Genomic DNA, 56,670 nt, shown 5'->3' on the forward strand with positions numbered 1-56,670 from the left:
GGACGCGATCATGCTGCCGGCAACGGTGTTCCGCGCGCTGCTGCGCATGGTGGCGGAAACCGGCAAGGGCAATGCCGTGGCGGTGGTGCCGTTCGAGGCCGAGCTGACCACGCAGCAGGCGGCCGATCTGCTCAACATGTCGCGCCCGCACCTCGTCAAGCTGCTCACCCGGGGCGAGCTGCCTTATCGCATGGTCGGCACTCACCGGAAGCTGCCGGTGCGCGAGGTGCTCGATTACCGCGCGGCCCGCGCCGCCGCGCAGCAAGGCGTGTGATGTGATCGGGCCGTTCGGGCGGCGCCATCCATGCTGCGTCCGGCGGCTGAAGGCGTCGCGGGAATAGCGCTCCTCGCGAACACTGACATTGCAGTCGCCGGCCCTTTCACCGAAGGTGCCGACCGGTCCGTCCCCGAAAGGCGAGGCGGAGACGGCAGGACAGGGGAGGGTAAGGTTGCGGCCATCAAGGTCATGTCCGGATTCTGCGCGGACGCGCCACCGGTGACGGCTGTGTCCGATGCGATGCCGCCGCGCCAGTTGCTCCGGGCCCTGTTCGACACGGCGGTCGATGCCGTTACTGCCGAGCGCTGCATCCCGGCCGATGTCGTTGGAGAGCCCGTCGCCGGCCGCACGCTGATCGTCGCGGTGGGCAAGGGCGCAGCGGCGATGGCCTCGGTCGCGGCGGATATGGTTCAGGGGCCGCTGTCCGGGCTGATCATCACCCGCCACGGCCATTCCGGCCCGCCGCACCATCTCCCTTCCGATTTCGAGCTGATCGAGGCCGGGCACCCCGTGCCCGATGCCGACAGCCTCGCCGCGGCGACCCGCGCGCTTGAATTGGTACGGCGGCTCGGGGCCGAGGACCGGCTGCTTGCGCTGATCTCGGGCGGCGGATCGGCCCTGCTCACCCTGCCGGTGCCTGGCGTGGCGCTTGCCGACAAGCAGGCCGTGACCCGGGCGCTGCTCCGCTCGCGTGCAACCATCGCCGAGATCAACAGCGTGCGGAAGCATCTCTCGATGGTGAAGGGCGGCCGCCTCGCCGTCGCCGCCGCGCCGGCGCGAGTCACCTCGCTGGTCATCTCCGACGTGCCCGGCGACGACCCGAGCTTCGTCGCCAGCGGCCCGACCGTGGCCGATCACACCACGCTGGAAACGGCTCGCGAGATTCTCGCCCGCCACCGCATCGCGCTGCCCGCGACCGTCGTCGCCGCGCTCGACGATTCCGCCAACGAGACCCCGGCGCCCGCCATGGTCACCGGCGAGTTGCTGGTCGTGGCCCGCGCCCGCGACGCGCTGGCGGCGGCAACCCGCCTTGCCGAAGCCCAGGGCTATGCCGTCACCGATCTCGGCGATGGTCTGGAAGGCGAAGCCCGGCGGCTCGGTGCGGAGCACGCCGCGCTCGCTCTCCGGCGCGCGGCGGATGGCCGGGCGCAGGTCATCCTCTCGGGCGGCGAGACCACGGTGCGCGTCGCCAACCCGGACGGTCGGGGCGGGCGCAACCTGGAATATCTGCTCGGCCTCGCCATTGCGCTCGATGGTGCGCCGGGCCTCCACGCGATCGCCTGCGATACCGATGGCATCGACGGCACCGAGGATAATGCCGGCGCGATCGTCACGCCCGACACGCTCGCCCGCGCCCGCGCGCTCGGCTTCGATGCGCAGGCGATGCTCGACGCGAACCTGGCCTATCCCTTTTTCGAGGCGCTCGGCGACCTGGTCGTCACCGGGCCGACCCGCACCAACGTCAATGATCTGCGCGCGATCCTGATCGCGCCGGCAGGGGTCGACTGACAACACGACAAGATTCAGCGAGGGGTGCATCGATGACCTGGTCACAAGACTATCATCCATTGGGGAACTGGCTGTCGGTCGTGCTCGCTGCGGCGCCTCTGGTCGTCCTGCTCGGCTGTATCGGTCTGTTCCATGTTCGCGCCCATATCGCGGCGCTGCTCGGTCTCGCCGCCGCCCTGCTGATCGCGGTCGCCGCCTTCGGCATGCCCGCCGGCCTCGCCGCGCGCGCGGCGAGTTATGGCGCGGCCTATGGCCTGTTGCCGATCGGCTGGATCGTGCTCAACATCATCTTCCTCTACCAGCTGACCAACGAGCAGGGGCAGTTCCAGATATTGCGCGATTCGATCGCGACGGTGACCGAGGACAGCCGGCTCCAGTTGCTGCTGATCGCCTTTTGCCTCGGCGCGTTTTTCGAGGGCGCGGCCGGGTTCGGTACCCCGGTCGCGGTGACCGGCGCGATGCTGATCGGGCTCGGCTTCACCCGGCTCCAGGCGTCGGGCCTGTCGCTGATCGCCAATACCGCGCCCGTCGCGTTCGGCGCGCTCGGCACCCCGCTCGTCACGCTCGCGACCGTCACCGGGCTGCCGCTCGAGGATCTGTCGGCGATGGTCGGGCGGCAGATGCTGCCCTTCTGCCTGATGGTGCCTTTCTGGCTGCTGGTGGCCTATTGCGGCTGGCGGCGGACACTGGCGATCTGGCCCGCGGTGCTACTGGTCGGTGTGGTGTTCGGCTTCACCCAGCTGCTCATTTCCAATCTGCACGGGCCATGGCTCGCGGCGATTGGCTCGGCTCTGGTTACGCTCGTCGTGCTGGTCGGCTTTCTGCGCGTGTGGAAGCCGCGCGACATCATGCACGTGAACGAAGCGCCGCTTGCCAGGGGCGACGAGCGGGTGCCGACCACTGACGCGGCGCATGTCACCGAGCATGAGGACGCGGTGGTCACCCAGGCAGGTCCGGTCAGCGCGGCGGCGATGCGCAAGGCGTGGATGCCCTGGCTGATCCTGACGGTGATCGTTTTCCTGTGGGGCGTGCCCGCAGTGAAGGCAGCGCTCGACGGCATCTTCAAGCTCGCCATCCATGTGCCGGGGCTCGACATGGTCATCATGCGCGTGCCGCCGGTGGTGGCGACAGCCGCGGCGGAGCCGGCGATCTTCAACTTCAATCCCTTGTCGGCGACGGGCTCGGCGATCCTGATCGCGGGCGTGATCAGCGGCTTCCTGCTCGGGCTCAACCCCGCTGGTATCGCCAGAAGCTATGGCCGTACCTTCGTGATGGTCATTCCCTCGCTGCTGACCATCGCCGCGATGCTCGCGCTGGGCAACGTCACGCGCTTCTCGGGGCTTGATGCGACCATGGGCCTCGCCTTCGCCGCGACGGGCGTGATGTATCCCTTCTTCGGCACGATGCTCGGCTGGCTGGGCGTCGCGGTGACCGGATCGGACACTGCCTCCAACGTCCTGTTCGGCGGTTTGCAGAAGGTGACGTCGGAACAGCTCCATCTCTCGCCGACCTTGATGGCGGCGGCGAACAGCGCGGGTGGTGTGATGGGCAAGATGATCGATGCGCAGAGCATCGTCGTCGCCTCCACCGCGACTCAGTGGTTCGGGCAGGAGGGGCGGATTCTGCGCTATGTTTTCCTGCACAGCATCGTGCTGGCGTCTCTGGTCGGCGTGGTGGTAATGCTGATGGCCTATGTGCCGCCCTTCACCTTGCTGGTGCGGTAAAGGGCCGACGCGGCAAGGTGACGGTCACGCGCAGGCCGGGCTTGTTGTCGCCGATCGTTACTTCGCCGCCATGCGCGGCGGCGACCGCCGCGACCAGGTTAAGGCCAAGCCCATGTCCTGGCGTCGTCCGGCTCGCATCCAGCCGGGCGAAGCGGCGAATGATCCGCGGCCGGTCCTCGGCCGCCACGCCGGGCCCATTGTCCGCGACGGACAGTCGCGCCCATTCCTGGTCGGCATTGGCCGCGACGACGATGTGGGTGCCCGCCGGCGTATGGCGCTGCGCATTGTCGAGCAGGTTGATCACTGCCTGGGCGATCAGCTCCCGGTCGCCGTTCACGCCGATGTCCGGGTCGATCTCGCACCCCAGGCTGCGGCCGCCATCGCTGATCGCGGGAGCATAGCTGTCGCACAGATCATGCAGCAGGTCGCTGAGGTCGAGCGGCGCGAAGGTCCGGGCGAGCGCGCCGGCCTCGACCTCGGAGATGCGCAGGATCGCCGCGAACAGCGACAGCAGATGATCGCTCTGCTCGATCGCCTGTTCCAGCGCGGCGCGCGTGGCGGCGGGGTCCTCGGCATCGTCGAGCGAACCGGCGAGCTGGTTGCGCAACCGGGCGAGCGGCGTGCGCAGATCGTGCGCGACGTCGCTCGAGACCTGGCGGAGATTGTCGAGCAGCTGTTCGATCCGGTTGAGCATCGCGTTGAGCGCCAGGGCGAGCTCGTCGAACTCGTCGCCGCGCGCGCCGACCGGCATACGCCGGGTCAGGTCGCCCGACATGATCGCCTGCGCGGTGCCGCTGATCCGGCCGAGCCGCCGGCGCAGATAGCTGCCCAGGATCAGCGCCCCGACCATGCCGACCAGGACGACCAACACGAACGCCCCGGAGAACAGGCCCAATATCGTCTGGTCGATCTGCTCCAGCGCCTCCGTGTCGGCCGCCACCACCAGCCGGAGCCCGCCGGGCAGGTCGCTGGACAAGGCGCGGGCCGGGTCCGGCCCCTCTCTCGGGTCGAGAAAGCTGATATCGTGCCAGCCGGGTGGCGGCCGCGGCGTATCGAGCAGGCCGGCGATGCGGTTGCCGTCGCGATCGAACAGCGCATAGCCAAAGGCGTGAGTCGACGCGACGGCTTCGCGCGCGCGGATCTCATTGGTCAACTCTTCCGTCCCTTCCTCACGAAAGGCCCGCATCAGTCCGGCGCTCTCATCAGCGATAGCCACGTCCTGCTGGCGCCGGAAATCGGCGTCCGCCGCGACATAGACGGCCATGCCCAGCACAACGATCGCCAGCGCCAGCGCCAGCGAATAGGTGAACGCGATGCGGTACGCGGCGCTCGCCGCGACTCTAGCCATCCACGCGCATCCGGTATCCGATGCCGCGCAGGGTCTCGATCGGATCCGTCGCGAAGCCTTCCTTCAGCTTCGACCGCATGCGGCTCAGATGGCTCTCGACGATGTTGGTCTGGGGGTCGAAGTGGAAGCCCCAGACCGATTCGAGGAACATGGTGCGGGTCACCACCTTGCCGGCATGCCGCATCAACTGTTCGAGCAGAGCGAATTCGCGTGGTTGCAGATGAATATCGCGTCCGTCGCGCCGCACCTCGCGTTTGAGCAGGTCGAGCGTGATGCCGCCATTCTCGAACCGCGTCGGCACCTCGTTGATCGGCGGCCGACGCAGCAGGGCGGCCAGCCTAGCCGCCAGCTCGGCAAAGGCGAACGGCTTGACCAGATAATCGTCCGCGCCCGCCTCCAGCCCGTCGACCCGGTCAGTGATCCCGCCGAGCGCGGTGAGCATCAACACGGGTGCATTCACTCCGACCGCGCGCCATCGCCGCAATATCTCGAGCCCGTCGATGGTGGGGAGCATGCGATCGAGCACGATGACGTCGAACATCTCGACCGTGCCGAGATGCAGGGCATCTTCGCCGTCCGCGGCGACCGTGACGACATGGCCGCGTTCGGTGAGGCCGCGCGCGACGAACCGGACCGTTTCCGCATCATCCTCCGCGATCAGGATGCGCATCTTGCCGATCCTGTCCGTCGCGCGTGGGTCACCAGTCAGTCCCTGTCGTTCAGGGCTTCGTACTTGTTCTCGACGATATGCCCGTTATTGGCGTCGACGCCGATCTCATGGATGCGCTTGCCCTGGCGGATGTCGAACGAATAGCGCCAGCCGCCGCCTTCTTTCTCATATTCGGCGTCGGCGATCTTCCCCGGCGCGATACGCAGCGCGATCGTGCGGGCCTGAGCTATGGTCAGCTTCGCCTTGGGGGCATGGGGCGTCGCGACGGCGGTCTGGGCGAGGACTGCGGCGAGGCCGACGGCGGTGATCGAAACGAGCTTCATGATACTACTCCTGTACCGGGCACCCGACATGGGGCCATGTCCCTTCCTTACGCCGTCCTCCATTGCACCGCGGTGGCGCCCCGTTCCGTTGATCCCAATGTACATGAACGAACGTGGGTGGACACGCCCGGCGGGCCGTCAGGACCTATATAAAATCCCAATGTTGGGCGCAGGCGGCCGGCGTGGCTCGCCCTGCGGGCGTAGGGCTGACAAAAGGGCCGCGCTCTCTTCTCCCTAGAAAGGCCGGTCATGACGTCCCTGCTGTCGCGTATCCTGCTCGTTTCCGCCGCCATCCTGCCAGCGGCTGCGTCCGCCTCCGACTATAAGGTCGTGCGATCGATCGCCGTTCCCGATGGCAGCTGGGACTATGCCAGGGTCGATGATGCCGCGGGGCGGCTCTATGTCGCGCGCAACGAGAACGTCACGGTCGTCGACCTGAAGGACGGCACGGTCTCGTCGATCGGCGCACTTGTCCATGGCCATGCGGTCCTGCCAATCCCCGGCAGGCCGACGCTGCTGGTCACCAGCGGGCGGGACGACAGTGTCCGGCTGTTCGACACCGGCACCGGCAAGGAGACGGCGAAGATCGCGGTCGGCAGCGATCCCGATGCGGCGCTTTACGATCCCACGACCGGCGATGCCGTGGTGATGAACGCAAAGGCGGGCACGGTCTCGATCGTCGATCCGGCCAGCGGCGCGATCGTGCGGACGATCGCACTGAAGGAAGGCCTGGAATATGGCGCGATCAAGGGCAGCACGCTCTATGTGAACAATGAGGATGCGAACGAAGTCGAGACGGCGGACATCGTCTCGGGTGCGGTCGGGAAGGCCATCCCACTCGCCGGCTGCACCAGCCCGAGCGGTCTCGGCTACGATACCGCGCATGATCGCCTGATCTCGGCCTGCGCCAATGGCAAGGCGGCGGTCGTCGATCTCGCCACCGGGCACGTCGCCCTGCTGTCGATCGGTCTTGGTCCCGACGCGGTGATCATGGACGAGGGCCGCGGCAAGGCATTCATTCCCTGCGGTCGTGACGGCACGCTCGCCGTCATCGATATTTCGGGCAAGACCGCGACGGTCGAGGCGACGATCAAGACCGAGCAGGGCGCACGCACCGGCGCGCTCGATCCGCGCGATGGCTCGCTCTATCTGCCGACCGCGACGTTCGCGCCGGCGGCGACCCCGGGCGCACGCCCCATGGCCGTCCCGGGAACCGCTCATGTGCTGGTAATCGGCGAAGGTCGGGGCATCTAGGGCGCCAGATGCCGGAAGTGCCGCGGTTGTTGAGGGCGTGAAAGCGCCGAGTCATCATCTGCTGCCGTATAAGTAGTTCCCATGTTGCCTTTCGCCCTGGTATCGATCTCCTTTCAGGGCGTCCCATCGGTTTTCGATACTTTGAAAATTCGGCCGAATACTGTGCGGAGTGGTGGCATCTACTTATTGCCGTAAAATGCGAAAAGAGGCAGCCTCTTGCCTGCGTCGCTTGGCGCTCCCGCTTTAAGCGACTCGGAGTAATCGTCATGGCTGCTGCTGTTTCGACCCGACCCGATATCGTCTTCCAGCAATCCATCTTCGGACGGGACAAGCTCGTGCGCGGTGGCCGGCAATTCGAAAGGCTTATCTCCAGCGGCGAACAACTGGGCGCGGCCTTCGAAAAGGCTCAGGCGCACCCGATGTGGAAACGAGACCCGCGCCTCGGCAAGATTCCCCGCGAGGTGGCGGACGAGGTGCTCGCGCTCTACAATGCGGTGATCGCCGATGGTCGCCACATCCGGGATTTCGTCCATGATCCGCGCAAGGCGGCGGAAGCGCTGAAGATCAAGCTGTCGGACCGGGCGTTCGAGACGATCCGTGTGGTCGGCTCCAATCTGGGCAATGCGGAAAATCCCGCCGGCGCCATCGCGGTGATCTCGATCTCGGTGGTGGCGATCGCGGTGACGACGGCGATCGTGAGCTCGGCCGCCGATCCGCGCAGCCGCATCGTCATCGACGAATCCGGCATCGTGAAGGTCTGACACGCCCCTCTTTCGGAGACCCTCCGATGGCCAGAACGCCCAGGGTCGTGCTGGTGAGCATGCCATGGACCGCCATTTCCGAGCCGTCGCTCGGGCTCGCGATCCTTAAGGCGCAGCTTGAGAGCGAGCGGATTCCGGCACGCGTGCTGCATCTCAACCTGCTGCTCCTGCGGCACATTACCGGCGCGACCTATCAGCAGATCGCGAGCTGCTGGGCACTGAACGAGTTCGTCTTTACCGGCGCGATCGATCCCGATGTCGGCCCCGAACAGGCCGAGCGGCTGGTCGAACGGTGCCAGGCCCATGCCAATCCCAATTATCCGCAGGCTTATGCCGATCCGGGCGATTTCGGCCGCCTGCTGATCCGGCTGCGCCACGAGATCATCCCGCGCTACCTGATCGAGTGCGCCGAGGAAATATTGGCGCAAGAGCCGACCATGGTCGGTTTCACCTGCCTGTTCGATCAGACCATGGCCTCGATCGCGGTGGCCAGGCTGTTGCGCGCGGCCCGGCCCGATCTCCAGGTCGTGCTCGGCGGCTATGCGCTGGAGGGGCCGCCGGGACGCGAGGTGCTGCGATCCTTTCCCTGGATCGACGCCGTCGCCGGCGGCGACGGAGAGCCGATCATCGGCCGGCTCGCCCGGGCATCCGTCGGGGAGGGGGCGCTTGACGCGATCCCCGGCGTGATGACGCGCGCCAACCCGTCCGGGCCGCCGCGCACGCTCTATTCCCTCGAGAACAGCCCCACGCCGGACTATGCCGACTGGTTCGCCGATCTCGAGGCGCTGAGCGAGCGCGACAAGCTGCATATCACCACGACGGTACTGCCGATCGAGAGCTCGCGCGGCTGCTGGTGGGGGCAGCACCAGCATTGCGTCTTCTGCGGCATTGACGAGCAGACTTTGGTCTATCGCCGCAAGAAACCGGAAACCGTGATACGGCTGCTGGCGGAGATGCGCGATCGCTATGCCGACACGCCCTATCGCTTCTCCGACTATATCCTGCCCAATGACTATATCACCGAGCTGCTGCCCGAGCTTGCCCGCGTCTCCCCGCCCTATGAGATGCACTGCGAGATAAAGGCCAATCAGAGCGAGACGCGCATGGCCGCCTTCGCCGATGCCGGTTTCACCGAGGTCCAGCCGGGCATCGAATCCTTCGACAGTGCCGTGTTGCGGCTGATGAAGAAGGGCGTGCGCGGTATCCACAATGTCCAGACGCTCAAGCTCGGTTATGAGCATGGCATCCTGGTCAATTACAATATTTTGTATGGTATCCCCGGCGAGACGGCGGACGGCTATCTGCGCATGACCGAGCAATTGCCGCGCCTCTATCACCTGACGCCGCCGGTCACCCGAACCGAGGCGATCGTGACGCGTTTCGCCCCGCTCCACGCCAGCCCCGCCGCGTTCGTGCCCGGATGCGGCGAGGATTTCCGGCCCGAGCATCACAAATGCTACGACACGCTGTTCTCGCCCAAATGGCTTGCCGAAACCGGCTTCGACCTCGACAATTACGCGTATTATTTCGAGCGCTATTTTGACTATGCCGACGAGAATGCGCTGCTTTATTCGCTGATCGTGCGGATCGTGGATCACTGGAAATCGCAGCACCTCGCGCGCGACGTCCATCTTTCCTGGCAGGAGGTGCGCGGCGGTCTGGCGATCGACGATGCGCGTTTCAGCCGGCCGATCCGTACCATGCTGGGCGGCACCACCGCCGCGGTCTACCGCGCCTGCGACCGCGCACCCGTTACGACGGCCACCATGGCTGCGGCGCTCGATCTCACCACCACCGAGATCGAAACGGCGATCGAGGAACTCGACGAGACGCGCCTGATCTGGCGGGAGGACAATCAGGTACTCGGCCTGGCGATCCCGGCCGCCATCGTCGACCGGCACCGACACAATGGCTGGCGATCCCGCTGGACGTCCGTCTATAGTTAGAGCCTTTTTGAGCTGGATTGACCCACCGCCTCCGGCTGGCGCGGATCGATTCAACATATGGTCTGCGCGTCATAGTCCTCCTTGGAACCAAGGAGGTGCCCCCATGACCATCATTTTCCCCAACACACGACCGGCACACTGAGATGCCGACGGTCCCCACAGAACAGAACCGCGCGGGCATTGCCGGCGTGACCGACGCAAAGCTCCAGCCCGGCGATTATACCGGCACTGGGCTACAGGCGCTCGGCGCCGGGATGCGGCAACTCGGCGGAACGGGCGCGACCATCGCCGGCGAGATGCATCAGCGGCAGGACCGCGACGACGAGCTGGAGGTGAAGAAGGCGTGGAACGCCTATGCGGAGGGCGCCCGGGCGATCAGGGCAGACGCGCTGGGCAGGTTCGAGGCCGACCCGCGGGGCATGCTCGACAGCCTGACGCGGGATTATGGCGGCTTGCGCGACTGGATTCGCAGCGGGCTGAAGAATGATCGCCAGCGCGGCCAGTTCGACGAGGTGATCGCCGAGCGGTTCGCCTATGACCTGTCCGGCGCCCGCTCCGCCGCCGATCAAGCGCTGCGGCGCGGCCAGGACGAGCAGGGCCTGCGGATCGAGCAGAATGCGGCCGACGACGCGGTCGACACCTGGGACGATCAGGCGCTGTTCGACAAGCATCTGGAGACGGGGGTGGAATCGCTGGTGGCGCGGGGCCAGGCACGGGGGGACGATTCCGCCACGATCGAGCACAGCGCCGCCGCCTATCGCTCCGGCGTCCAGCGCCGCGTGGTGCAGGATATGATCGAGCGCGATCCGGTCGCCGCCGCCAACCGCTACCGTCTGATGCGCGACGGGATGACCCCCGCCGATCGGCAGGCGACCGACGCGATGATGATTGAACCGCTCGCTCGCGCGCTGGCGAGCGCGGAAGTGGACAAGCGCCTGCTCCCGGACAAACGGGGCGGGGCGCTCTCTCCCGAGCGGCAAGCGATGATCGCGTCGGAAATCGAAGACGGGCCCATCGCAGATGCGCTGAAGCGTTACGCGTTGGACGATCTGGATGATCGCTCCTCCCTGCAGGCTCGCGCCAGTAAGAAGGCCGCGGACACAGCCCGGGAGGCGGGCCTGGCTGTCGTTGGGCAGCTTGGATCGGACTTCACCTCGATCTCGCAGATCCCGGTAGCCGTGCGAAGCGACCTCGACGAGGAAACCGATCAGGCGCTGCGTGGCTTGGCGAGGGCCAACCTCGATCCGACGCCGGTCACATCGGGCGGCGGTACGTCGCTGATGATGAACATCATGGCCTCCGAAAACCCGGCCGCGTTCGCCAAGCAGGATATGCGACTGATCCGCGCCAAGGTCACGCCCGAGGAATATGAGAGGCTGGCGCGGATTCGGAACGCGGCCGGCGGCACGCCGCGCGCTATCAATGGGCGGCCTTATCGGCGCATATGGGATAGGCTCCAAATCGGTGTTGCGAGCGCTGACGGCGATGATCTCGGCACCCAAATTGGCGATCCGCGCCTCGTGCGGATTTCCCAGGACGAAACATCTGCGACGCAAGGCATCGCCGACAGGAAGGGAGCAGGAGAAGCAGATCGCCATCTCGCTCCGGCGGTTACTGTGCCAGAACGCAGCCGCAACGGAGCATCAGGGCGGCATCGCGGTTCCCGGAACCAGCCGCGTGATAGCGGACTTCGGCCAAGTCGCGGTCGGGATCCGGCGACAGAGCCGACCGCAATCCCGCCTGATCGGCGGATAAGGCGTATCTTTCGTGGAATACCACGAGGTTCCGTGACGCTACAGGCGCCGGATGGCGCAACTTTTCTGGCTCCCGCGAACGCCGATTTCAAAGCAGCCTATCGATCGGCTGCGGGGCATTGGAACAGTTGGACGGCAAAGGCCCCGATCAAGGCAGCCGTCGGGCATTGGGGCACTTATGATTTTCAGCGCAGAGGCGACATCTTCATTCCGCGCTACACTGACGCGTCCAATTATGCGGTTGGAGTCGTGATGGCAGGTGCCGGATATACGCTCGAGGAAACTTTCAGTATCGCAGGCGGCTTTGCCGCTTTGAATTCTTCGAACGCAGGTTCGGCGCGTCAAAGGTTATGGTGGAAGAGGGGGTGGATCGCGGCGATGAGGGGCACTTACAAATAGGCGTGATCTCTCCCGAGTTTTCGTATCATCTCCCCTCGAACATATCCTTCGTTAGTCATCCATCGGCTACGTGCGTCAGGATCTGGATGGCGCAACGGAATCCTCCGCAAATCCTCAAAACCTCATGCGATATTCGATATGGTTTGCCTATGTTCTTCACTTGTACCGCGACGGGGAGTGAGTCGATGTCGATGCGCAGTTTTACACGGTCAGCGATCTCCCAGCTCTCGTGGGGCTTGGTCGTCGCGATTATATCTCTGCCAGTTTCCCCATCGATCTACGCACTGATGGCGTATGGGCATCAGTGTGCCGATACTATCGAGCCCGGATCGGATTCCGCATTTCTATGCCTGGTAAATCTCGCGGCGACTGCGCCTCTTCTCGCAATAACGGGATCCCTGGCTGACGATGGCGCCGACACTAAAATGTGGTTCGGCATCGTTCTCGTTTCGTTGGCTATCGGACTATCCTTTTCGGTAATCGGTGCCTGGCGGCCGTCAGCACGAAGGACTGGAAGATAGGATAACGCCGCGTGGCTATCCGGGCGACGCCGGCCGCCGCATCGCCGTTGATCGCGACCGAATTGGCCCAGCCCAGCGGCTCGGTCGACGACGTGACGACATATTTGTCACCGCATCGAACTTAGCGCCGATCGGGTCATCCTGCTGGAAAGGCCAATGGGCGGCGAAGATCTCATAGGTGAACCGCCCGAGCAACAGGTCGAAATCGCCGTCCAGCACGCCGTCCATATGCTGGCCCATCACGTCGTCCCACAGGGCCATCTTGCTTTACGCGGGTCGAAGCGCGGCCGTCTCCATTGCCCGGCGGATCGCGTCCTTCATCTGGGCGGGTGAGAAGGGCTTGTTAACCGCGACGACATGCTCCGCCGTCAGGTCGAGCGCGCTGTTGTCGGCATAGCCGGTGATGATGATCGCGGGCAGCCCTGGCCGGATCTGGCGGGCGCGGCGCACCACCTCGGCACCGGAGACGTGCGGCATGGCATAGTCGCTGATGATCAGGTCCACCTTGGCCGGATCGCGATCCAGCAGGTCGAGCACCGCGGGGCCGTCCGCCGCGGCGACGGGTGCATGGCCAAGGTCCTCCAGCAATGCCGCGGTGGTGGCGCGCACGCCCTCATGATCGTCGACCAGCAGGATGTTGAGGCTGGTGCCTTCCGCGAGGGCCTGGACAGGTTCGGCCGGTATCGGCCTGGGGGCGCAGTCCGCCGCGCGGGGCAGCCACAGGGCGACGCTCGTGCCCTCGCCCTCGCTGCTGTCGATCCGCACCGTCCCCCCCGACTGGTTGGCGAAGCCATAGACCATGCTGAGGCCGAGGCCCGTACCCTTGCCGACATCCTTGGTGGTGAAAAACGGCTCCATCACGCGTTCGAGCATGTCGGGCGCGATGCCGAAGCCGGTGTCCGCGACGGTCAGCACGACATAATCGCCCGGCGGCAGATCGAGATCGTCGCGCGCGCCGGCCTCCGCCCCGACCATGGCGTTGCGCGCGGAGATATGGATCGTCCCGCCGTCCGGCATGGCGTCGCGCGCGTTGATCGCGAGGTTCATGATCGCGAGCTCGAGCTGCGCTTCGTCGGCATAGGGGTGGGCGACGCCGGGCTCCAGATCCCAGGCGATCTCCACCAGCCCGCCAAGCGTATGCGACAACAGGTTGCTGACCGAATCCGACAGGCTGGTCAGGTCGATCGCCGCCGGCTCAAGCTTCTGCTTGCGCGCAAAGGCGAGCAGGCGGGAGACCAGTTCGCTGCCCTGGCCGGCCGCATGCTGCGTCATTGCAAGGATCTTGCGATGCTCGTCGGCCAGCGGCACGCGGCGCTCGATCATGCCCAGGCCGCCGATCACCGCGGCGAGCAGGTTGTTGAAGTCGTGCGCGATGCCGCCGGTCAGCTTGCCGATCGCGTCCATCTTGCGGACATGCAGCAGCTGCGTCTCCAGGTCCTTGCGATCGGTCACGTCGAGCAAGGTGCCGGCATATTCCATCGGCTCGCCGTCCGCATCGCGCATCAGCACGGCCTGATCAAGCACGTGGCGATAACGTCCATCGGCATGCTGCCAGCGATATTCCATCGCCAGCGGCGCGCCGTGCCCGCGACCCTTTAGCGTTTCTTCGACGCGCTGCCGGTCCTCGGGATGGATCCGGTCGTGCCACAGCGTCGGCGTGCGCCGAATCTCGTCCAGGCTGAAGCCCGTCATCGCGGTGAAATCGCCGGAGATCAGCTTCGGCCGTCGCGGAAAAGTACCTTCGGTCTCGAGGTACAGCAGGATCGGCAGCGACTGGATGATCGCGCCCTGGCGCTGTTCGGCGAGGCGGAGCGCGCGTTCGGCGCGCAGGCGCTGGTCGTTCGCCTTCAGCGTGGCATCGAGCAGTTTCTGCTCGGCCTGCGCCTTGCGGCGTATCTCAAGCGTCATCTGGAACAGATCGACGAACACCGCGACCTTGGAACGCAGCACGATCGGTTCGACCGGCTTGAACACATAATCGACCGCGCCCATCGAATAGCCGCGGATCAGATGTTCCGTCTCCTTGTTGACGGCGGAGAGGAAGATGATCGGGATGCGCTTGGTCTGTTCGCGGCCGCGGACCATCTGCGCGACCTCATATCCGTCCATGCCCGGCATATAGACGTCGAGCAGGATCACCGCGAAATCGCCGCGCAGCAATTCGCGCAGTGCCTCGGGGCCCGATTTCGCGACGACCACGTCCCCCACATCCTCCAGCACGGTCCGGATCGCGAGCAGATTATGTTCGTCGTCGTCGACCACCAGGATGCGCGCACGCGGAGCCGGCTCGGCGACGACCGTGAGCAGCGGTGCCGCCTCGGCCAGCGTCACAGGCTGAACCGCGAAAGGATGCTTGCGCCCCACCCGGTCACTCCGCCGCCGTCACGGCACGCAGCGGCGCGGCGGGCACACGATCGCGCGATCGCGCCACCCAGACGCGGAGCAGGGCGAGCAGCAGCTCGATGTCGACTGGCTTGGCGATGTAATCGGAGGCGCCGGCGTCGAGGCATTTCTGGCGGTCGCCCTTCATCGCTTTGGCCGTCACCGCGATCAGCGGGATATCGGCAAGCTCGGGAAGAGCCCGAATGCGCTGCATCGTTTCGTACCCGTCCATTTCGGGCATCATGATGTCGATCAGCGCCAGGTCGATGCCCGGTGTCTGTTCCAAGATCAGGATACCGTCCTTGCCACCCTCGGCGTGCACGACCTCGACGTCGTAGCTCTCCAATACGCTCGTGAGGGAGTAGATGTTCCGGATATCGTCGTCGACGATCAGCATCTTCGATCCGGCGAGTTCCGGCACCTCAGGCAGGCCGGCGGCGGGTTCGGCACCATCGATAATCGTCACTTTGGGCGTTGCCGGGTGCGTCCGCGCGACGCGGGCCAGCTCGCGGAACACCGCGGACAGCGTTTCGGGCGCGGCCGGCTTCTCGGTCACGCCGAACGCCCCCATGTCCATCGCCATGGCGAGCTTGTCGGCGCCGGAGATGACATGGATCGGCAGGTGCATGGTCTTGGGGTCGTGCCGCAGCAGGTCGAGCAGGACGAAACCGTCGATATCCGACAGGCCGAGATCGAGCGTGATCGCATTAGGCTGCAGCTTGCGCGCCAGCGCCAGTGTGCCGGCGCCAGCGGTCGACACGACACCCTTCAGCCCGGTCTCGCGCGCGATGTCGAGCAGGATCGAGGCGAAGGTCGGATCGTCCTCGACGATCAGCACGAACGGAGAATCGCCTAGGGAATCCCGATCGTCGGTCACGTCGATCGGCGCGGGCAGGGCGTTGGGCACGATCGCGCCGCTATTGTCGTAGCGCGCGGTGGTGGTCGCGACCGGGCCGGCACCCGCGTCGACCGCCTGAAGCGGCACGAACAGGGTGAAGGTCGATCCCTCGCCCGGCGTCGATCGCACTTTCAGTTCGCCGCCGAGCAGGCGGGCGATCTCACGGCTGATCGAAAGGCCGAGGCCGGTGCCGCCATATTTGCGGCTGGTCGTGCCGTCGGCCTGCTGGAAAGCCTCGAAGATCAGCTTCTGCTTGTCCTGCGGGATGCCGATGCCGGTATCGGTCACCGCGATCTCGATCGCATGATCGGCATTGCGCAGCACCGGATGATTGCTGCTCCACCCCGCCCGGGCATTGCCGACCGACAGGGTGACCGATCCTTGCGCGGTGAACTTGAACGCATTGGACAGCAAGTTGAGCACGACCTGTTGCAGGCGCTTCTCGTCGGTGCGGATCGTGGCGGGCAGATCGCCGTCGAACTCGACCTTGAAGTCCAGATTCTTGTCCGCCGCCAGCTGACGGAAGGTCCGCTCCATATGCTGTTTCAGCGCGTTCATCGGCATGTCGCCGATCTCGATCGAGACGGTCCCGGATTCGATCTTCGATAGATCGAGGATGTCGTTGATCAGGTTGAGCAGATCGGACCCGGCCGAGTTGATCGTGCGGGCGAATTCGGTCTGTTTCTCGTTGAGATTGCCCTGCGGATTGTCCGCCAGCAGCTTCGACAGGATCAGCAGCGAATTGAGCGGCGTGCGCAGCTCGTGCGACATGTTGGCGAGGAATTCGGACTTGTATTTGGAGGTGAGGGCGAGCTGCTCGGCCTTTTCCTCCACCGCGCGCCGCGCCATCTCGATTTCGAGATTCTTCGCCTCGACCTGCTTCTTCTCATTCTCGAGCAGCTGCGCTTTCTCCTGCAGCTCCTCGTTGGTGGCGTGCAGCTCTTCCTGCTTGGTGGTCAGCTCGGTCTGGCGCGCCTGAAGCTCCTGGGTGAGCAGCTGCGACTGTTTCAGCAGGCCCTCGGTGCGCATCGTCGCGGCGATGGTGTTGAGCACGATGCCGACCGATTCCATCAACTGGTCGAGGAAGGTCTGGTGCGTCTCGTTGAACTCGCTGAACGAGGCGAGCTCGATAACCGCCTTCACTTCGTCTTCGAACAAGGCGGGCAGGATGTTGACGTTGGTCGGCGCGGCATGGCCGAGGCCCGAGCCGATCCGGATGAAGTCGGCCGGCATGTTCTGCAGCAGGATCGGGCGCTTGTCTGCCGCGGCCTGGCCGACCAGCCCTTCGCGGAGCCTGAACTCGGATTTAAGCGCGCTGCGATTCTCCGCGCCATAGCTCGCGGCGAGCTCCAGCACGGTTTCGTCATTGTCGCGGTTGGTGACGTAGAACACGCCATATTGCGCGTTCACCAGCGGCGCGAGCTCGGTCATGATCAGATTGGAAACGGTGGTCAGATCCCGCTCGCCCTGCAGCATGCGCGAGAAACGGGCGAGGTTGGTCTTCAGCCAATCCTGCTCCGCATTCTTCAGCGTCTGCTCCTTCAGGTTGCGGATCATCTCGTTGATGTTGTCCTTGAGCGAGGCCATTTCGCCCGAGGCCTCCACCGCGATCGATCGAGTAAGGTCGCCCTTGGTCACCGCGGTCGCCACATCGGCGATCGATCGCACCTGGTTGGTCAGGTTGGCGGCGAGCTGGTTAACGTTGTCGGTCAGGTCGCGCCACAGGCCGGCGGCGCCCGGCACGCGTGCCTGGCCGCCCAGCCGGCCCTCGATGCCGACTTCGCGCGCCATGTTGGTCACCTGGTCGCCAAAGGTCGACAGCGTCTCGATCATGCCGTTGATCGTGTCGGCCAGCGCCGCGATCTCGCCCTTGGCGTCCACCGCCAGCTTGCGCTTGAGGTTGCCCTGCGCCACCGCAGTCACCACGTCGGCGATGCCGCGCACCTGGTTGGTCAGGTTGGTCGCCATCAGATTGACGTTGTCGGTAAGATCCTTCCACGTGCCGCCCACGCCCGGCACCTGCGCCTGGCCGCCGAGCTTGCCTTCGGTACCCACTTCGCGCGCCACGCGCGTCACTTCCGAGGCGAAGCCGTTCAGCTGATCGACCATCACGTTGATGGTGTTCTTCAGCTCGAGGATCTCGCCCTTCACGTCCACCGTGATCTTCTTCGACAGATCGCCCTTCGCCACGGCGGTGGTCACCTCGGCGATGTTGCGAACCTGGCCGGTTAGATTATCGGCCATCAAATTCACGTTATCGGTGAGATCCTTCCAGGTGCCGGCGACGCCGCGCACCTGCGCCTGACCGCCCAATTTGCCTTCGGTACCCACCTCACGCGCCACGCGCGTCACCTCGGAGGCAAAGCTGTTGAGCTGGTCCACCATGGTGTTGATGGTGTCCTTCAGCTCGAAGATCTCGCCCTTCACGTCGACGGTGATCTTCTTGGAAAGGTCGCCCAGCGCCACCGCGGTGGTCACTTCGGCGATGTTGCGGACCTGGCCGGTCAGGTTCGCGGCCATGGCGTTCACATTCTCGGTCAGGTCCTTCCAGGTGCCGCCGACGCCCTCGACCTGCGCCTGTCCGCCCAGCCGGCCCTCGGTGCCGACCTCGCGCGCCACGCGGGTCACTTCCGATGCGAAGGAGTTCAACTGATCGACCATCACGTTGATGGTGTCCTTCAGCTCCAGGATTTCGCCCTTCACGTCGACGGTGATCTTCTTGGAGAGATCGCCGCGTGCCACGGCGGTGGTCACTTCGGCGATGTTGCGGACCTGGCCGGTCAGGTTGCCGGCCATCAAATTGACGTTGTCGGTCAGATCCTTCCAGGTGCCGGCCACGCCTTCCACCTGCGCCTGGCCGCCGAGCTTGCCTTCCGAGCCCACTTCACGCGCCACGCGGGTCACTTCGGAGGCGAAGCCGTTCAACTGATCGACCATCACGTTGATGGTGTTCTTCAGCTCGAGGATCTCGCCCTTCACGTCGACGGTGATCTTCTTGGAGAGATCGCCGCGCGCCACGGCGGTGGTCACCTCCGCGATGTTGCGCACCTGGCCGGTCAGGTTCGCCGCCATCAGGTTCACATTGTCGGTCAGATCGGCCCAGGTGCCGGCGACGCCCGGCACCTGCGCCTGCCCGCCCAGCTTGCCCTCGGTGCCGACCTCGCGCGCCACGCGCGTCACTTCGGAGGCGAAGCCATTGAGCTGGTCCACCATGGTGTTGATGGTGTTCTTCAGCTCGAGGATCTCGCCTTTCACGTCGACGGTGATCTTCTTGGACAGGTCGCCCAGCGCCACGGCGGTGGTCACTTCGGCGATGTTACGCACCTGGCCGGTGAGATTGTCGGCCATCAGATTGACGTTGTCGGTGAGGTCCTTCCACGTACCGCCCACGCCCGGCACTTGCGCCTGCCCGCCCAGCTTGCCTTCGGTACCCACCTCGCGTGCCACGCGCGTCACTTCGGAGGCGAAGCCGTTGAGCTGATCGACCATCACGTTGATGGTGTTCTTCAGTTCGAGGATCTCGCCCTTCACGTCGACGGTGATCTTCTTCGACAGATCGCCCGATGCCACGGCGGTGGTCACTTCGGCGATGTTGCGCACCTGGCCGGTGAGATTGTCCGCCATCAGGTTGACGTTGTCGGTGAGGTCCTTCCACGTGCCGGCAACGCCTTCCACGCGCGCCTGACCGCCCAATTTGCCCTCGGTGCCGACCTCGCGCGCCACGCGCGTCACTTCCGATGCGAAGCTGTTGAGCTGGTCCACCATGGTGTTGATGGTGTTCTTCAGCTCCAGGATTTCGCCCTTCACCTCCACCGTGATCTTCTTGGACAGATCGCCCGATGCCACGGCGGTGGTCACCTCGGCGATGTTGCGCACCTGGCCGGTCAGGTTGGTCGCCATCGCGTTGACGTTGTCGGTCAGGTCCTTCCAGGTACCGGCGACGCCGCGCACGGTCGCCTGACCGCCCAGCTTGCCTTCGGTGCCCACTTCGCGCGCCACGCGCGTCACTTCCGACGCGAAGGAAGCGAGCTGCTCGACCATGGTGTTCACCACCTTGCCGATGCGCAGGAATTCGCCGCGCAAGGGGCGACCGTCGATCTCGACCGTCATGGATTGCGACAGGTCGCCCTTCGCCACCGCGCCGATCACGCGCGCGACTTCGGCGGTCGGCTGGACCATGTCCTCGATCAGCTCGTTGACGGAACGGATCGCGCTTTCCCATCCGCCGGTCGCGGCTTTCACGCGGCCGCGCTGGGTGATCTTGCCTTCCTTGCCGACGACGCGCGACAGGCGCTCGAATTCCTCGGTCATCTGCTGGTTCAGCCCGACGACCTCGTTGAATAAGGTGGCGAGCTCTGCGTCGGGGCCCTGCAGATCCTCCGACAGGCGCGTCGTAAAATCACCCCGGCGCAAGGCGCGCAGGGCGGACACGATCTGGCGGCGGTCAAGCGACTCGCGGGGGGTTTCGATGTTCAAGATCAGCTCCCTGGCACTCTCCCCCCGAAGGTCCTTGTCCAGCCCCCCGGCCTCGCGGTGCGCAGCATACTGCAACCTTCTCCAACGGCTACTGAATTTTTCGAGAGAGCGGGGGCTGGATCGGGCGCGACAAAAACACAGGAACGCGGGCCGCCGTAACGGACGTCCGATTCCTGATCCAGATTAGCGCATTGGCCGGATCGTCCGACCGGGCAGCACGGTGCCGCGATATCGCACGAGGCGCGCCGGCGGGCTCCAACGTAATTCCGTTTGCGGACAGGAGCGATGGTCTGTTAGCCGTTCACAATGCGCGACGCGATAGGCGACCTGTTTTCCACGCCTCGCAATACGAGGGACCATTTTCACACGGTGGACCTGTTGCGCGGGATAGCGGCGCTGGCGGTCGTGCTGTTCCATTATCTGAACTTTTTCATTCCCCCGGCGCAGCAACAGCCAGTCGGGAATTTTCTCGATCTGGAGCCGCTTCGCGACGTTTTTTGGCCCGCCTATCATTATGGCCTCTGGGCGGTGCAGCTCTTCTGGCTCATCTCCGGCTTCGTCTTCGCCGCTGTCTATGTGGACACTGCCGTATCGGCGCGGACGTTCGCCATTGCCCGCATAGCGCGGCTCTATCCGTTGCATCTGCTGACCTTGTTCGTCGTCGCCGGGCTCCAGTTCTGGCGGCTGTGGTGGTTGGGGAATTTTCAGATATTCCAGTTCAACGATCTGTATCACTTCATCCTGAATCTGTTTTTCGCGTCGAGCTGGGGATTTGAGCGCGGCCTGTCGTTCAACGGCCCGATCTGGTCCGTATCGGTGGAAGTGGCGATTTATGCCGTGTTCTGGTTGACGCTGAAACCGCTTTACCGCTTCGGTGTGCTGGGACCGCTGGCGCTTGCCTGCCTGTTCACGACGGGATCGATATTCGATCTGCCCGGGACCGTCTTCTGGCAGTGCGGATTCTATTTCTTCACTGGTTCCGCGATCTACGTCGCTTTCTCGTTTCTGCGGCGCAGTCCCTGGCTATTTTTCGTCGCCGGCCTGGCGTCGCTCGCGGCGGCTATCCTGGCTGCCTTGCATGTTTCGTTCGAACATCTGATGCCGGTCATCATTCCGGGGCTGTTTCTGCTCGCCTGCGGGGTTGAGGCCGCGGGTTGGGGCCGCTCCTCCCGCTGGACGGAACTGATCGCCAACAATACCTATGGTGTCTATTTGTGGCATATCCCCGTCCAGCTCGGGTTGATGCTGATACTGGATGGCGTGGTCGGCGATCGAGCGGCCGTCTCAACCGGATGGTTCCTGCTATTATATCTCGGTCTGGTGATCGTCATCGCGCGGCTATCGTATCTGAACATCGAGCGCCCCGCCGGCCAGGCCATCCGGAGATTGTCCGCGAGGCGCCCGGGCGCGCCCGCATAAGTGCTTTCGGACAGGGCGCTAACGCGCGCGGCCTAGATCAATCCGAGGGCTCGCATGCTGGCATGCCCGCCAGTCGACATGATCAGATGATCATGCACCGCGATCCCCAGCGGCTGGCCTGCGCGGGCGATGCGCCGGGTGAGATCCACGTCGGCGCGGCTCGGCGTCGGATCGCCGCTGGGATGATTATGGACCAGGATGATCGAGGTCGCGTGAAGTTCCACCGCGCGGCGGATCACCTCGCGCACGTGGATCGTCGCCTCGTCGATCGTTCCGCGCGATATCACGTCGTCGAGGATCAGCCGGCCCCGCCCATCGAGATGCAAGGCACGAGCGATCTCGACGGCGCTGAAAGCGTGCGCCAGCCGCAAATAGTCGAGCAGCGCCGGCCAGTTATCCAGCACCGGCCCACGCGAGAAGCGCAAGGTCGCGATATGCGTCAGGGCGTCATCGAGTCCGCCGATCAGCGCTTCCAGATCATGCCGGCCATCCAGCACGCGCAGCCGTGCATGGCCGCTCGCCATGAGCACGCCAGGCAGCGAGCCGAACTCCTGTATCAGCCTCGCGGACAGGCCAGCCGCGTCAGCGCCCGCTATGGAGTGAAGGAATCCCGCCAGGATGTGTCGGCACCGTAGATCCGAAGACGCTTCTGGTGCCGCCACGCGCCGATCGCCACCAGCAGCAGCATCGGATAGGCCTCGAACGAGATCAGGAACTGATATCCCCGGGGCAATGCGCTGTGGTCGATCGCCCGGATCAGATGCGCGATGACGGCGAGAAGCTGCAAACCGGTGAGCCAGAGCGGCCAGAACCGCGTCGAGACGAGCGCCAGCACGAGCAGGCCGACCAGCAGCAACAGATCGATCGCGAAGACCCAGACCTGCACCTTGAGAAATGATCCCGAAAAGGGTTGCGCCTGCGTGGCGAAGCTGGCGACCGAGGCCACCAGCATCATGGCCGCCGCGGCGCGCTCCGGCGCGCCGCCCCGGGCCAGCGCGTAGGCGCAGCAAAGGACGAGAATCATCTCGTACAGGATGACGCGCAGCATCTCGCGAGCGGAGCATTCAACCGGGCCCCGCGTCAACCGCGATCAGGCGGCCGAGCCTGTCGACGGCGTCGCGCGCCGCGGAAACATGGTCGTCGAGCATGCGTGCCCCCGCAGCGCCGGCGCGGCGCGCGGGCGCTGTCAAAATACCGTCAGTAAGTGCCGTTCAGGATCGCGCCGACGAACCGTCCGGCCCCATTGATCACCCCGAACCCGAGAAACAACATGGCCATCACGGACGCCGCGATCGCGAACGGCCATGCCAGGCGCTGGATCGTGCTCAGATCATTGCGTTGCCCTTCCCGCGTAGGGATGGGCCAGCGCGCTTCCGGTCCGGTCGGCGTCAACCGCTCGCCCGGTCGGGGCCAGCTGTCGCGAACCGAAGCGGACGGCTGAACCGGGCCCTCCTCGTCCGGGAACGGGATTGCACGGGAATCGATGGGATCGGGGAGGTGGGATGGACCATAATGTGGTTCGACCGACCCCCCCCAGCCCTCGCGCGTGGCGACCATCAGGAGGGCGGCGCGAGTCGAGGCGACACCCAGCTTTTCGCGCGCGCCGCGCAGATGCCCTTCCACCGCGCGCTGGGAAATGCCGAGCTCGAACGCGATCTCCTTGTCCATCTTCCGATCCCATTTGCCGCGAAGACATTGCAGCTGGCGAGCGGTCAGGCCGTCAAGTCGAGTCGATCCCATTTGGAGCAATCTACTTCATGCCAAGCGCTTGGAAAGCATGCACACGTCCGAAATTATCGCTCCGGGAATCGTCGCAATTCGGTGCTCCAGGCGCCGCAATCGGCACTCGGCCGACAGAACGTCATGGCATCTCCTGCCAAATCCTATAGGATCGCAACAAGAAAACCGCCATGGTCGCGCAGGAGAGAGCCGATAATGTCCCGAACCCTGACCATGGCCCTCGCGCTTTTCGCGCTCGCTTTCGCCGCCAGCCCCTGTACCGCCGCGGAGGTCGAGCGTCGCAGCTTCGGCACGTTGCAGGACGGCACGGCGATCGAGGCGATCTCCCTGACCAACAGGCACGGGGTGAAGGCGACCGTGCTGACCTGGGGGGCGACGCTCCAGTCCCTGCTCGCGCCCGACCGCAAGGGACGGCTAGCCGATGTGGTGCTCGGCTATACCGACATGGCTTCCTATGAACGCAATAATTCCTTTTTCGGGGTGACGGTCGGACGCGTCGCGAACCGCATCGCCAAGGGTAGTTTCGTGCTCGATGGCCGCACCTATACGCTGCCCAGCGTCAACGGACGCGTCGCGAACCTCCATGGCGGGACGCGCGGCTTCGACAAGATTGTCTGGCAGGTGGAATCGGTGAAGAACGGCCCCACCGCGAGCGTGACCTTCAAGCATGTCAGCCCCGACGGAGACCAGGGTTTTCCCGGCACGCTTACCGTCCACGCGACCTTCTCGCTCGATGAACGCGACCAGTTGCAGATCGAATATCGTGCGACGACCGACAAGCCGACGATCGTCTCGATGACCAACCACAGCTATTTCACCATGGCAGGCGAGGATGTCGGGCGCGGATCGGACAACCAGCTGACGCTATTCGCGGATGGCTATACCCCAGTCGACAAGGACCTGATCCCGACGGGCCAGATCGTGCCGGTCGCCGGCACGCCGTTCGATTTCCGCACGCCTCGGGCGGTCGACGCCCGGGTGCGTGACGTCCGCGATCCGCAGATCCTGATCGGCCACGGATACGACCATAATTTCGTGCTGCGCGATGGGCATGGCGCGGTGCGGCCCGCGGCGCGGCTCAGCGATCCCGTGTCAGGGCGGGTGCTCGAGCTCTCGACCAACCAGCCGGGGTTGCAGGTCTATAGCGGCAACGGGCTGAACGGCGCGCAGATCGGCAAGGCCGGCCGGGCCTATCGCCAGGGCGACGGCGTCGCGCTCGAGGCGGAGAATTTTCCCGATGCGATCAATCATCCCGCCTTCCCTTCGGCGCGGCTCGATCCGGGCAGCGAATATCGCAACGTCATTGTCCTGAAGCTGTCGATCGAGTCCTCGGGCAAACGCTGAGCGTCGCCCAAGCGCGGCTTTTCCAACGCAAGAACCAAGAGGTATTTCATGGACGTCGGTTTCATCGGACTGGGCCTGATGGGCAGCGAGATTGCTGCCAACCTGATCAAGGCGGGTCACAAGGTCACCGTGTGGAACCGCAGCGCCGACAAGGCCGCGCCGCTGGTCGCGGCGGGCGCGACCTTGGCCGCGACGCCGGCCGAGGCAGCGCTAAGCCCGGTGGTGATGAGCATGCTCGCCGACGACAGGGCGCTCGAGGCGGTGGCGTTCGGCGAGGGCGGCCTATTGTCCTCCGGCACCCCGACCATTCATGTCTCGATGAGCACGATCAGCGTCGCCATCGCTGACCGCCTGGCCGAGGCCCATGCGAAAGCCGGCCAGACCTATATCTCCGCGCCCGTGTTCGGCCGTCCGCTCGCCGCCGCCGCGCGGAAGCTGTTCGTCGTCGCCGCCGGTCCGGCCGATGCCGTTGCCACCTGCCAGCCGCTGTTCGACGCGGTCGGCCAGCGCAGCTTCAACTTGGGCGAGACGCCGCACAAGGCGAACATCGTCAAGCTCAGCGGCAATTTCCTGATCATGACGGTGATCGAATCGCTGTCCGAGGCGATGACGCTCGCGGGCCGCTACGGCGTCGACAAGGGGACGCTGCTCGACACGCTGACGGGATCGGTGTTCGGCAGCATCATCTATGACGTCTATGGCAAGGTGTTGGTCGAAGAGAATTACGAGCCCGCCGGCTTCACCCTGCCGCTCGGTTTCAAGGACATGAACCTGGTCGCCGAAGCTGCCGTCGCGGCGGGCGTGCCGATGCCGATGCTGTCCCTCGGCCGCGACCGGCTGATCGCGACGATGGCGCGGGAGCGGCCGGAGCTGGACTGGGCGTCGATGGCGAAGACGGTCGAAGCCAATGCCGGGCTGTGAGCAGCGCATTCCCCCGCGCTTGCAACGCGGCGTCACCGGGCCGAGAACATAAGCCAGGCAAGGTGGAACGACCGACATGACTGAGCGCACCCTCAAGCGCGTCCACGCAGCGGTGCGCGACGATATCCGCGATCTGGTGACCCGGCGTCCATTGCCCGGGCCTGGTCTCGACCAGCTCGATCCCTTCCTGTTCCTCAACCATCACGGGCCGCAGACCTATGCGCCCGGCAATCACGGCCTGCCCTTCGGCCCGCATCCGCATCGCGGATTCGAGACAGTGACCTTCATCCTCGAGGGCAGCCTGGCCCATTCGGATAGCGGCGGGCATGAAAGCATCATTCATGCGGGTGGCGTACAATGGATGACGGCCGGGTCGGGGCTGATCCATGCCGAATTGTCGCCCGACGCGTTCAAGCGCGACGGCGGGCCGATGGAGATCCTCCAGCTCTGGCTCAACCTGCCCGGCCGGCTGAAGATGACCGCGCCGCGCTATACCGGCCTGCAGCGGGACGCGATCCCGTCGACCGATCTCGACGGCGCGACCTTGAACCTCATCTCCGGAAAGATCGCCGGGCTGACCGGCCCGATCGCCTCGCTGACCGGGGTATTCATGGCGACCGCCTCGATTCCTGCCGGCGGACGGATCGCGCTTCCCGCGCCGAAGGGCCGACAGGTCTTCCTCTATATCGTACGTGGCAAGGTCCGGCTCGCTGGCGCCGAGATCGATCGCTGGCATCTCGCAGAACTCGACGACGATGGCGATACCGTGGCGATCGAGGCGATGGATGACAGCCTGATCCTCTTCGGCCATGCCGACCCGATCGGCGAACCGGTCGTCGCGCATGGCCCGTTCGTGATGAACACGCAGCAGGAAATCATCGACGCCGTGCGCGACTATCAGGCGGGCCGGTTCAACGTGGTCGCGGCGGGCTGACGCTTAATGATGGACGCGACGCGGTAGCAGCTTCCAGGCGTCGCTGAACACCTGGCTCAGCCGACCGGGGAACAGGATGCAGTGCACTGCGAGCAAGATCCAGTCGACCGGATGCGCCAGCGCCGAGGCGACCAGTAGCGAGATCGGCAGGAACACCTCATAATAGCCGTTGAGCAGGATCAGCTGGCGCGGGCGCGGCTGGACGATCGCTGCGTGCATCTCGAACCGTTCGAGCTTGAAGATCGCCAGAAAGGCGTAGAGCACCAGGGCGACGAACGGGATACGATCGTCGAGCAGCCAGAGCATCGCAACCAGCGCCGCGCATTCCAGCGGAAACATCACGCATGATCCGATCGCCCGCGCCCAGCGCCCCCCATGTCGCTGAACGAAGGTGCGGACATTGGCGGTACGGTCGGCCTCTTCATCGCTCAACTGGTGCCACAGGATGCCGCGTACCCCGAACGCGCCGGCCCATAGCGCGATCAGCCCGACCCAGACGGCATCCGGCGCGACGTTCGCCGCGTGAAAGGCGAGCAACGCCGCGACCAGCGCCGGGAAGAGATGCGCGCCGCTCGCATCCGCCATCACGCCGAACAACCCGCGCGCCTTCAGCCGCAATGGCGGCAGCGAATAGGCGCTGAAGGCGAGCCAGGCCCCGCCATAAGTAGTCAGCAGCAGCGGATCGTCGCGCCAGCGCCATGCCATGGCGAGGCCGATGAGCACGGGCACGGCGATGAGCAGGGCGATGACGATGGCCGATCGTCCTTCCGTCCGGTTCGGCTTACCCGCCCGCCTGTCTTCATCGCGGTCGGTAAGATCGTTGATAACGCTGACATAGACGGCGCCCGGCGCGATCGCGGCCAGCAACGCGATCGCGATTGGCCACGCGGCGGCAATCGACGCATGGCGATAGGTGAGCGTCGCATAGAAGACGCCGAGGATCGGAAGCAGCTTATATTCCCACCACTCGGTAGCCCGGATGATTTCCCCGATCCGCACCTGATTTCCACCCCCTGGCTCGCGCGATCATCGCCGATAAATCGCCCCGGCATAACCGCCTTGTTGGTAATTTGGTGAGATTTTCCGTTGACGGAATAAAGCCGCGGCGTGGTAGCGACACTCGATAAGGGGATGCGATGTTGAACAGTGCCGGTCTGCGCCATATCGCTTTTGTCAGCTGCAATGAGACCCATTGGGGCGGCAGCGAGGAGCTGTGGGGCGCAACCGCTGCGGAACTGGCGCGCCGGGGCCACCGCATATCGGTGGCGAAGCCCAACCTTCCCAAGGGCGAGCCGGCGATCAGGCGGCTGCACGAGGCGAAGTGCAAGTTGTACGATCTGGCCAAGTTTCCGCTGTTGCCCAAGAAATTTTACGGCATCTTCTCGCTGATCAGCCGCGCCGCCGGGCTGAGCTGGCAACTGACGCGCCTCGACATCGCGCTGCGCTTTTCTCGCCCCGACCTGGTAGTCCTGTCGCAGGGCGGCAATTGGGACGGTTTCCTCTATGCCGGGGTGCTGCGGCGGCTGGGCATCCCCTATGCGCTGATCTGCCAGAAGGCGACTGAGCTCTATTGGCCATCCGACTGGATGCGCGCGCGGTGCAAGGCGATGTATGCCGAGGCGGCGGCAGCATATTTCGTGTCGCGCCACAACCACCGGCTCACCGAAGAACAGATGGGCATGGCGATCCCCAACGCCGAGGTGGTGCGCAATCCATTCCTCACATCCTGGGATGCGCCGCTCCCATGGCCCGATGAGAGCAACGGGCTGAAGCTTGCCTGTGTCGGTCGCTTCTTCCCGATGGAGAAGGGGCAGGACATGCTGCTCCGCGTGATGGCACTGCCGAAATGGCGCGCACGCGACGTCAGCGTGACCTTTTTTGGCGAAGGCGACCGCATTGGGGGACTGAAGGAAATGGCCGCCTTTCATGGGCTGGACAAAGTCTTCTTTCCCGGCTTCGTTCGCAATGTTCAGGGCGGGATCTGGGCCCGGCATCACGCGCTGGTCCTGCCGACGCGCGCGGAAGGCCTGCCCCTGGTCGTGGTCGAGACGATGCTGGCCGGCCGTGTGACGATCACCACCGATGTGGCGGGCAGCGCGGAGGTCTGCACCGACGGCGAGACCGGCTTTCTCGCGACCGCGCCGACCGAGGCGGCGATCGACGAGGCGATGGAGCGCGCCTGGGCGGCGCGGGCGGACTGGCCGGCGATCGGCGCCGCGGCGGCCGCCAGCATCCGCACTCAGGTGCCGCCGAGCCCGGCGAGCGCCTTTGCCGATATCGTGCAGCGCCTGATCGACGGACGCACCACGCCGGCAGAGATTACGACGCCTGTCGAGGAATTCGCCAAGGCGGCCGAATAGGCGCTTATGCCCGCGTGCCGGGCTGGGAGAACAGATAGTCGCGGGCAAAGGGCGCATAGACCGCGTCTGCCGCGAGCCCGTCCGACAGACCTCGCGCCTGTTCGAGCAGTTCGTCCGTAACGATCGTGCCGTCGACGGGCCTCGCCGGCCGCAGCCGGTCGAGCAGCGCGATCAGCGGGGCCAGCCGGTTCTCGAAAACCAGGCCTAGATACAGGCGCGAGACGGCCCGGCGAAAGGGCAGGCGCCGGACCAGCCGGGCGAAGCGGGGATACCAGCGCAACTCGACCGGCGAGAGCGAGCGATTGACCACTGTATCCTCGAAATCGAACGGTGCGACATCGAGCCTGCGTTCCATCTCGGCGCGGAACGCCACGGGATCGCGCGCCAGCAATTCATAAGGCAGCACGATCACCCGGTCGCCGAACCGGGCGCGGTACATCGCGATCATCTCGTCATAGCGCCAGGGGTTCTCGCCGCCCTGCCATATCTGGGTCTCGAGGTCGTCGGCGCCGCCCACCCGGACATATTGCGAATAGGAAGACAGGATCATCGAACGGAATCCACGCGTGACGATCAGCACATGGGCGTCCGGGAAGGTTTCAGCGAGCAGGGTGCACGCCCGGGATTGCCGTTCGCCCAACGTGCCATCGCCTAGATTCGATAAATCGATACTGCGCGTCCCGGCATCAGGAAACGGCGACGTAAACGACTCCTGGCTGGTCACACGCCATCGATGGCCCGGCCTGGCCAGGGCTGCTTCCGCAACCATCGCATAGACGTTCCGGAAACCCCCGATGCCGCCTTGGACATAGGCGATCTGCGGATGCGCCGCGAACCAGCGCTGGAGAAAGGTCGAGCCGGTCTTGGGATAGCCGATATGGATCAGATGGCGGGTCATGCCGCCGCCTCCGGCAGCGAACGGGCGAGCGCCTCGATGGAGAAGCCGGTGGTCAATTCCTCCGATCCCCAATGCGGCGTATCCGGGTGGGCTGGCGCAAGGCTGCCGTCGCGGCGGCGTTCCCGCCCGCCGAAATAGACCGGCGCGCGAGGCCAGCTTCCGTCCGGCGACTGGGCTGCGATCAGCGCGCTGATCAGGCTCTCTCGCGGTGTTGCCCCGCAATAGCGCTGCGCCGCGATGGACAGAGCCAGCTCCAGTGCGTTGGCCGGCGCCGCAGCATCGAGCTTGGCGAGAAGCAGATCCCGCCCCTCCGCCGACCGGCTCCCGAGCGCGCGGGCGAAGAAATACCAGAGCACGAACAGGTTCTCATACCATTTGTCGGCATCGGCCTCCCCATCGCGACGAAGAATGTCGACCAGCCGCGCGACCACGCGCTCATGTCCTGGGAAATCGCCGAGATAATGAAGGCAATTGGCGTTCACGCCCGCGTCGACATCGCCCGGCGCGGCCGAGGTTTTTTTGAAGAAGAACCAGAGCGTCGCCAGATGGCGAAGCTGGGGCAAGGTCACCCGCATATGCGCAAGGCCGGTCCACCGGGCGCGCGGCATGATCCAGGTCAGGAACATGCCCTGCGTGTCGCGGTTCGCCAACAGCAGCATGGGGTCGGCGACTTCCGTCGATCCCGCTGCGGCAAGCACCGCCGACACGCAGCTGGTGTCGTCCATGTCGGGTGGCAATTGCCGAAAAAAAGGATGGCCGGTCGTCCAGTGCCGCCACAGGCCGTGGCGGTCACGCTGAGTAAGCAGGAACGCCAGCGCGCGCTGTTTCATCGCCGCCGCTTCGGGTGCGAACGAAAGGGCGTGCGCGACGAGCGCGGTCGGAAAGATCGACGGGTCGGGTTCGCAGTCACCGGCCATGTCCCGGCGCAACGACGTGACGACACGGAACTCGCCGCTCGGCAATTGCGCACGGTCGAGAAAGGCCAGGGCCTTGTCCAGTGCCTCCCGCGCCGCCGTCGTCAAAGGGTCCGACCCGTTCCGGACGCTTGCCACGATCGTCATTCCCCCACGCGCCGGGCCACACATCCGTGCGCTGTCGCTGTCACGCGGTGTTTAGCCACTCGTCCGTTGCCTGTCGACGGCTGGACCGCCGAGGCCCGAGAGGCTAGCGCTGCCGTCATGGATGCGGAATCGTTCGGCACTCGCTATGACGCTCTCCTCCAGGCGCCGCGCATGCGCGCGCTGTACGGCGACAGCGGCTATTTCAACATCGGCTATTGGGAAGCGGGTGCGACCGACCTGGTGACAGCCTGTGATCGCCTCATCGACGAGCTCGCATCGACCGTCCCCGACGACGCGTCCTTCATCCTCGATATCGGCTGCGGCATTGGCGGCGGCACACGGCGGCTGACCGACCGCTTTCCCGACGCGCTCGTGCTCGGCGCGAATATCTCGCGCTGGCAGCTTGCCCAGGCCAAGCAGCGCGGGGTAACCGTAGCCGTGATGGATGCCGTCCATCTCCCGATCGCCTCCGGCTCGACTGATGCAGTGATTGCGGCCGAATCCGCGCAATGCTTCGACACCCGCACCGACTTCTTTGCGGAGGCGTATCGCGTATTGCGGCCGGGCGGCACGCTTGCCGTGGCAGACATGTTGTTCCGCGATACCGGCCCAACCGGAAGCTGGATGATCCCGCTCGCCAACAATGTCGAATCGCTCGACCAATATGCTGCACTGATCACGGATGCGGGCTTCGAACTGGGTTCGCTGCGCGATACTGCCGTCACTTGCTGGAAGCCGTTTTGCGCGGCGATGCGCGGCGTCTTTCCGGGCCACGAATCCCGCGTTGACGAGATCGAAGCCTCGCTTGCTTTCTACGCGATCGCCTTCGCCACCAAACCCTAGATTTTGCGCGCCGCCTCGATCAGCAGGACGGGGATGCCGTCGCGGATCGGATAGGCAAGGCCCGCCTCGTCCGAGATCAATTCGCTCGCGAGTACATCAAGGCGAAGCGGCGTGCGCGTCGCCGGGCAGACCAGCCTCACGAGCAACGCCTCGTCGAAATCATGCTGCATTCCGGGCCTTTCCTCGGTCATTCGCCGTCAGCTCCTGCCCCATGCGGCTCATCCCATTCGCTGTCCAGCCGCACCAGCTGATGCGCCCAGATCAGCATGTTCGAGACCGGGTCGGGATCAGTAGAGACATCGACATGGCATTCCCGGCTGCGCGCGCTTTCGACGGCCAGCGGATACATGGTCGCGGCATCGAGGATCGTCGCGCGGACGATGTAGCGACCGGCAAGAAGCGGGAATTTCGGCAATGTGCAGCGCAGGATGCCGCGACCGGCATCGAGGCGGCGCGCCACCGGGTCCACCGTCCCGCCGATACAGGTCCAACGGTCCTCGGACCAGATGCTGAAGGCCCAGATCACCTCGGTCGGCTGGTCGGCCTCATAACGTATCGCCACCTCGACCGGCCGGCCGGTGCGTACCTCATCGCCATCGAGCGACCGCATGCTCAGCCCGCCCATGCGCACTGGCCCGGCCGCCACGAAATCCTCGAGCTGGTTCGCGTCGGCCAGCGGCCGCTGCTCGAGCATCCGGCTGACCGTATGGGCGACATCGCCTTCATAGGCGACGCGCCCACGCTCGATCAGGATCGCACGGTCGCACACCGTCTGGACCTGCTGGACATTGTGCGAGACCAGCAGCAGCGATCCGCCCCGATGGACGAACTGCCGCATGTGGCGGATGCATTTGTGCTGAAAGGACAGGTCGCCGACCGCCAGCGCTTCGTCCACCAGCAACAGGTCCGGTCCGAGATGCGCCGCGAGCGAATAGGCGAGGCGCGCCTTCATGCCCGAGCTGTAGGACATCAGCGGCGTGTTGATAAACTCCGCGAGCTCGGCGAAATTGATCACCGTCTCAAGCAGGTGCGCGGTCGCGTCCGGATCGAAACCGTGCAGCGCCGCGCCGACTTCTATATTCTCGCGGCCGGTGAGCAGCGGGTTGAAGCCAGTGCCCAGCTCGATGATCGCCTCGGACCGTCCGGCGATGCGCACCTGCCCCGCATCCGGCTTCAACAGACCATAGAGCACCCGCAACAACGTGCTCTTGCCCGCGCCGTTGCGGCCGATCACGGCCAGCGCCTCGCCGCGCTTCACCTCGAACGAGATATCCTCCAGCGCCCAGAACTCGCCGGGCCTCAGGAACTGGGGTTTCGATTGCCGGCCTGACAGCTCGCCGACGATGTCACGCAGGCCGTAGAACAGCGCCTTCTTTAGGTCGCCGCAATATTTCTTGGAAAGGTTCGACACCGATAGAGCGGCCTCGTCGGCATGCAGGCCGACGGGGAAGGTGGCAACGTCCATGATCAGCCCAGCCTGCTGACGACGTGCGGTCGCGCCAGCCGGTACCAGAACCATGCGATCAGCAGCGCGGCCATGGCGATGGCGACCACAACGAAGAATCCAGTCGAGACATGCGCCCGGCCAAGCATCCAGATGCGGCCGGTAATGAGCAATGGCGCGACCGGATTGAGGTAGAGCAGGCCCTGGGCGGATATCGGATAGATGACCGGGGTCAGGAAGAACCACAAGGTCGTCACCAACGTGACCACCCGTCCGACGTCATCATACAGCATCCCAAGCGGCGCCAGCGCCAGCCCGATGGCGATGCCGAGCAGCACGAGCGCCATGACCCCGACTGGAATCAGCAGCATCACCGGCGCCAGCGGGACCCACCAGACGATGACCAGCATCGCCATCACGACGCGGATCGCGTTGTTGACCAGCACTTCCATCACCCCGGCGAGCAGGATTGCCTCATGAGGCACGCGGCTGCGGGTGATCAGCTGGCGCGCGGCGGTCAGGTGGAGCAACGGCGCATTGATCGCGTCGATGAAACATTGCCACAGGATCATCCCGGACAGAACGAACAGAGGGTAGGGCAGCTCGGTCGGCGGAATGCTGAGGATCCGCCGCGACTGGATATAGCTGCAGATCAGCGCGGTGCCGATGGCCGGCAGCAGCAGCCAGAGATAGCCGAGCAAGGTTCGCCGGTGCCGCACGCGCAAATTGCTGCGGAACAGCCGCCACGCGATCATGCCGGAAGCACGCAGATCAGCCATGGCCCTCGCGAGGAACTGGCGCGGCCGGCGCAGTTCCGGGGTGGCGGTGTAGACCACGTCTTCCATGACCGGGCTATGGCGCAATGGCTTCCGCAACGATAGCCTATCGGCCGATCAGGCGCCGGAACTGTTCCCGCGACACCGCCTGGTTGCGGTTCGGCACGAAGCCCAGGCTTTCCGCGATCCCCGCGCTTCCCGCCAGCCGATCGGCCACCGCAACCATCCCCGCGCCGTCCATCGCGAACAGCTCGAACCGGGCGCCGCCCCCGGCGCGATCGAGCGCATAGGTCACTGCGCGCGCTCCCTCGGGGATACAGGCGGAGGAGATTGCCGGGCGCGGCCGCGAGGACCGATTGGCGCGCGATCCGTGGATGGTCTTGTAGTCGAAGATCACCGCTTCACCCGCTGCGAGCGGGAGCGAGACCGACAGTTCGGTGAGCAGATCGCCATAGTCGGCAAAGAACGGCCGGACATGCGCGGCCTCGATATTGGGGACGAGCTTGTGGGTGCCGGGCAGCAAGGCGAGCGCGCCATTGCGGTCGTCGACATCGATCAGCGGGCACCAGATGTTGAGCGCGACCTGATCATTGTCCGGCAGCATGGTCCAGTCGCGATGCATCGACAGTGGCGCGGCGCCGGCCGGCTTCACCAGCAGGCCACCCGTCAGCATGCGATATCCAATGAGGACATGGCCAAGCGGCTCGCGCAGCGCGTCCTGCACGAAAGCCCAGGCCGCCTTGCGATAGGCGATATCGGGATCAAGCAGGCTGACATGATAAGCGTGATCGAGCGTCGACGTATTAGGCGTGAAGTCGAGCGCCGGCCTGATCGCCGGCAGCGCCGCGGCCAGCGCTGCCGCCGTTTCCGGCGAGAGCAGGCGAACGACGGTGTAGCCGTCACGATCGAAAGCGCGCTGCCGCTCGAGATCGGCGAAGATGCCTCGCGTCATCGCTTCCTCCGCGCCTCGTGTCATGTCGCCACCGCCTCGATAATGGCGATGTCGAGCGAAGTACGCACGATCCGCTCGATCCGGAAACCCGCCCGTGCCAGGAAATCGGCATATTCCCCGGCCCGGCGCACGCGTCCGTTGACGGTCGCGAGCAGAAGCAGGTCGAACGCCTTGCCTTCCATACCCTGATCGTCATCGGCGATCACGTCCTCAACGATCAGCAGGCGGCCATCCGGCGCCATCGCGCTGCGGCAATTCCCGACGATCTTCAGGGCCTGTTCCTCGGGCCAGTCATGCAGGACGTGCGACAGCAGATAGGCATCGCACCCGTTGGGCACCGCTTCGAAGAAATCGCCGCCCATGACCCGACAGCGCTCGTCCAGCCCGAGCCGCTGCATCGACGCACGGCCGGCCTCCGCATTGGCCGGCAGGTCGAACAGAATCCCCTCGAGATGCGGGTTCGCGAGCAGGACGGCAGCGAGGAGATTGCCGGCGCCGCCGCCGATATCGGCGATCCGGCGGATGGGGCCGAAATCATAGGCGGCAACGATCGCATCCGGCTCATCGCCATGGAAGCCGATCATCGTTTCGCGCACCTGCCGCGCAGTGTCGGCGCGGTCGTGATCGTACATTGCGCGCGGCCGGGCATCGAGCAGCGCCGAACGCCCCGTCTGCACGCTGTGGGAGAGTTTGCCGACCGCGTTCCACATGCCCGGCACCCCCAGCGCGCGGACGGCGCTGCGGAGATTGCTCGCATCGCTCGACCGCAGCGCCACACCGAGCGGGCCAAGCGAGAAGCGCCCGTCCGGTCCTTCCGCAAAGAATCCATGGCCGGTCAGGGAGCGCAGCAGTCGATAGACCGCGAGTTCGTCGGCGCCGCTTTCCCGCGCCAGTTCCGCCGCGGTCTTCGGCGCATGTTCCAGCATGTCGGCAAAACCAATGTCGGCGACTATCTGCACCGCGCGCGCCACGATATGGGCGCCGGCCAGGCCGAGCACCTGAGCACGGATGCTGCCGCCCGTCAAAGTCCCACCTGAAGGCTTTCCGGCGACAGCGCCGTCTCGGTCGCGAAATAGCGTATCTCGTCGAGCGGGCGGAGCGACCGCAGGGTCGATGAGCGGCGCAACAGGGTCGCGACCGCGATATTGACCGTCGCGCGGCCGATCTGCGCCCCGATACAGGCATGGGCGCCGGAGCCGAACGCGAAATGCCGGCTATTGCCCCGATCGAGCCGAAGCCGGTCGGCCTGCTCGAACTGCGCTGGATCGCGGTTGGCCGCGCTCAAGCACAGCCGAACCTCGGCGCCTGCCGGGATGGTCACCCCGTCAAGCTCGACATCGGCCCGCGCCACACGCGGCACCATATGCTCGGGCGGGTGGAGCCGCAGCACTTCCTCGACGAACGGCCGGACCAGGGTGGGATCGGTGCGGAGCGACTGCTGGTTCCGTTCGTCCTCGATCATGCGCAGGACCGCGCGGGCAATGACGCGCTGGGTTGTCGTGGTGCCGGCCAGCCACATCAGCCGGACGAGGCTCCGCGCCGACGCCTCGGGAACCTGCGCCTCGATCAGCGCGCCGAACATCGAGGAACGGTGTGCCATCGCATCGAGGCCCGTAATGAAATCGGCGAGAGGATCGGCTGTGTCCATGGAGCGCAGTTCGGCGGCGACGATATCCTCCACCCCCACCGCGTCGAGGCCGAGCAGGTCGGCGGTGATGCCCCGGCTGATCGGGATGCCAAAGTCGGAAACCATGTCCAGCTCGGGCCGTACCAGCGCATCGGCCAGCCGCGAGGCCGTTTCCTCCAACCGCGCCGTCACGGCGGGGGAGAAGAGCCTGGCGACCGTGCGTCGCATCGCCGTCTGTCCCGGCGGATCGGCGGCGAGCAGCACGGCGTCAACATCGCGATAGGGCGCGTTGGAGAAATGCTCGGGCCGCGCAAAGGCCGAGCGGACCGCCTCATGCCCCAGCACGATCCAATAATCGTGGCAGGGGAGGAACAGCACCGATCCCTCCCGCCGCAGCGCCTCGTAATACGGAAACGGATCGCCGACGACGAGCGGCGCGCGCAGGTCGATCGTCGCCGCCGAGAGGGGGGGCGCTGCCGGCGGCGGGCGACGCAACAGCGGCCGTACGCGGTGCGCGACGGCGGCGACATATCGCCTCATGGACCTTCCCCCTTTCGTTGCCCCCCGCCCAAGGCGACCCGCGGTCGGCCAGGGCAGCATATGCCCGCGATACTTCAGATGGTGTCGATATAGATCGGCCTGCCATCCCGCAACGCGCTGGGGAACGTGACGCCGTCACTGACATTTTTCAGTGACGCGATAGAGCGGGGCGCGGCGGCCGTCGCGGTCGGTTGGGGCATCACCGTTGCACCGGGTTGACACGGTGGAGCAGCCTTCGCCATTCCACACATTCGGGACACAAAATAACAAGGGACATTTGCTGATGCGGTTCGGGTTCGCGCTTCTCGCCACGACGCTCCTTTCCTCCATGGCGGTCGCTCAGTCGACGCCGACTGCCGAGCCAGCCAGGGATGTCTCGGCACCGGGCGGCGACATCCCGGCCAAATTCACGCCGCCCACCGCGAATTACAATTACGAGAAGCGCGACGTGATGATCCCGATGCGCGACGGGGTGAAGCTGCACACCGTCATCATCGTCGCCAAGGGCGCGAAGAACGCGCCGATCCTGCTGACCCGCACGCCCTATAATGCTTCGGGCCGCGTGGTGCGGATGGACAGCCCGAACATGATCTCGACGCTGCCCGAAGGCGACGAACTGTTCGTCAAGAACGGCTATATCCGCGTCTTCCAGGACATTCGCGGCAAATACGGCTCCGAGGGCGATTATATCGTCACCCGCCCGGTGATCGGCCCACTCAACAAGACCAAGACCGATCATGTCACCGACGCGTATGACACGATCGACTGGCTGGTGAACAAGGCGAACCTGCCCGAGTCCAACGGCAAGGTCGGCATGCTCGGGTCGAGCTATGAAGGCTTCACCGTCGTCATGGCGCTGCTCAACCCGCACCCCGCGCTGAAGGTCGCGGCGCCCGAGAGCCCGATGATCGACGGCTGGATGGGCGACGACTGGTTCCATTACGGCGCGTTCCGCCTGACCAATATCGGCTGGCTCGCCTCGCAGACCGGCTACAAGGCCGCCGGCAAGTCGGCGACGTCACCCGCCTGGGACGATTACGATACCTTCCGCAAGGTCGGCTCGGCGGGCGACTGGGCCAAGCAGTCGGGCTTCGACCAGCTGCCATACTGGAATCGCATGTCGCAGCACCCGGCCTATGACGAATTCTGGTCGGGCCAGGCGCTCGACAAGCTGCTCGCCGCCGCGCCCTCCAAGGTGCCGACCTTGTGGGAACAGGGCATCTGGGACCAGGAGGACATGTACGGCGCGATCCATGCCTGGGAGGAGCTCAACAAGGTCGGGCATGGCGGCAATAATTTCCTGCTGATGGGCCCGTGGCGCCATAGCGGCTTCAATTATAACGGCTCGTCGCTGGGTGTGCTCAAGTTCGAGGGGGACACCGCGCTCCAGGCCCGGCGCGACGTGCTGCTGCCCTTCTTCAACGCCTATCTGAAGGACGGCGCGCCCGCCTTCACCCCGCCAGCGGTGACCTTCTACAATACCGGCGAGAACAAATGGGACCGGTTCGACAAATGGCCGCTCGCCTGCGACACCGGCTGCGCCGCGCCGATGAAGCCGATCTACATGGCGGGCGACTGGGGCCTCAGCTTCGACAAGCCCGTGGTCGGCGACGACTCCTATGTCTCCGACCCCGCCAAGCCGGTGCCGCATCTGCCGCGCCCGGTGAATTTCGGCGATGGCCGCTGGCAGAGCTGGCTGGTGAGCGACCAGCGCCACGCCGACGGCCGCCCGGACGTGCTGACCTATGAGACGCCGGTGCTGACCAGCCCCGTCACCGTGTCGGGCGTGCCGATGGCGGACATCTATGCCAAGACGACCGGCACCGACGGCGACTTCGTGGTGAAGGTGATCGACGTCTATCCGGACGAAGTCGCGACCGACAAGACGATGGGCGGCTATCAGCTCGCGGTCAGCCTCGACATCTTCCGCGGCCGGTATCGCGACAGCTTTTCCAGGCCGAGCGCGATCCCGGCGGGCAAGGTGCAGCGGTACAAGTTCCGCCTGCCCGCGGTGAACCATGTGTTCCAGCCGGGCCACAAGATCATGGTCCAGATCCAGTCGAGCCTGTTCCCGCTCTATGACCGCAACCCGCAGACTTATGTGCCGAACATCTTCTATGCGAAGAAGACCGACTACAAGAAAGCGACCGTGACGATCGAACGCGGCGGCGCGACGCCGAGCGCGGTGTGGCTGCCGGTGGTGTCCGGGGCGGAGTAACCGCCTGCGCCGCCGGCGGACAGATCGCAGCCTGCGCCCGGCTCGGCGCGCGCCTGGCCAGGGGCGACGGTGTTCCGAAGGACGGGGCCGGCGCACATCCGCGGGCTTGAACGGATGATCGGGCGTTCCGGGACTGCCCGCCGTCACGCCGGTGCTTAGTCGCGCGACGCTCGATTTTCCGATGACCACCAGGCGAAAACCTCCTCCTGCAACCCGCGCACGAACGCCAGCGCCTCCCCGCCCGTCCAGGGACCATCATAGCCATGCCGCATGGCGATGCCGCCGACCCACCAGCCCTGGCCGGGCAGCCCGTCGGATTCGCGGACGACCAGCACCGCCAGTCCCGGCTCGCCCGCGGCGGCGCCCGCGCTGTCGATCGCGTCGAGCGTCTTGCATACGGCACGCATTTTCGGCCGGGTGAACCGGTGACCCAGCTCGGCCAGCAAATGCGAATAGCTGATCGGCTCGCCAGCTTTGGCCGAGGCGATCAGGATGGCACGGACGCGCGCCACGTCGCCGATCGCATCATCGGCGGGAGAGGGCGGGTGGGCCGGGCCGTCCAGGGCAGTGCGCGGTTTGCTCATCACCGTGGATGATGGCGCATCGCGTTTCGCTTCGCGAGGGCCTATTGTTCGGGCACATCGATTGCAGATCGGGCAATCGACGCGGCCAATTCCTTGTGGGGATATGGCAGCCATTATGCCGCCGAGCGAGTTGGTCCGGGGCGTGCGCAGGCGGCCCGCGAAACGACCTGATAGCCAGCCGCGGCGTCCGGCCATTCCTGACATTCGAACGGTAGCTCTTTGACAAAACGGGGAAGCGGCTCGATACATTAGCGTAATTTCGAGAGGGGGCTCCACACATTTTGTCGACTGCTGGTATTGTAGCGCCCTTATTGGAAGGCGACCCGATAGCTGGACATGCCCGCGGCTACGTTTTTGGACTGGACGTAGTGCGCGCGACTGCTGTCTCGTTGGTCGTCCTATCCCACTTGGTGAACGGCGGAGAACCGCTGGGTACGGCGGGCGTAGAACTGTTCTTCGTGCTCAGTGGCTATCTCGTTGGCGGAATCTTCCTGCGCGCGATCCTTCAGCCGACCGATGAATATTGGTCCATTCTGTTGCGATTCTGGAAACGCCGTTGGGCGCGAACGATCCCGAACTATGTGCTATTCCTCTTCGTCTGGCTGATCGTATGGGGTCCGGTGCAACTCTCAGCGACGGATCTCGGGTTATACGTCCTGTTCTTGCAGAACTTCGCCTGGGCACCCAGCCCATTTTATATAACGTCGTGGAGCCTGACGGTCGAAGAGTGGTTCTATCTCATTATTCCCGGAGCGACGGTGGCGACGCTTAGCCTGACTCACCGACCATTCGTATCTCTCGGCATTGTCTGTGTGTTTATTGTGGTCATCTCCACTGTTCTCAGGGGTTTCGCCGTCATTAATGATGCCAATTTGGGCATGCGAATGGTTGTCATCTACCGTCTCGACGCTCTCGCGATTGGGGTCCTCGCTGCTATGCTCTCTCACGCGAGGCCCCATCGCTGGCAGGCTGTGGGTAACCTGTGGCCAGTCGCAGCAGCGCTGTTCGCGGGACTGTGCCTCGGTCTGATCATATATCGCGCAACCTTGTCCGGACTTACGGCGAGCGCCGTGTTCTTGGCATTGCCGTTTACTGCTTGCGTGCTTTTAGCGAGGTCAGTCGAGCTCAGAGACAGAAAAGGTCCGCTTTCTGCTTCGATAAAGAAGCTCAGCCAGTGGTCATATTCGATATATCTTAGCCACTCTCCGATTCTCATGACCGTCTACGCTGTGACGGGATACGTAAATTACTCGACCGTAGGTAAGCTCGGGATTAAACTTTTGGGGCTATTGCTGACCCTTGCCATTTCTGCATCGGTGTTCATTTGGTTTGAGCGGCCGCTGCTCGATAGGTTGAGCCCACGCGACAAGGCCTAGCACTCGCTTGCCTTTCGCGCCGCCGTACATCTGGGCGAAGGTCAGGCCAGCGGAATCCTGACGCGCTATGGACCGGTCGAGGTGGTAGTTTTACGGGTCTGATGCAACTGTACCTGTGACGGCCGCGGGCGTATGCTAGCCGGCGTTGCATGAGTGAGGAGAATCGTAATTCAGGTCGGAGCGTTGAACCCGACGGGGGAAGCTAGCGCGCCGGTAAGCCCCGCGACCATGTCCCTTGTCGTCCTGTTTGTATTGGCCACCCTCATTGTGATTCCGTGGTTAATTCTGAAGTACCGGGGACGAAAGACCCGTGATCACCGTCGTGCCGGTAGAAGGCAAAGGATCGACCTGTTCGACGAGGATCGACAGTGACGTTGAAGCCGCTATTCGCTGCTTTCGTACGGGCTTGGGAAGCGCCGGCGCACCAATACCGACAGGACGCAACAGTCGAGCGCGAGCGACGCGGGGCGGGATTATGCGAAGAGTGTGGTGAGAGGCCGGCGTCGACAGGGCCGATCTATAGAAGTCGCTACTGTGAGATTCATCGTGTTCTGGATTATCCCTGAACCGCGTTCTTTACCAAGCATGACGGCAAATTCGGTGGAGCGATCCTGGATATGATTGCATCGGGCGGCGGTGCGATCTCAGGGATGATCGGCAAGCGCCGGATGCGGGCAGGCATCAACCGCGGCGAGCGTCGTTTTCGCGCCGTCGATTGCAGCCTGTCGCGCGACCAGGTCTTTGATCGATCCAGCAGCATTGATCGTCGTGACGGCCGAGAGCCGGACCGACACCTGGTGTGAACAGACATAGCTCGAGAGATTGCGATCGGAGACGCACGCGGAAAGAGCGAGCAGGCCACCAAGGAAAAAGAGGACTTTCAAGTCACTGGTCCTTTGTCGTGAGGTTGACGTCGCCGCCATCGGTCGCGGCGACGGAGGATCGGGAGGTCGGGATGCGCAGGACGCCGATCAGGCCCCCGGTGATCGTGCCAAGGCCGAAGGTTTCCATTTTTCCAATGACGGCGTCGCTGGCGATGCCGGCTAGCACCGCGACCGTGAAGACGATCACCAGCGCGCCGAGCGTCGACAGATAGGCTATCAGCTGCTCACGTGGCGTCATTTCACTACCTCGAGGTCGTGATCCTCGCTTGCCCACATGCGCTCTCGGATGGCTCGCGGCAGGATAATGCAGCCATGACTCGCGGACTGGTTGCCCAGGCGATTGTCGCCGTGGATCCGGAAAGCGGTGCGGCCCAGCGGGTCAGTGCCCGGCGCGGGCTCCAGCACGATCGAGAACGGCCCGGTATTCGGGCTGTCCCGGACCTCCGTCAGGCGCCACCGGCCGCGCGGTATCGGGCCGATGCTCGACCTGTCCTGCAGCGCTGGATTGTTCACGCCGCGGCTGCGGCCCGAATAGCCATTCGACACGAACGTGCCATCCTTCCAGAGTTCACCGGCGGACTGGTCCCATCTCCACATCACATTTTCCCTTTCAGCAGAGCCCACAGCGCGACGCCCGCCGTCGCCAGCCATCCGATCACCGGCGACTTGAGCAGCCAGCCGCCGAAGCCCATGGCGCCATCGCGCCGGTTCTTGTCCGCCTCGAGCTTCGCAACCCGCTCTTCGAGATCCTTGATCTTTGCGGGCAGGCCGGCGGCCCCGCCGCGCCATTCTGTCAGGCTGTCGATCTTTGCAGCCATGTTGCTGACGTTGTGAATGAGCTCCCGTAGCTGACCCTTCATCTCGCCCAGCATCATTCCCGTAGTGTCCATGTGATCGGCCATCAGCTGAGCACTTCATCGAGCGCGGCGCCCACGCTATTCATGTTGGCAGCCCCATCCGCCTCGATTTGCGCAAGCAAACCTTCGCGATCGGCGCTCTTGGCAATCACCGCAGCCTTCACCTGGTTGACCTGATCGTCGAAGAATTTCTGCAGACCAGGGCTGTCCACGTTCGGCGCGGTTTCCTTGTCGCGCGTGTAGACGATAGCCCGCTCACCCTCGGGGCCGAAAGCGAGTGCATGCGCATCCTCGAAAAGGATGTTCTGGGGCCGCCACAGCGCCTTAAAATCCTGAATCGTCTTCATTGCAGTTCCCTCAGATACCCGCGTCAACCACGGCGCCGGCCACGTTCACCATCGTGACACTATCCGGCAGCGTGCAGGGACGGCCGAGCGCCAACATCGCCGCCCGAACTTGCGCCCGCGTCTTGCCACCAAACCCGATCCGAATGGCGGAGCCGTCGCAATAGATGCTGTTGGGCCAGCTGTTCCATGTATTGAACGCCCACATGTCGCCAATTTTCGTATTGTTGATCAGGATCAGATCGCAGCGCGCATTATTGGGATAAGTAGATTCATCTTGATAGAACGTAAGCTTGCGCGTCTGCACGCCGACAGTGGTGCCAATGAAGGTGATATCCTGAAAATTGTCGAGGATCAGCGTAGGCCACTTCCCTCCTCCAAGAGGGGTAAGTTTGAAAAGCACTGTGTATCGGAAGAAAGGTGATGCCTGGTTTGTATTCTTCGCGTTGACCGTGAAATCCTTGAAGTGATAGACGGTCGCGAAGTTGTCGTAGACATCGAGGAAGGCGCCCGACAGGTTCATGGGCTCCCAGCTTCCGCCATTGATAAAGCAACGTCGTGAAGAGAAGCCGCCCACGAAGCCGCTTCCCCCGACCATGTCGATGCCGCCATTGGCGTAGAAGCCTTCTTCAAGGAAACCCTTGCCGATATCCACGTCGTCGAACTTTATGCCCTGTAGGCAATTGGTTATCTTCGAACGGCGATCTATGACGATCCGGTACAAGCCGTCATTGGGCGAGCCACCGTGCCCATAGACGCCGCCGCCGCCGAAGTTAGCAATCTCGAACTCACCCACCCGCACCGTCTGATGGCGCTGGTTGGTATTGGTGAACATATGCAGGCCAGCGCCGAACGTCATGCCATAGTTGGCGGCATAACTTTCGCCTTCGACCGGGCGGCCGATCGCCTTGAACTTGCCGATGTAATTGCGCGGGCCAACTCCGGCGTGCGCACCGCAATCGATATGTTCCGCGCTCTGGAAAGTCGGGATGATCCCGTCCTGCACGATGAAAGAGAGGTTGTCCTTGGCGGACCCCCCGATAATCCTCAGATGGCCATGGTCGCCGCCATAGAAGGTCGCGCCGGACTGGGCGTCCGAAAGTCGGAGCGCTTTGCCATTGGGGTTGCTCCCGTCTGGCAGGTGAACAGCGAGCCGGACATTCTTGGAAACCGACCCCGTGGTTCGAATATCGCCCGCCGTCGAACTGATTTGATTGATGCCCCAACTCCCGGCGGTTGCCTCGATCAGCGCATCATTCGCCGCGACGTTCGCGTTGTTCGTGATCCAAGACAGTGGGGCTGGCGGATTTTCGTCATTGTCGCTGTGATCGAGATACATCCTCCCCTTGTAGCTGCTCGCCTGCTCGATGCCGCTCGTCACAGGCGCGGACAGCAGCGTCGCCGTCGTTTCCCACGTGTAGGTTTTGCCGGATACGAGAGTCCAAGTCTTGCCGCTCAAATCCTGCCGTGCATCGATCAGGGGAGGCAGATCACCCGATCCATAGTTAAGGATATTGCGCGACGTCGTAGGAGAGGAAGAGACGGCATAGACGCCGCTGTCCGCGCCGCCAACTGCCCGTGCCACGTGCCGCTGACCACCGGCCAATAGGATCGCCGTGCCGGGTCCAGTATATTGCGCATACGCCCGCGCCAGCCCCTTTAGCGGTGCCGCATAGGTGCCCGTTGTACGGGTATCGTCACCGCTCTGGTTGTTGACGTAGCAAGCCGGCTGGATGGTTTTCAGATGCTCAGGCCAGACCGCGCGGGAATAGTCATAAGAGCCGGGATCGAAGAACGCGGCAGAAAGCGCCGATGCCGCCGCTGCGGCGGCGCTGGCCTCGGCGTTGTCGGCGAAGTCGGGCGCGGCGAGGATGGGGGCGAGGTTGTCCGCGATCGTTTCGAGATCGTTAGCCATGGCCGCGATCGTGCCGAGGTCCGACGCGGTCGCCGGAATGGCTATCGGGTCACCGTCCTGGTCGAAGCCGAGCAGGGCTTCTGCCCGGTCCTCGGCGGAAGGAATGGTGAGACCGTCCTCGCCCCGCGGCACCTTGAGCGAGCGGTCTGCCTTGTCCTTGGTTACGAGGTCGCGAATTGCCGCGCGCCGATTGATTGTGTTCACCGTCGAAAGGTTATAGGCGCCCTGATCGGCAAACTCGCTGGCCTGGAGGAAGTCCGGCTCGGAAACGATGAGGATCGCCGCCCCACTGGCCGGGGCCGTGGTGAAGGTCACCGTGCCGGAAACGTCCCCGAAGGCGACCGAAAAGTCAGCGCCATAGGCCTTGCGGATCCCATCGACATAGACGCCGACGTCCGTCGCGGCGACGACCGAGAAGTTGAAGGTGAAATCGGTTTTCGAGCCGGTCCCAAACTGGGGGGCGCTCGAAACATTCGGACTGATTGCGGCCACGCGACATCTCCTGTGATGAAGGAGGCATAAGGGGTGCGGGGAAAGGTTTGAATCGATCCGCGGATTGTCCGAAGCTCGGCAACCGCTACGGTTATAAGCGAGGCTAAGATGCTAGAACCCCGCTTTTGCATTGCTCATCGCTCTGATATCGTCGGCGGATGAACAAGCCTGCAGATTATAATTGGACCGGGGCGCCAGTTCACACCGCCACCTATCTTCACGAAATCGTTCTGAGTGAGGCTCGGCAGGCTCACGCCAGAACTATCCTTGATGTCGGGTGCGGGAATGGGCAGCTCGTCGCGCGGCTCCTGGAAGAAGGCTTTGATGCCATGGGCGTCGACGGCGACGAGGGTGGCGTCAGCGTTGCGCGCGGAATGTTCCCGTCGATACGGTTCGACGTCTCCCTTTTCAGCGATACGCCGCCGGGGACGTTTGACATGGTCTGTTCGACTGAGGTTGTCGAGCATCTCTACGCCCCGCACGAACTGGCCCGATATTGCTTTGATTCCCTTAATCCGGGGGGAAAGCTTGTCATTAGCACGCCGTATCATGGTTATTTGAAGAACCTGGTGCTGTCGCTGGCCGGAAAATGGGACAGCCATTTTACCGCGCATTGGCACGGCGGGCATATCAAGTTCTGGAGTCGGAAAACGCTAAGCAAGCTTCTCGCCGATGCTGGATTCGAAGTGGTGCGGTTTCGAGGGACCGGTCGCTTTCCTTTCCTGTGGAAAAGCATGGTCCTTGTCGCCCACCGGCCGCTCGCGCACGGATAGTCGCTGGGCTGGAATTTTCGCATCCGTCACGCCGGCGATGCCGACCCGGTTCCGCTCCGTGGGGACTGTCGGCATCTCAGCGTGCCGATCGTGTATTTGCGGGAAGTGGCGGCCATGCGCTCCTCCTGAGTTCAGGAGGGGCTTAGGGCGGGGACGGCGTAGGTTGAATCAATCGGCGCCAGCCGGAGATAGATCCAGAATTCGACCTATTATTGCGTTTGTCTGTGCGTCCTCCAAAGCTGTGACATAGTAGAAGGCCGAGTCGGGAGCGAAACGTTCGGGGCGGGAACGGTTCCTTAGGTCTATGTCGTCCAGACATGGGCGGTGGCACGAAGATGGGGAGCGGCCGGATGCGACAAACGACTTTGTCCGTGGCGCTGGAGGTCAAGCCGGAGAGCCATGACAAGCTCTCCGCCCTGATCGACCGGCTGCACGACAGCGGCAGCACGACGGGCACGGCCGGCGACTATGCCGGCTTCATGGCCGGCGTGCCCTCGGTCCATTTCCTCTCGATGAGCGTGTTCCCCGGCGAGGATTATGATCCGCTGTTCGTGCTCGAGGCCAATTTCGACGGCAGGCCGAGCGTGTTCTGGGGCCAGCTCGAGGCAGCGATCGGGGCCGATCTGCGCGCCATGCTGCGCTGCTGCAAGCGTCCGCTCGATCCGTGCGGGCCGCTCTACGACGCGGTGACCGCGCCCGACTCCCGCGCGCCGGTCGCCCCCTATTTCCAGGCGCGCTCGCTCGAACCAAGCGTCTATCATCACGGCAATCGCGGCATGACCCGCGACCGGATTCTGACCGAGCGCGACCTGTTCCGCGCCACCCGGACCGAGATCGCGACCGCCAATGGCGCGGGTCCCAGCCCTTATCGCGGCGAGGTGACGCCGGTCGAGATCCACCGCCATCTCCGCTCGGCGTTGCTGCCGGCGTTTCCCTGGCTCACCGAGCGCGCGCCGGCCCGCGTTCCGTTCCTCACGCGTTGCGGCGATTATCTGAAGGTGGCTGGCTTCGCCCTGCTCGTCTTCCTGGCGCTCGCGCTGCCGGGGCTGATCCTCGCACCGATGATGCCGGACAACCGCTTCTACCTGCTGCTCGCCTTCGGCATCCTCTATTGCGGCATCCGCCTCTACATGATCCGCGAGCCGCTTCCCGGCACTGACACGGCCGGCAAGTTCAACCTGATCAGCGCGCTGTTCAAGCCGCAGACCCTTATCCTGATCCTGGTCGGCGGCATCCTTTATGCCGTGCTCGCCCCGCTGATCACCATCACCATCTCGCTGATGACCGGCCTGCCGCTGGCAGAGGCAAAGGATCATGCGCCGCGCATCACGCTGTTCGGCGTGCTCAGCGTGCCTTTCTCCGTGCTGCTGATCCTGTGCTGGCTGCGCTGGCTCGAACGGCGCGATTCCTCGCAGGATGCGCCGCCGATCGACGAGGAGATGGTGCGCCAGATGGCGCAGCGCGAGGACTGGATTCCGCAGAACCATATGGGCTCTGTCGTGCTGATCAAGCCGGGCGTGCTGCGCACGCTCATCGTGCGCGCCGGCCATCACGGGCTCGGCCTGGTGCTGCGCGCCATGCCAAACAGCGGCATTCGCGGCTATCTCGGCAGCATGCGCACGGTGCATTTCGCGCACTGGGCGTTCGTCAACAATGGCAGCCGGCTGATGTTCTTCAGCAATTTCGACCAGAGCTGGGAAAGCTATCTCGATGATTTCATCGAGAAGGCGCATGTCGGCCTGACCCTTGCCTGGGGCTGCGGCGTGGGCTTTCCGGCGACCCGTTTCCTCATCCAGGACGGCGCCAGCCACGGCCGCAAGTTCAAGGCCTGGGCGCGGCATTCCATGGCGGTCAGCCGCTTCTGGTACAGCGCCTATAGCGACCTGACCGTCGACCAGGTCGAACGCAACAACCGTATCGCCAACGGCCTGCGCAAGCCGTCGCTCAGCACGAAGGAGGCGTCCGCGTGGATCAACGACCTGTGAGCGGGACGCCGCGGAAAAAACCGCCGAGCTGGCAGTTGAAGGCGCCGCACTGCACCCTGACTCAGGGCCTGGTGGTCAGCGGCTTCGCTTCCTTGCCGACCGGGCGGGCGCTGTTTCTCGAATTCACCTGGAAGGGGAAGGGCAGCGGCGCCTGGCTCAAGACGGTGGAGCAACTCGCCCCCGTCACCGACGCCGATGGGCGCGACGCGCGGGCGACCGCCATCGCCTTCGCCTATGCCGGCCTGGAAAAGATGAACCTGCCGAAGTCGGCGCTCGAATCCTTCGCGGCGCCATTCCGCGAGGGCATGTTTCAGGAGGACCGGCTCCGTCGTCTCGGCGATCGGCGCAAGGGCGAGTGGCTCGGCACCGTCATCGAAGGGGGGCCGAAATGGAGCTCGAACGCGCGGCAACGCGGCGCCCTCACCACGGTCGAGGAAGCCCAGTCGAGTGCCAAGACCTCGACTGGGCACCGCGAGGAACAGATCGTCACGCCGATCACCGTCCACGCCCTGCTGCTGCTCTACGACAAGGATGAGGACAGCGCCGAGGCCTGGGCCGAACAGGTCGAGGCGGCATTGAAGCCGCACGACATTCAGGTGGTCCATCGCCTGCCGCTCGATCTTCGCCCCGACGACAAGGGCGTCGCGCGCGAACATTTCGGTTTTGCCGACGGCATTTCGCAGCCTGTCCCCTTCGATGACGACGCAGTCGTGCTCAACACCGGGGCGCCCGCGGTGCGCGATTACTGGAACGGGGTCCCGCTCGGCGAGATCCTGTTCGGCCACACCAACGGCCATCACGAAAAGGCGCCCGGGCCGGTCGTGCCCGACGATGACAAGGGTCAGGCCGCGGGCCTGCCACCGCACCCGCTGGCGGAGGGTTTCCTCGATTTCGGGCTCGACGGCAGCTACATGGTCGTGCGCGAGCTGAAGCAGGATGTCGTCGCCTTCTGGCAATCAATGCGCGACAATGCCGCGCACATCCGCGCGCGCGATCCGGAAGGCTCGGCGCATGTCACCACTACCTGGCTTGCCGAGCGCGTGGTCGGCCGCAACACCAAGGGCGATCTTCTCTGTCCCGCCGGCTATCTGCAGCCCGACGCCTATGACATGCCGGACAATGATTTCGGCTTTTTCGACCGCGACCTGCACGGTGTGGGCTGCCCGGCCGGATCGCATGTGCGCCGCTCCAACCCGCGCGACGGTCTCGCGCCGACGCCGGCCGACAAGCAGACCCTGCTCGATGCGGCGAACAACCATCGCATCCTGCGCCGCGGCCGCAAATATGGCGCGACGATCAGCGTGCCGCCCAAGGAGGACGGGGTCGACCGCGGGCTGCTCTTCATTTGCCTCAACACCGACATCGCCCGTCAGTTCGAGTTCGTGCAGCAGACCTGGCTGCTCAACCCGAACTTCGCGACCCTGTTCGACGAGACCGATCCGCTGGTCGGCCCCAAGGGCAAGATGACGATCCGCGAAAAGCCGCTGCGCCGGATCGTCGATGTCGACACCTTCATCCGCATGGCGGGCGGGGACTATTTCTTCCTGCCGAGCATGCCGGCCCTCCAGTATCTGGCGCTGCTATGAGCATCCTGTCCTCAACCCAGGTATTGCGGCCGGGGCCGAAGGGCCTCAAGCGCTGGCTCATGACGAAGGCGATGGCGGCGATGCCGTTCTTCTTCAGGCTGCTGCGCTGGCTGAAACCCATCCCCCATTTCGGCAAGACCTATGTCGCGACGCGCTATGACGATGTACGCGAGGTATTCGCGACCGATCCGGCCTTTGGCGTGATCTACAAGGACAAGCTCGACGTCATCATGGGCGGCGAGCCCTTCTTCCTCGGCATGGCGAACACGCCACAATATCAGGCGGACACCGCCGCAATGCGCAAGGTCGTGCGTCCGGGCGATCTTGCCCGCCTGGCGGCCGATGTCGAGGCGCGGGCGGAGGCGATCGTGGCCGGAGCGGGAGGCCGGGTCGAGGTGGTCGACACGCTGGTCCGGCGCGTGACCTTCGATTTCATCGCCGCCTATCTTGGCGTGCCCGAGCCCACCGGCGGCGACCTGCGCGTCTGGGGTACGCGCCTGTTCGAATATCAGTTCGTGGCGAGCGACGAGCCGCTGGTCGAAGAGGTCAAGGTGATCGCCCCGGCGCTACGCGCGCATATCCAGGGCCAGATCGAGCAACGCCGGGGGAAACCCGTTGCCGACGACGTTCTGGGCCGCTGTCTTAAACTGCAGGAGGCGGGCGAGCCCGGCTATAGCGACGCGCAGATCCGCACCGCGCTGATGGGCTTCATCGTCGGTGGGCCGCCTCAGCCGCCGATGGTCGTGCCGCAGGCGATGGAGCAGTTGCTGCGCCGCCCCGATGCATTGAAAGGCGCCCAGGCGGCGGCGCGGGCCGGTGACGATGTGCTGCTGGCCGGCTATGTTCGTGAGGCGATGCGCTTCGATCCGCTCGCCCCCGGCCTGCCGCGGATCGCGCTTGAGGACTGGACGATCGCCAGCGGCACGAAACATCAGACCCGCGTTCCGGCCGGGTCGACGGTGATCGCCGCGTTCGCCTCGGGCATGCGCGACGGCCGCCGCGTGCCCGATCCGGAGCGCTTCGATCCGCGCCGGTTGCCTCACGAATATATCCATTTCGGCTATGGGCTGCATCAGTGCTTCGGCATCCACATCAACAATGCCACGCTCCACCTGATGCTCAAGCCGCTGCTGAAGCGCCAGAATCTGCGCCGGGCGCCGGGTGTGGCGGGCAAGCTACGCAAAAGCGGCGCTTTCGCTGAATCGCTGACGGTGGAGTTCGACTGAAGCTGCGTGATTATGCGGGCCGGGCTCGCTAACAACGCCTGATGGCTTCCCTCGAAACGATCGTCGCCGATATCGCGGCCGAAATGGCGGATGCGCCCGACCGCGGCATCGTGGCCGATTATATTCCGGGCCTTGCCGGGATCGACCCGAAGAAGTTCGGGATCGCGGTGATCGAGGCGGATGGCACCAGCCACAGGGCAGGCGATGCCGACGAACCCTTCTCGATTCAGAGCATTTCCAAGGTGTTCAGCCTAACCCTCGCGCTCGGCGCGATCGGCGACCGGCTGTGGGACAGGGTCGGGCGCGAGCCGTCGGGCAGCGCGTTCAATTCGATCGTCCAGCTCGAGACCGAATCCGGCATCCCGCGCAACCCGTTCATCAATGCCGGCGCGATCGTCGTCGCCGACATGATCCTGGGCGCGCACGAGCCGATCGAGGCGATCGGCGAGATATTGCGCTTCGTGCGGTCGCTGGCGGACGATGACAGCATCTTCATCGACGAACGCATTGCACGGGCAGAACAGGACACTGGATTCCGCAATTTCGCGCTGGCCAACTACATGCGCGCCTTCGGCAATATCCGCCAGCCCGTCGAACGGACGCTGGGCGTCTATTTCCACCAATGCGCGCTGGCGATGAGCTGCCATCAGCTCGCCCGCGCTGGCGGCTATCTGATGGCGGGCGGCGTCAACCCTGCCACCGGCCATTCGATCGTCTCCGCGCAACGCGCGCGGCGCATCAACGCGCTGATGATGACCTGCGGCCATTATGACGGCTCGGGCGAGTTCGCCTATCGCGTCGGCCTGCCGGGAAAGTCGGGCGTCGGCGGCGGCATCCTGGCGATCGCGCCGGGCAAGGCGTCGATTGCGGTATGGTCGCCGGGACTCAACGCGCGTGGTACGTCGCAGCTGGGGGCATTGGCGCTCGAGCGGCTGGTCCAGCGAACTGGCTGGTCGGTGTTCGAGGCTCCGACCGAGTAGGGGGCTTAGCCGTTGTTTGACGCCCCCCGGCCCTCATCGCGAAAACGCGGCGCTTTCTTGCCGAATGGGTTCTTCATCCCCGCAACCTGGGACGCTCCACCCAGCGCCGTCGACAACCCATCGAAAATCCCCTTCATCACCGCACCGCTCGCCTGCGCCCGGTTCGCCGACGCCTGGGACCGGTAGTTGAACGCGTTGATGTCGAAGCCGCGCGTGCGTTCGTTGCCGCCCTTGTAGATCTGGCCGATATCCTCGGCGCCGATCATCGCGGTGTCCTTCTGGATGGTCACGGGTGATCCGAAATTGAGGTCGACGCCATTGGCGGCCATCGCCGCGGTCTGCGCGCCCTTCATCTGCGCGATCTCGCGATAGCGGCGCTGCGCCTCGATATTGGTGTTATCGATCGAATCGCGCGCCTGCTCATTGGCGAGGCGCGCATTCTGATCGGCGATCTGCGCCTGATAGCGATATTGCTGCGCCTGGCCGATGCCGGCGGTCACGGCGCCGATGGACGAAATGGCGGTCGAGGCGATCAGCAGGGCTGTGGTGGGTTCGCACATCAGCGGCGCTCCTGGGAAAATTGGATAAAGCGGGTGCCGGCGATCATGATCGGCTCCTTTCCGATGGTGAAGCCGATCCGTTTCAGGAAGCGGACGGCGCGGTGATTGTCCTCCGCTACTAGATTCTCCAGCACGGGAGTTGAATCGAACATCGCCGACAGGATGCGCGGCCCCCAGCGCAGCATCGTTCGCGGGTGCCGGTAGACCGCGTCGCTGCCGAGCATCCAGGGCGAACCTTCGCCGCACAGCGCATTGGTCACCACCAGCCCGACCATTGCCTCGGGTCGCCCGTCGACCATCGCGGTCAGGCACAGCGAGGACGACAGCAGCCCCGCCCGCAACGCCTGGCGCGGCGTATGTCCCATCGCCGCGCATTCGGTCACATCGGCCGCGCGCATCCGTGACGCGATCGGGCCGACATGGACGGGCGTGGCGCTGATCAGCGCGATCCGCTTATTCCGAGACAGAGGGGTCGAGATAGATTGCGCTCACGGTCATCGGCAGCGGATCGTCGGATCGCACTACCATGCGCGCGCCGCCATTGATGTCGGCGCGCAGATAGGTCTCGTACAGGCCGGTCATCAGCGCGGGCGGCTGGCCGGGCAGCTCGTTGATGCGCGATCGCAGCGGCTCCAGTGCCGCGTCGGTCGGCCCTGCCTTCACGCCGCGGCTGTCGATCAGCCGGATGACTGCCTTGGCCTGAATCTGCGGCTTGGCGATCGTCCAGCCGGCCTGGCCCTGAAAGGCGAGCGGCAGCGTCTCGATCGTCGCCGTATAGGGCAGCCCGACCGTCACCTTGACCGCCGGTTGATCGAGCTCAACCACGCCGTTCGAGACGACCAGGCCCGTGACGACGCCGCCATCGGCGAGCGCGGAGACCGTCTTCCCTTCGAGATGGCCGAGATTGCGGAGCATCGTCTGCGGTTCGTCGAACTGATAGGTCACCGCGCTGTCGAGGAAGCAGCTATTCTCGACCGCATCCCACCGCGTGGCCGCCATCCGTTCGATCAACAGCTTTTCACCGCGGCGGACGGTCAGGTACAGCCGGTCCTCGGACCCTTCCGATATGACACACACGCTCTCGACGGTCCCGTCCGTCTCGCACAGGGTCCAGCCCCAAACCTGCTGTTCCTGCTCCCAGGTGAAGCAGAGCAGCTTGCCGTCGTTGCGCACTGCCCAGATCACCGATCGCGGTTCCTGCGCATAGGCCCAGGCCTTGATGTCGAACCCACGGAACAGGTGCGGCGAGAAGATCGTGATGTCGTTCGAATCGATGCTGTCGGTCTGAAAGGTGTAGCCGAGGGTCCGGATCCCGTTGCCGACCCCGGTCTGATAAAAACACACGCTGTCGATCACCAGGGGCGAGAGCCTCGAGGATCCGCGCCCGTTCTGGCGCCGACTGACGAAATCGGTCGCGGTGATATACCCATTCTGTCCGCCCTCGATCTTGAAGATGGAATCGGAGGTGAGCGCGAGCAGGTTGTTCATCGAGACGAGCTGGTTCACCGCGTTGACCCGGCCGGCGACCAGGGCAAAGGAAAGGGCATCGCTGGCCTTCAGGGGACGCGAGATATCCATGTTCTCGAAGCTCCCGGAGCGCGAACCCCAGATCGCGTTCGGGTGATTGTTCGTGCGACCCCAAAGCAGGCGCTGTTCGAAGAAGGTCACCGTCGAGGGGTAGTCGCCGGCGCCGGGGAAGGGATTTTCGCCCACGGGTGGTCCGTCCGAATAGTCCGGCCCGATATTGTCGTCGACGAAGCTGGTCGTCGTCGTCATGCCGATATAGCCGAACTCAGCGGTGTTATCGGCCTTGTAGACCCGGTAGCGTGTGGCCCCGGTTACCGCCGACCACGCCAGCGCGTTGCTGTTGCGCTTCAATGTCAGGTCGTTGGTCGCGGTGTCCGGAGTCGACGCCCGACTTTCCTGCCCGGAGACGTCATCAACTGCGGTCACGACATAGGTCGCCGGCTGGGGGAAATAGGCATTGCCGGCATTGGCGGCATCGACATTTGGCGACGATGCGGTCGCCGTCAGCCCGGTCGGCGCGCCGATCGTCGGCGCGAAGGCGACCGATGAGAAGGTCCAGTCGGTATGGCCTGCCCTCACCAGCTTGGTCGGCGCGTGATTGATATGGGCGAGATACATCGTGTCGGCCGATTGTTCGAAATCGGCCTCGGCGAGCTCCGCGCCATTATAGGGCGAGCCGACGCGACAGAGACGGGCGACGCTCATGCCGGCCCGCTATCTTCTGGCGGATTGGCATCCTTGTTGTGCGACAGGATACCCGCCGAGACATAAGTGTGCGCGTCGGCGATATTGATCTTGGCGACCCACGCCTCCCCATCAGGCTCGCCGATCGAGTCCATCCGCACCCAGGCGCCGTCGATCCAGAAACGATGTTCCGCCGTGGCGCGCGGGAAGCCCGCGGCCTTCAACACTGGCTGCCACGAAAGTTCGATCGTCCGGACGGGATAATTACCCCAATCGCCAGCGCCGTCGCGATGCCGGGTATGGACCAGCTCCCCGACCTTGAGTAGCCGCGCCGCCTTCTCCTCGCCGCCAGCCATCCGAACCGGCGTGTCGTCGACAACGCACCAGCCGCCGCCCGGCGCACCGCCATATCCGCCACCCCCGGTATCAGGCGGCGGTGGCGGCGGCGGTGGCGGCGGGACTGGGGGTGGAGGAGGCGGGGGTGGCGGTGGTCCGGCCCGGACGGTCCCACCGGTGTCGGCGCTGAAGGGGGTGAAACCAGTGGAGTCGATATCCACGGTGAAATGGCTGCTGTCGCCGACCGTTGTAACGCGACCCGTCATGCCGTTGAGTTCGGTCGTGCCGGCGATGCCGGAGAAATAGACCCGATCGCCGACCGCATATTCATGGAAGGCCGCCTCGATCTCCGTTGCCGCGCCCAGCGTGATGCTCTCGATCGTCAGTTTTTCTTCCAGCACCATGCCACCGAGCGCCGCCGGCCGCATATAGCCCTGACCCATTTCCAGCGCGTAGGTCTGGGTGAGCGAGAACTGGAACGGGACCAGTCGCACCGGGGCCGTGGCGTCGTGCACCTCTGCGACGAAGCGAGTGCCCGGCCGCTTGGTCACACCGCCATATTTGAGGATCACGACGTTGCGTGCGCGACGCAGCCCCGTCGCATAGGCGGCGACATCGACGCGGGAGATCAGGTCCTCGGCGAGTTCCCCCTTGGAGAAATTCGGCTGTCCGGTGCGCAGCGGCATCACAGACCCCCGATCGTGCAGTCGGCGCCCGCGCCGCGCACTGCGGCGATATCATCGGGGGAGGGCGCATCGCGATTGGGCTGGCGGTTGATATCGTCGGCAATGGCGCGCTGCGCCGCAACTTCGGCCTGCTGGAGCAGCTGCCCCTTTGTCTCGCGGCTGTCGCGCAGCGGCACGGCGAGCCGGGCGGCGAGCGCATAGGCAAGCGCGTCGGCGAACAGGCCGGGCATCGCCGCCTCGGTCACGTTGCGCGTGACATATTCCAGGATCGCCCCGCGTATCTGGCTGAACAGCACGCCGTCCTCGATGACGAAGGGCTGGGCCAGCACAGGCACCGCGGGAAGGTTCACTGACCCTGCCGGCCAGCCACCCACCGGTGGCACGAGCCGTTGCGCGGTCGCCAAATCCGCGGGCAGGGCATAGGCATGCGCCCATTCGCTCGCCCGCGGATTGACGCTGAGTTCGGCGAGCGCCGTGATCCTGGTGGCGAAGCTCCAGTCGAAGCGTTCGAGCAGCAGCTTGAGGCAATGCGCATAATAACGCCGGCACTCCGCCG

The 56,670-nt window shown here is 64.8% G+C and carries 49 protein-coding genes and 1 pseudogene (2 of these 50 cut by a window edge); 20 read left to right on the top strand and 30 right to left on the bottom strand.

Annotation, left to right across the window (positions count from 1 at the left end):
* From ACZ1I2_RS05545 to ACZ1I2_RS05555, 3 genes are all read left to right on the top strand, one after another.
* Window positions 1-274, top strand: partial view of an excisionase family DNA-binding protein gene (locus tag ACZ1I2_RS05545; protein WP_465174848.1) — the 3' portion only. 161 nt of this gene lie to the left of the window's left edge; only the last 274 of its 435 coding nucleotides appear in the window; its start codon lies beyond the left edge, outside the window; the stop codon is at window positions 272-274.
* Window positions 275-466: 192 nt separating this feature from the next.
* Window positions 467-1,786, top strand: a complete 1,320-nt coding sequence (locus ACZ1I2_RS05550; protein WP_465174847.1) for a glycerate kinase type-2 family protein — start codon at window positions 467-469, stop codon at window positions 1,784-1,786.
* 32 nt (window positions 1,787-1,818) lie between these two features.
* On the top strand, window positions 1,819-3,510 hold the full coding sequence (locus ACZ1I2_RS05555; RefSeq protein ID WP_465174846.1) for an L-lactate permease: 1,692 nt from the start codon (window positions 1,819-1,821) through the stop codon (window positions 3,508-3,510).
* On the opposite strand, the gene ACZ1I2_RS05560 is transcribed toward ACZ1I2_RS05555, so the two are convergent.
* From ACZ1I2_RS05560 to ACZ1I2_RS05570, 3 genes are read right to left on the bottom strand one after another with little or no spacing between them, the layout of a single operon-like run.
* Window positions 3,491-4,858, bottom strand: a complete 1,368-nt coding sequence (locus ACZ1I2_RS05560; protein WP_465170674.1) for a HAMP domain-containing sensor histidine kinase — start codon at window positions 4,856-4,858, stop codon at window positions 3,491-3,493. The genes ACZ1I2_RS05555 and ACZ1I2_RS05560 overlap by 20 nt on opposite strands.
* Window positions 4,851-5,528, bottom strand: coding sequence for a response regulator transcription factor (locus tag ACZ1I2_RS05565; RefSeq protein ID WP_465170673.1), 678 nt, complete (start codon window positions 5,526-5,528; stop codon window positions 4,851-4,853). Before ACZ1I2_RS05565 ends, ACZ1I2_RS05560 begins: the two co-directional genes overlap by 8 nt.
* Before the next feature lie 35 nt (window positions 5,529-5,563).
* Entirely contained in the window at window positions 5,564-5,851 is a 288-nt protein-coding gene (locus ACZ1I2_RS05570) for a PepSY domain-containing protein (RefSeq protein ID WP_465170672.1), read from the bottom strand.
* Window positions 5,852-6,100: 249 nt separating this feature from the next.
* On the opposite strand from ACZ1I2_RS05570, the gene ACZ1I2_RS05575 reads away from it, so the two are divergent.
* The 4 genes from ACZ1I2_RS05575 (at window position 6,101) to ACZ1I2_RS05590 (ending at window position 11,965) form a co-directional block, all read left to right on the top strand.
* The gene (locus ACZ1I2_RS05575) at window positions 6,101-7,105 is read left to right on the top strand and encodes a YncE family protein (RefSeq protein ID WP_465174845.1); all 1,005 of its coding nucleotides are present in this window, start codon (window positions 6,101-6,103) and stop codon (window positions 7,103-7,105) included.
* 266 nt (window positions 7,106-7,371) lie between these two features.
* Window positions 7,372-7,866 (top strand): hypothetical protein, encoded by a 495-nt coding sequence (locus ACZ1I2_RS05580; protein WP_465174844.1) that lies wholly within the window; start codon window positions 7,372-7,374, stop codon window positions 7,864-7,866.
* Between the two features lie 26 nt (window positions 7,867-7,892).
* A complete protein-coding gene (locus ACZ1I2_RS05585) occupies window positions 7,893-9,812 on the top strand; it encodes a RiPP maturation radical SAM C-methyltransferase (protein ID WP_465174843.1) in 1,920 nt (639 codons plus the stop codon).
* Between the two features lie 143 nt (window positions 9,813-9,955).
* Window positions 9,956-11,965 carry a hypothetical protein gene (locus ACZ1I2_RS05590; RefSeq protein WP_465170668.1) on the top strand — a complete coding sequence of 670 codons (2,010 nt, stop codon included), beginning with the start codon at window positions 9,956-9,958 and terminating at the stop codon, window positions 11,963-11,965.
* Window positions 11,966-12,501: 536 nt separating this feature from the next.
* Here the strand turns inward: ACZ1I2_RS05590 and ACZ1I2_RS05595 are convergent.
* The 3 genes from ACZ1I2_RS05595 to ACZ1I2_RS05605 are packed head-to-tail and all read right to left on the bottom strand — an operon-like array spanning window position 12,502 to window position 20,242.
* Window positions 12,502-12,747, bottom strand: coding sequence for a hypothetical protein (locus ACZ1I2_RS05595; RefSeq protein ID WP_465170667.1), 246 nt, complete (start codon window positions 12,745-12,747; stop codon window positions 12,502-12,504).
* A gap of 6 nt (window positions 12,748-12,753) precedes the next feature.
* Window positions 12,754-14,850, bottom strand: coding sequence for a response regulator (locus tag ACZ1I2_RS05600; RefSeq protein WP_465174842.1), 2,097 nt, complete (start codon window positions 14,848-14,850; stop codon window positions 12,754-12,756).
* A gap of 4 nt (window positions 14,851-14,854) precedes the next feature.
* Complete coding sequence (locus ACZ1I2_RS05605; protein WP_465170665.1) at window positions 14,855-20,242, bottom strand: HAMP domain-containing protein; 5,388 nt, start codon at window positions 20,240-20,242, stop codon at window positions 14,855-14,857.
* 306 nt (window positions 20,243-20,548) lie between these two features.
* Between ACZ1I2_RS05605 and ACZ1I2_RS05610 the strand changes: the two genes are divergently transcribed.
* Window positions 20,549-21,661, top strand: coding sequence for an acyltransferase family protein (locus tag ACZ1I2_RS05610; RefSeq protein WP_465181597.1), 1,113 nt, complete (start codon window positions 20,549-20,551; stop codon window positions 21,659-21,661).
* A gap of 32 nt (window positions 21,662-21,693) precedes the next feature.
* Here ACZ1I2_RS05610 and ACZ1I2_RS05615 read toward each other — a convergent pair whose 3' ends face one another.
* From ACZ1I2_RS05615 to ACZ1I2_RS05625, 3 genes are all read right to left on the bottom strand, one after another.
* Entirely contained in the window at window positions 21,694-22,185 is a 492-nt protein-coding gene (locus tag ACZ1I2_RS05615) for a JAB domain-containing protein (RefSeq protein WP_465174840.1), read from the bottom strand.
* Window positions 22,186-22,253: 68 nt separating this feature from the next.
* A complete protein-coding gene (locus ACZ1I2_RS05620; RefSeq protein ID WP_465174839.1) occupies window positions 22,254-22,709 on the bottom strand; it encodes a hypothetical protein in 456 nt (151 codons plus the stop codon).
* A 149-nt stretch (window positions 22,710-22,858) separates the two neighbouring features.
* A complete protein-coding gene (locus ACZ1I2_RS05625) occupies window positions 22,859-23,329 on the bottom strand; it encodes a response regulator transcription factor (RefSeq protein WP_465181598.1) in 471 nt (156 codons plus the stop codon).
* A gap of 267 nt (window positions 23,330-23,596) precedes the next feature.
* On the opposite strand from ACZ1I2_RS05625, the gene ACZ1I2_RS05630 reads away from it, so the two are divergent.
* From ACZ1I2_RS05630 to ACZ1I2_RS05640, 3 genes are all read left to right on the top strand, one after another.
* Window positions 23,597-24,745 carry an aldose epimerase family protein gene (locus ACZ1I2_RS05630; protein WP_465174837.1) on the top strand — a complete coding sequence of 383 codons (1,149 nt, stop codon included), beginning with the start codon at window positions 23,597-23,599 and terminating at the stop codon, window positions 24,743-24,745.
* A 48-nt stretch (window positions 24,746-24,793) separates the two neighbouring features.
* A complete protein-coding gene (locus tag ACZ1I2_RS05635) occupies window positions 24,794-25,666 on the top strand; it encodes an NAD(P)-dependent oxidoreductase (protein WP_465174836.1) in 873 nt (290 codons plus the stop codon).
* Between the two features lie 76 nt (window positions 25,667-25,742).
* A complete protein-coding gene (locus ACZ1I2_RS05640; protein ID WP_465174835.1) occupies window positions 25,743-26,600 on the top strand; it encodes a pirin family protein in 858 nt (285 codons plus the stop codon).
* A 3-nt stretch (window positions 26,601-26,603) separates the two neighbouring features.
* Here the strand turns inward: ACZ1I2_RS05640 and ACZ1I2_RS05645 are convergent, their stop codons facing one another.
* Window positions 26,604-27,599, bottom strand: a complete 996-nt coding sequence (locus ACZ1I2_RS05645; protein WP_465174834.1) for a UbiA family prenyltransferase — start codon at window positions 27,597-27,599, stop codon at window positions 26,604-26,606.
* Window positions 27,600-27,736: 137 nt separating this feature from the next.
* On the opposite strand from ACZ1I2_RS05645, the gene ACZ1I2_RS05650 reads away from it, so the two are divergent.
* Window positions 27,737-28,960, top strand: coding sequence for a glycosyltransferase family 4 protein (locus ACZ1I2_RS05650; RefSeq protein WP_465174833.1), 1,224 nt, complete (start codon window positions 27,737-27,739; stop codon window positions 28,958-28,960).
* A gap of 4 nt (window positions 28,961-28,964) precedes the next feature.
* Here the strand turns inward: ACZ1I2_RS05650 and ACZ1I2_RS05655 are convergent, their stop codons facing one another.
* Both ACZ1I2_RS05655 and ACZ1I2_RS05660 read right to left on the bottom strand, forming a co-directional pair.
* Window positions 28,965-29,858, bottom strand: coding sequence for a sulfotransferase (locus tag ACZ1I2_RS05655; protein ID WP_465170655.1), 894 nt, complete (start codon window positions 29,856-29,858; stop codon window positions 28,965-28,967).
* Window positions 29,855-30,910, bottom strand: coding sequence for a prenyltransferase/squalene oxidase repeat-containing protein (locus tag ACZ1I2_RS05660; protein WP_465174832.1), 1,056 nt, complete (start codon window positions 30,908-30,910; stop codon window positions 29,855-29,857). The genes ACZ1I2_RS05655 and ACZ1I2_RS05660 overlap by 4 nt, the downstream gene beginning before the upstream one ends.
* Before the next feature lie 126 nt (window positions 30,911-31,036).
* On the opposite strand from ACZ1I2_RS05660, the gene ACZ1I2_RS05665 reads away from it, so the two are divergent.
* On the top strand, window positions 31,037-31,762 hold the full coding sequence (locus ACZ1I2_RS05665) for a class I SAM-dependent methyltransferase (RefSeq protein ID WP_465174831.1): 726 nt from the start codon (window positions 31,037-31,039) through the stop codon (window positions 31,760-31,762).
* Here the strand turns inward: ACZ1I2_RS05665 and ACZ1I2_RS05670 are convergent.
* From ACZ1I2_RS05670 to ACZ1I2_RS05695, 6 genes and pseudogenes are all read right to left on the bottom strand, one after another.
* A complete protein-coding gene (locus ACZ1I2_RS05670; RefSeq protein WP_465174830.1) occupies window positions 31,759-31,953 on the bottom strand; it encodes a Trm112 family protein in 195 nt (64 codons plus the stop codon). The genes ACZ1I2_RS05665 and ACZ1I2_RS05670 overlap by 4 nt on opposite strands.
* Window positions 31,950-33,011, bottom strand: a pseudogene (locus ACZ1I2_RS05675) (ABC transporter ATP-binding protein); the annotation flags it as partial. The gene ACZ1I2_RS05670 and the pseudogene ACZ1I2_RS05675, both read right to left, overlap by 4 nt.
* Window positions 33,012-33,229: 218 nt before the next feature.
* On the bottom strand, window positions 33,230-34,051 hold the full coding sequence (locus ACZ1I2_RS05680; RefSeq protein ID WP_465174829.1) for an ABC transporter permease: 822 nt from the start codon (window positions 34,049-34,051) through the stop codon (window positions 33,230-33,232).
* 37 nt (window positions 34,052-34,088) lie between these two features.
* On the bottom strand, window positions 34,089-34,934 hold the full coding sequence (locus tag ACZ1I2_RS05685) for a phytanoyl-CoA dioxygenase family protein (RefSeq protein ID WP_465174828.1): 846 nt from the start codon (window positions 34,932-34,934) through the stop codon (window positions 34,089-34,091).
* 20 nt (window positions 34,935-34,954) lie between these two features.
* Window positions 34,955-35,959 (bottom strand): methyltransferase, encoded by a 1,005-nt coding sequence (locus ACZ1I2_RS05690; protein WP_465174827.1) that lies wholly within the window; start codon window positions 35,957-35,959, stop codon window positions 34,955-34,957.
* Complete coding sequence (locus tag ACZ1I2_RS05695; protein ID WP_465174826.1) at window positions 35,956-37,101, bottom strand: cytochrome P450; 1,146 nt, start codon at window positions 37,099-37,101, stop codon at window positions 35,956-35,958. The genes ACZ1I2_RS05690 and ACZ1I2_RS05695 overlap by 4 nt, the downstream gene beginning before the upstream one ends.
* Before the next feature lie 283 nt (window positions 37,102-37,384).
* On the opposite strand from ACZ1I2_RS05695, the gene ACZ1I2_RS05700 reads away from it, so the two are divergent.
* Window positions 37,385-39,319, top strand: a complete 1,935-nt coding sequence (locus tag ACZ1I2_RS05700) for a CocE/NonD family hydrolase (RefSeq protein WP_465174825.1) — start codon at window positions 37,385-37,387, stop codon at window positions 39,317-39,319.
* A gap of 155 nt (window positions 39,320-39,474) precedes the next feature.
* Here the strand turns inward: ACZ1I2_RS05700 and ACZ1I2_RS05705 are convergent, their stop codons facing one another.
* Complete coding sequence (locus ACZ1I2_RS05705; protein ID WP_465170646.1) at window positions 39,475-39,903, bottom strand: ribose-phosphate pyrophosphokinase; 429 nt, start codon at window positions 39,901-39,903, stop codon at window positions 39,475-39,477.
* Window positions 39,904-40,313: 410 nt separating this feature from the next.
* Here ACZ1I2_RS05705 and ACZ1I2_RS05710 point away from each other — a divergent pair, with 410 nt between their 5' ends.
* The gene (locus tag ACZ1I2_RS05710; RefSeq protein ID WP_465181599.1) at window positions 40,314-41,279 is read left to right on the top strand and encodes an acyltransferase family protein; all 966 of its coding nucleotides are present in this window, start codon (window positions 40,314-40,316) and stop codon (window positions 41,277-41,279) included.
* 644 nt (window positions 41,280-41,923) lie between these two features.
* Here the strand turns inward: ACZ1I2_RS05710 and ACZ1I2_RS05715 are convergent.
* The 6 genes from ACZ1I2_RS05715 to ACZ1I2_RS05740 are packed head-to-tail and all read right to left on the bottom strand — an operon-like array spanning window position 41,924 to window position 45,771.
* The gene (locus ACZ1I2_RS05715) at window positions 41,924-42,163 is read right to left on the bottom strand and encodes a hypothetical protein (protein WP_465174824.1); all 240 of its coding nucleotides are present in this window, start codon (window positions 42,161-42,163) and stop codon (window positions 41,924-41,926) included.
* A gap of 1 nt (window position 42,164) precedes the next feature.
* Window positions 42,165-42,401, bottom strand: a complete 237-nt coding sequence (locus ACZ1I2_RS05720; RefSeq protein WP_465170642.1) for a hypothetical protein — start codon at window positions 42,399-42,401, stop codon at window positions 42,165-42,167.
* Window positions 42,398-42,760: a tlde1 domain-containing protein gene (locus ACZ1I2_RS05725; RefSeq protein WP_465174823.1), complete on the bottom strand. Its 363-nt coding sequence runs from the start codon at window positions 42,758-42,760 to the stop codon at window positions 42,398-42,400. Before ACZ1I2_RS05725 ends, ACZ1I2_RS05720 begins: the two co-directional genes overlap by 4 nt.
* Window positions 42,760-43,065 (bottom strand): hypothetical protein, encoded by a 306-nt coding sequence (locus tag ACZ1I2_RS05730; RefSeq protein ID WP_465174822.1) that lies wholly within the window; start codon window positions 43,063-43,065, stop codon window positions 42,760-42,762. Before ACZ1I2_RS05730 ends, ACZ1I2_RS05725 begins: the two co-directional genes overlap by 1 nt.
* A complete protein-coding gene (locus ACZ1I2_RS05735) occupies window positions 43,065-43,367 on the bottom strand; it encodes a hypothetical protein (protein WP_465174821.1) in 303 nt (100 codons plus the stop codon). Before ACZ1I2_RS05735 ends, ACZ1I2_RS05730 begins: the two co-directional genes overlap by 1 nt.
* A 10-nt stretch (window positions 43,368-43,377) precedes the next feature.
* A complete protein-coding gene (locus tag ACZ1I2_RS05740; protein ID WP_465174820.1) occupies window positions 43,378-45,771 on the bottom strand; it encodes a hypothetical protein in 2,394 nt (797 codons plus the stop codon).
* Window positions 45,772-45,929: 158 nt separating this feature from the next.
* Here ACZ1I2_RS05740 and ACZ1I2_RS05745 point away from each other — a divergent pair, with 158 nt between their 5' ends.
* The 5 genes from ACZ1I2_RS05745 to ACZ1I2_RS05765 all read left to right on the top strand — a co-directional run bounded on the left by ACZ1I2_RS05745 (window position 45,930) and on the right by ACZ1I2_RS05765 (window position 52,321).
* The gene (locus ACZ1I2_RS05745) at window positions 45,930-46,544 is read left to right on the top strand and encodes a class I SAM-dependent methyltransferase (RefSeq protein ID WP_465170638.1); all 615 of its coding nucleotides are present in this window, start codon (window positions 45,930-45,932) and stop codon (window positions 46,542-46,544) included.
* A gap of 350 nt (window positions 46,545-46,894) precedes the next feature.
* Window positions 46,895-48,529 (top strand): hypothetical protein, encoded by a 1,635-nt coding sequence (locus tag ACZ1I2_RS05750; RefSeq protein ID WP_465174819.1) that lies wholly within the window; start codon window positions 46,895-46,897, stop codon window positions 48,527-48,529.
* Complete coding sequence (locus tag ACZ1I2_RS05755; protein WP_465170636.1) at window positions 48,511-50,115, top strand: Dyp-type peroxidase; 1,605 nt, start codon at window positions 48,511-48,513, stop codon at window positions 50,113-50,115. The genes ACZ1I2_RS05750 and ACZ1I2_RS05755 overlap by 19 nt, the downstream gene beginning before the upstream one ends.
* A 59-nt stretch (window positions 50,116-50,174) precedes the next feature.
* Window positions 50,175-51,341, top strand: coding sequence for a cytochrome P450 (locus ACZ1I2_RS05760; RefSeq protein WP_465174818.1), 1,167 nt, complete (start codon window positions 50,175-50,177; stop codon window positions 51,339-51,341).
* 41 nt (window positions 51,342-51,382) lie between these two features.
* Complete coding sequence (locus ACZ1I2_RS05765) at window positions 51,383-52,321, top strand: glutaminase (RefSeq protein ID WP_465174817.1); 939 nt, start codon at window positions 51,383-51,385, stop codon at window positions 52,319-52,321.
* 5 nt (window positions 52,322-52,326) lie between these two features.
* On the opposite strand, the gene ACZ1I2_RS05770 is transcribed toward ACZ1I2_RS05765, so the two are convergent.
* The 5 genes in view from ACZ1I2_RS05770 to ACZ1I2_RS05790 are tightly spaced (at most 55 nt apart) and all read right to left on the bottom strand, a layout consistent with a single transcriptional unit that may run on beyond the window.
* On the bottom strand, window positions 52,327-52,881 hold the full coding sequence (locus tag ACZ1I2_RS05770; RefSeq protein ID WP_465174816.1) for a virion core protein, T7 gp14 family: 555 nt from the start codon (window positions 52,879-52,881) through the stop codon (window positions 52,327-52,329).
* Complete coding sequence (locus ACZ1I2_RS05775) at window positions 52,881-53,279, bottom strand: hypothetical protein (RefSeq protein WP_465170632.1); 399 nt, start codon at window positions 53,277-53,279, stop codon at window positions 52,881-52,883. The genes ACZ1I2_RS05770 and ACZ1I2_RS05775 overlap by 1 nt, the downstream gene beginning before the upstream one ends.
* A gap of 55 nt (window positions 53,280-53,334) precedes the next feature.
* Entirely contained in the window at window positions 53,335-55,113 is a 1,779-nt protein-coding gene (locus ACZ1I2_RS05780) for a phage tail protein (RefSeq protein WP_465174815.1), read from the bottom strand.
* A complete protein-coding gene (locus tag ACZ1I2_RS05785; RefSeq protein WP_465174814.1) occupies window positions 55,110-56,114 on the bottom strand; it encodes a hypothetical protein in 1,005 nt (334 codons plus the stop codon). The genes ACZ1I2_RS05780 and ACZ1I2_RS05785 overlap by 4 nt, the downstream gene beginning before the upstream one ends.
* On the bottom strand, window positions 56,114-56,670 hold the 3' portion of the coding sequence (locus ACZ1I2_RS05790; RefSeq protein WP_465170629.1) for a phage connector family protein. 88 nt of this gene lie beyond the right edge of the window; 557 of the gene's 645 nt are visible here — the last part of the coding sequence; the start codon falls outside the window, past its right edge — the gene reads right to left on this strand; its stop codon occupies window positions 56,114-56,116. Before ACZ1I2_RS05790 ends, ACZ1I2_RS05785 begins: the two co-directional genes overlap by 1 nt.

This window comes from Sphingomonas sp. BL-S-29, assembly GCF_055521495.1.

What these genes read in the sequence shown, in the direction of transcription:
- ACZ1I2_RS05550 (WP_465174847.1), top strand. Translation starts at nt 467, where the DNA reads ATGTCCGGATTCTGCGCGGACGCGCCACCGGTGACGGCTGTGTCCGAT.
- ACZ1I2_RS05555 (WP_465174846.1), top strand. Translation starts at nt 1,819, where the DNA reads ATGACCTGGTCACAAGACTATCATCCATTGGGGAACTGGCTGTCGGTC.
- ACZ1I2_RS05560 (WP_465170674.1), bottom strand. Translation starts at nt 4,858, where the DNA reads ATGGCTAGAGTCGCGGCGAGCGCCGCGTACCGCATCGCGTTCACCTAT.
- ACZ1I2_RS05565 (WP_465170673.1), bottom strand. Translation starts at nt 5,528, where the DNA reads ATGCGCATCCTGATCGCGGAGGATGATGCGGAAACGGTCCGGTTCGTC.
- ACZ1I2_RS05570 (WP_465170672.1), bottom strand. Translation starts at nt 5,851, where the DNA reads ATGAAGCTCGTTTCGATCACCGCCGTCGGCCTCGCCGCAGTCCTCGCC.
- ACZ1I2_RS05575 (WP_465174845.1), top strand. Translation starts at nt 6,101, where the DNA reads ATGACGTCCCTGCTGTCGCGTATCCTGCTCGTTTCCGCCGCCATCCTG.
- ACZ1I2_RS05580 (WP_465174844.1), top strand. Translation starts at nt 7,372, where the DNA reads ATGGCTGCTGCTGTTTCGACCCGACCCGATATCGTCTTCCAGCAATCC.
- ACZ1I2_RS05585 (WP_465174843.1), top strand. Translation starts at nt 7,893, where the DNA reads ATGGCCAGAACGCCCAGGGTCGTGCTGGTGAGCATGCCATGGACCGCC.
- ACZ1I2_RS05590 (WP_465170668.1), top strand. Translation starts at nt 9,956, where the DNA reads ATGCCGACGGTCCCCACAGAACAGAACCGCGCGGGCATTGCCGGCGTG.
- ACZ1I2_RS05595 (WP_465170667.1), bottom strand. Translation starts at nt 12,747, where the DNA reads ATGGCCCTGTGGGACGACGTGATGGGCCAGCATATGGACGGCGTGCTG.
- ACZ1I2_RS05610 (WP_465181597.1), top strand. Translation starts at nt 20,549, where the DNA reads ATGCGCGACGCGATAGGCGACCTGTTTTCCACGCCTCGCAATACGAGG.
- ACZ1I2_RS05615 (WP_465174840.1), bottom strand. Translation starts at nt 22,185, where the DNA reads ATGGCGAGCGGCCATGCACGGCTGCGCGTGCTGGATGGCCGGCATGAT.
- ACZ1I2_RS05620 (WP_465174839.1), bottom strand. Translation starts at nt 22,709, where the DNA reads ATGCTGCGCGTCATCCTGTACGAGATGATTCTCGTCCTTTGCTGCGCC.
- ACZ1I2_RS05625 (WP_465181598.1), bottom strand. Translation starts at nt 23,329, where the DNA reads ATGGACAAGGAGATCGCGTTCGAGCTCGGCATTTCCCAGCGCGCGGTG.
- ACZ1I2_RS05630 (WP_465174837.1), top strand. Translation starts at nt 23,597, where the DNA reads ATGTCCCGAACCCTGACCATGGCCCTCGCGCTTTTCGCGCTCGCTTTC.
- ACZ1I2_RS05635 (WP_465174836.1), top strand. Translation starts at nt 24,794, where the DNA reads ATGGACGTCGGTTTCATCGGACTGGGCCTGATGGGCAGCGAGATTGCT.
- ACZ1I2_RS05640 (WP_465174835.1), top strand. Translation starts at nt 25,743, where the DNA reads ATGACTGAGCGCACCCTCAAGCGCGTCCACGCAGCGGTGCGCGACGAT.
- ACZ1I2_RS05650 (WP_465174833.1), top strand. Translation starts at nt 27,737, where the DNA reads ATGTTGAACAGTGCCGGTCTGCGCCATATCGCTTTTGTCAGCTGCAAT.
- ACZ1I2_RS05655 (WP_465170655.1), bottom strand. Translation starts at nt 29,858, where the DNA reads ATGACCCGCCATCTGATCCATATCGGCTATCCCAAGACCGGCTCGACC.
- ACZ1I2_RS05665 (WP_465174831.1), top strand. Translation starts at nt 31,037, where the DNA reads ATGGATGCGGAATCGTTCGGCACTCGCTATGACGCTCTCCTCCAGGCG.
- ACZ1I2_RS05670 (WP_465174830.1), bottom strand. Translation starts at nt 31,953, where the DNA reads ATGACCGAGGAAAGGCCCGGAATGCAGCATGATTTCGACGAGGCGTTG.
- ACZ1I2_RS05680 (WP_465174829.1), bottom strand. Translation starts at nt 34,051, where the DNA reads ATGGAAGACGTGGTCTACACCGCCACCCCGGAACTGCGCCGGCCGCGC.
- ACZ1I2_RS05685 (WP_465174828.1), bottom strand. Translation starts at nt 34,934, where the DNA reads ATGACGCGAGGCATCTTCGCCGATCTCGAGCGGCAGCGCGCTTTCGAT.
- ACZ1I2_RS05695 (WP_465174826.1), bottom strand. Translation starts at nt 37,101, where the DNA reads ATGAGGCGATATGTCGCCGCCGTCGCGCACCGCGTACGGCCGCTGTTG.
- ACZ1I2_RS05700 (WP_465174825.1), top strand. Translation starts at nt 37,385, where the DNA reads ATGCGGTTCGGGTTCGCGCTTCTCGCCACGACGCTCCTTTCCTCCATG.
- ACZ1I2_RS05705 (WP_465170646.1), bottom strand. Translation starts at nt 39,903, where the DNA reads ATGAGCAAACCGCGCACTGCCCTGGACGGCCCGGCCCACCCGCCCTCT.
- ACZ1I2_RS05720 (WP_465170642.1), bottom strand. Translation starts at nt 42,401, where the DNA reads ATGACGCCACGTGAGCAGCTGATAGCCTATCTGTCGACGCTCGGCGCG.
- ACZ1I2_RS05725 (WP_465174823.1), bottom strand. Translation starts at nt 42,760, where the DNA reads ATGTGGAGATGGGACCAGTCCGCCGGTGAACTCTGGAAGGATGGCACG.
- ACZ1I2_RS05730 (WP_465174822.1), bottom strand. Translation starts at nt 43,065, where the DNA reads ATGGCCGATCACATGGACACTACGGGAATGATGCTGGGCGAGATGAAG.
- ACZ1I2_RS05735 (WP_465174821.1), bottom strand. Translation starts at nt 43,367, where the DNA reads ATGAAGACGATTCAGGATTTTAAGGCGCTGTGGCGGCCCCAGAACATC.
- ACZ1I2_RS05745 (WP_465170638.1), top strand. Translation starts at nt 45,930, where the DNA reads ATGAACAAGCCTGCAGATTATAATTGGACCGGGGCGCCAGTTCACACC.
- ACZ1I2_RS05750 (WP_465174819.1), top strand. Translation starts at nt 46,895, where the DNA reads ATGCGACAAACGACTTTGTCCGTGGCGCTGGAGGTCAAGCCGGAGAGC.
- ACZ1I2_RS05760 (WP_465174818.1), top strand. Translation starts at nt 50,175, where the DNA reads ATGACGAAGGCGATGGCGGCGATGCCGTTCTTCTTCAGGCTGCTGCGC.
- ACZ1I2_RS05765 (WP_465174817.1), top strand. Translation starts at nt 51,383, where the DNA reads ATGGCTTCCCTCGAAACGATCGTCGCCGATATCGCGGCCGAAATGGCG.
- ACZ1I2_RS05770 (WP_465174816.1), bottom strand. Translation starts at nt 52,881, where the DNA reads ATGTGCGAACCCACCACAGCCCTGCTGATCGCCTCGACCGCCATTTCG.
- ACZ1I2_RS05775 (WP_465170632.1), bottom strand. Translation starts at nt 53,279, where the DNA reads ATGCGCGCGGCCGATGTGACCGAATGCGCGGCGATGGGACATACGCCG.
- ACZ1I2_RS05780 (WP_465174815.1), bottom strand. Translation starts at nt 55,113, where the DNA reads ATGAGCGTCGCCCGTCTCTGTCGCGTCGGCTCGCCCTATAATGGCGCG.
- ACZ1I2_RS05785 (WP_465174814.1), bottom strand. Translation starts at nt 56,114, where the DNA reads ATGCCGCTGCGCACCGGACAGCCGAATTTCTCCAAGGGGGAACTCGCC.